55 protein-coding genes and 1 tRNA gene (1 of these 56 running past the window's edge) are annotated in these 57671 nt (G+C 38.4%); 22 read left to right on the top strand and 34 right to left on the bottom strand.

The genetic code is table 11. The annotated features are described in order from the left end of the window. From ABI125_04710 to ABI125_04675, 8 genes are all read right to left on the bottom strand, one after another. On the bottom strand, nucleotides 1-372 hold the 5' portion of the coding sequence (locus ABI125_04710) for a hypothetical protein (protein ID XCF07156.1). It extends 243 nt beyond the left edge of the window; only the first 372 of its 615 coding nucleotides appear in the window; the start codon lies at nucleotides 370-372; its stop codon lies off the left edge, out of view. Nucleotides 373-791: 419 nt separating this feature from the next. Beyond that, a complete protein-coding gene (locus ABI125_04705; GenBank protein XCF07155.1) occupies nucleotides 792-1769 on the bottom strand; it encodes a ThuA domain-containing protein in 978 nt (325 codons plus the stop codon). A gap of 9 nt (nucleotides 1770-1778) precedes the next feature. Further along, nucleotides 1779-2519 (bottom strand): DUF1080 domain-containing protein, encoded by a 741-nt coding sequence (locus tag ABI125_04700; GenBank protein XCF07878.1) that lies wholly within the window; start codon nucleotides 2517-2519, stop codon nucleotides 1779-1781. 42 nt (nucleotides 2520-2561) lie between these two features. Continuing rightward, a complete protein-coding gene (locus tag ABI125_04695) occupies nucleotides 2562-3614 on the bottom strand; it encodes a sugar phosphate isomerase/epimerase (protein ID XCF07154.1) in 1053 nt (350 codons plus the stop codon). A gap of 20 nt (nucleotides 3615-3634) precedes the next feature. Next, a complete protein-coding gene (locus tag ABI125_04690) occupies nucleotides 3635-4783 on the bottom strand; it encodes a Gfo/Idh/MocA family oxidoreductase (GenBank protein XCF07153.1) in 1149 nt (382 codons plus the stop codon). 7 nt (nucleotides 4784-4790) lie between these two features. Continuing rightward, entirely contained in the window at nucleotides 4791-5963 is a 1173-nt protein-coding gene (locus ABI125_04685) for an MFS transporter (protein XCF07152.1), read from the bottom strand. Between the two features lie 27 nt (nucleotides 5964-5990). Continuing rightward, a complete protein-coding gene (locus ABI125_04680; GenBank protein ID XCF07151.1) occupies nucleotides 5991-6953 on the bottom strand; it encodes a TIM barrel protein in 963 nt (320 codons plus the stop codon). Nucleotides 6954-7053: 100 nt separating this feature from the next. Then, on the bottom strand, nucleotides 7054-8097 hold the full coding sequence (locus ABI125_04675; GenBank protein XCF07150.1) for an AraC family transcriptional regulator: 1044 nt from the start codon (nucleotides 8095-8097) through the stop codon (nucleotides 7054-7056). A gap of 126 nt (nucleotides 8098-8223) precedes the next feature. On the opposite strand from ABI125_04675, the gene ABI125_04670 reads away from it, so the two are divergent. The 3 genes from ABI125_04670 to ABI125_04660 are packed head-to-tail and all read left to right on the top strand — an operon-like array spanning nucleotide 8224 to nucleotide 11340. Next, nucleotides 8224-9927, top strand: a complete 1704-nt coding sequence (locus ABI125_04670) for a GMC family oxidoreductase (GenBank protein XCF07149.1) — start codon at nucleotides 8224-8226, stop codon at nucleotides 9925-9927. Beyond that, on the top strand, nucleotides 9924-10511 hold the full coding sequence (locus tag ABI125_04665; GenBank protein XCF07148.1) for a gluconate 2-dehydrogenase subunit 3 family protein: 588 nt from the start codon (nucleotides 9924-9926) through the stop codon (nucleotides 10509-10511). The genes ABI125_04670 and ABI125_04665 overlap by 4 nt, the downstream gene beginning before the upstream one ends. A gap of 31 nt (nucleotides 10512-10542) precedes the next feature. Beyond that, nucleotides 10543-11340, top strand: coding sequence for a DUF1080 domain-containing protein (locus ABI125_04660; GenBank protein ID XCF07147.1), 798 nt, complete (start codon nucleotides 10543-10545; stop codon nucleotides 11338-11340). Between the two features lie 59 nt (nucleotides 11341-11399). On the opposite strand, the gene azu is transcribed toward ABI125_04660, so the two are convergent. The 7 genes from azu to ilvD form a co-directional block, all read right to left on the bottom strand. Further along, entirely contained in the window at nucleotides 11400-11906 is a 507-nt protein-coding gene (gene azu / locus ABI125_04655; GenBank protein XCF07146.1) for an azurin, read from the bottom strand. 16 nt (nucleotides 11907-11922) lie between these two features. After that, nucleotides 11923-13515, bottom strand: coding sequence for an NADP-dependent glyceraldehyde-3-phosphate dehydrogenase (locus tag ABI125_04650; GenBank protein XCF07145.1), 1593 nt, complete (start codon nucleotides 13513-13515; stop codon nucleotides 11923-11925). Between the two features lie 179 nt (nucleotides 13516-13694). After that, the gene (gene ilvA / locus ABI125_04645; GenBank protein XCF07144.1) at nucleotides 13695-14954 is read right to left on the bottom strand and encodes a threonine ammonia-lyase IlvA; all 1260 of its coding nucleotides are present in this window, start codon (nucleotides 14952-14954) and stop codon (nucleotides 13695-13697) included. 100 nt (nucleotides 14955-15054) lie between these two features. Continuing rightward, complete coding sequence (gene ilvC, locus ABI125_04640; protein ID XCF07143.1) at nucleotides 15055-16530, bottom strand: ketol-acid reductoisomerase; 1476 nt, start codon at nucleotides 16528-16530, stop codon at nucleotides 15055-15057. Nucleotides 16531-16555: 25 nt separating this feature from the next. Further along, a complete protein-coding gene (gene ilvN / locus ABI125_04635) occupies nucleotides 16556-17089 on the bottom strand; it encodes an acetolactate synthase small subunit (GenBank protein ID XCF07142.1) in 534 nt (177 codons plus the stop codon). A gap of 115 nt (nucleotides 17090-17204) precedes the next feature. Then, nucleotides 17205-18938 carry a biosynthetic-type acetolactate synthase large subunit gene (ilvB, locus tag ABI125_04630; GenBank protein ID XCF07141.1) on the bottom strand — a complete coding sequence of 578 codons (1734 nt, stop codon included), beginning with the start codon at nucleotides 18936-18938 and terminating at the stop codon, nucleotides 17205-17207. A 52-nt stretch (nucleotides 18939-18990) separates the two neighbouring features. Beyond that, complete coding sequence (ilvD, locus tag ABI125_04625) at nucleotides 18991-20676, bottom strand: dihydroxy-acid dehydratase (protein XCF07140.1); 1686 nt, start codon at nucleotides 20674-20676, stop codon at nucleotides 18991-18993. An 859-nt stretch (nucleotides 20677-21535) separates the two neighbouring features. Between ilvD and metK the strand changes: the two genes are divergently transcribed. The 10 genes from metK to ABI125_04575 all read left to right on the top strand — a co-directional run bounded on the left by metK (nucleotide 21536) and on the right by ABI125_04575 (nucleotide 29002). Next, nucleotides 21536-22789, top strand: coding sequence for a methionine adenosyltransferase (gene metK, locus ABI125_04620; protein ID XCF07139.1), 1254 nt, complete (start codon nucleotides 21536-21538; stop codon nucleotides 22787-22789). A 280-nt stretch (nucleotides 22790-23069) separates the two neighbouring features. Beyond that, the gene (locus ABI125_04615) at nucleotides 23070-23624 is read left to right on the top strand and encodes a PH domain-containing protein (GenBank protein XCF07138.1); all 555 of its coding nucleotides are present in this window, start codon (nucleotides 23070-23072) and stop codon (nucleotides 23622-23624) included. A gap of 346 nt (nucleotides 23625-23970) precedes the next feature. Next, the gene (locus ABI125_04610; protein ID XCF07137.1) at nucleotides 23971-24471 is read left to right on the top strand and encodes a Crp/Fnr family transcriptional regulator; all 501 of its coding nucleotides are present in this window, start codon (nucleotides 23971-23973) and stop codon (nucleotides 24469-24471) included. Nucleotides 24472-24524: 53 nt separating this feature from the next. Further along, entirely contained in the window at nucleotides 24525-25178 is a 654-nt protein-coding gene (locus ABI125_04605) for a hypothetical protein (protein XCF07136.1), read from the top strand. Nucleotides 25179-25186: 8 nt separating this feature from the next. Further along, nucleotides 25187-25642 carry a DoxX family protein gene (locus ABI125_04600; GenBank protein ID XCF07135.1) on the top strand — a complete coding sequence of 152 codons (456 nt, stop codon included), beginning with the start codon at nucleotides 25187-25189 and terminating at the stop codon, nucleotides 25640-25642. 1 nt (nucleotide 25643) lies between these two features. Then, nucleotides 25644-26183, top strand: a complete 540-nt coding sequence (locus ABI125_04595) for an NAD(P)H-dependent oxidoreductase (GenBank protein ID XCF07134.1) — start codon at nucleotides 25644-25646, stop codon at nucleotides 26181-26183. An 87-nt stretch (nucleotides 26184-26270) separates the two neighbouring features. Beyond that, on the top strand, nucleotides 26271-26588 hold the full coding sequence (locus tag ABI125_04590) for a DUF1330 domain-containing protein (protein XCF07133.1): 318 nt from the start codon (nucleotides 26271-26273) through the stop codon (nucleotides 26586-26588). 28 nt (nucleotides 26589-26616) lie between these two features. After that, on the top strand, nucleotides 26617-26919 hold the full coding sequence (locus ABI125_04585; protein XCF07132.1) for a VOC family protein: 303 nt from the start codon (nucleotides 26617-26619) through the stop codon (nucleotides 26917-26919). Between the two features lie 108 nt (nucleotides 26920-27027). Then, nucleotides 27028-27852, top strand: a complete 825-nt coding sequence (locus tag ABI125_04580; GenBank protein ID XCF07131.1) for a carcinine hydrolase/isopenicillin-N N-acyltransferase family protein — start codon at nucleotides 27028-27030, stop codon at nucleotides 27850-27852. Between the two features lie 193 nt (nucleotides 27853-28045). Then, entirely contained in the window at nucleotides 28046-29002 is a 957-nt protein-coding gene (locus ABI125_04575; GenBank protein ID XCF07130.1) for a tetratricopeptide repeat protein, read from the top strand. Between the two features lie 146 nt (nucleotides 29003-29148). On the opposite strand, the gene rsmG is transcribed toward ABI125_04575, so the two are convergent. Further along, nucleotides 29149-29778 carry a 16S rRNA (guanine(527)-N(7))-methyltransferase RsmG gene (gene rsmG / locus ABI125_04570; GenBank protein XCF07129.1) on the bottom strand — a complete coding sequence of 210 codons (630 nt, stop codon included), beginning with the start codon at nucleotides 29776-29778 and terminating at the stop codon, nucleotides 29149-29151. A 144-nt stretch (nucleotides 29779-29922) separates the two neighbouring features. Between rsmG and ABI125_04565 the strand changes: the two genes are divergently transcribed. Together ABI125_04565 and ABI125_04560 are read left to right on the top strand one after the other, a co-directional pair. Beyond that, nucleotides 29923-31023: an acyl-CoA desaturase gene (locus tag ABI125_04565; GenBank protein XCF07128.1), complete on the top strand. Its 1101-nt coding sequence runs from the start codon at nucleotides 29923-29925 to the stop codon at nucleotides 31021-31023. Between the two features lie 25 nt (nucleotides 31024-31048). Beyond that, nucleotides 31049-32233, top strand: a complete 1185-nt coding sequence (locus ABI125_04560) for a pyridoxal phosphate-dependent aminotransferase (GenBank protein ID XCF07127.1) — start codon at nucleotides 31049-31051, stop codon at nucleotides 32231-32233. 80 nt (nucleotides 32234-32313) lie between these two features. Here the strand turns inward: ABI125_04560 and ABI125_04555 are convergent, their stop codons facing one another. The 4 genes from ABI125_04555 to trkA form a co-directional block, all read right to left on the bottom strand. Continuing rightward, a complete protein-coding gene (locus tag ABI125_04555) occupies nucleotides 32314-32820 on the bottom strand; it encodes a hypothetical protein (protein ID XCF07126.1) in 507 nt (168 codons plus the stop codon). A gap of 76 nt (nucleotides 32821-32896) precedes the next feature. Next, nucleotides 32897-33157, bottom strand: coding sequence for a hypothetical protein (locus ABI125_04550; GenBank protein ID XCF07125.1), 261 nt, complete (start codon nucleotides 33155-33157; stop codon nucleotides 32897-32899). Nucleotides 33158-33318: 161 nt separating this feature from the next. Beyond that, nucleotides 33319-34812, bottom strand: a complete 1494-nt coding sequence (locus ABI125_04545) for a TrkH family potassium uptake protein (protein XCF07124.1) — start codon at nucleotides 34810-34812, stop codon at nucleotides 33319-33321. A 2-nt stretch (nucleotides 34813-34814) separates the two neighbouring features. Beyond that, the gene (gene trkA, locus ABI125_04540; GenBank protein XCF07123.1) at nucleotides 34815-36164 is read right to left on the bottom strand and encodes a Trk system potassium transporter TrkA; all 1350 of its coding nucleotides are present in this window, start codon (nucleotides 36162-36164) and stop codon (nucleotides 34815-34817) included. A 198-nt stretch (nucleotides 36165-36362) separates the two neighbouring features. Between trkA and ubiE the strand changes: the two genes are divergently transcribed. Both ubiE and ABI125_04530 read left to right on the top strand, forming a co-directional pair. Further along, a complete protein-coding gene (ubiE, locus tag ABI125_04535; GenBank protein XCF07877.1) occupies nucleotides 36363-37031 on the top strand; it encodes a bifunctional demethylmenaquinone methyltransferase/2-methoxy-6-polyprenyl-1,4-benzoquinol methylase UbiE in 669 nt (222 codons plus the stop codon). Nucleotide 37032: 1 nt separating this feature from the next. Further along, nucleotides 37033-37764: a porin family protein gene (locus ABI125_04530; GenBank protein XCF07122.1), complete on the top strand. Its 732-nt coding sequence runs from the start codon at nucleotides 37033-37035 to the stop codon at nucleotides 37762-37764. Nucleotides 37765-37913: 149 nt separating this feature from the next. On the opposite strand, the gene ABI125_04525 is transcribed toward ABI125_04530, so the two are convergent. Continuing rightward, nucleotides 37914-38642, bottom strand: coding sequence for an RNA methyltransferase (locus tag ABI125_04525; protein ID XCF07121.1), 729 nt, complete (start codon nucleotides 38640-38642; stop codon nucleotides 37914-37916). Nucleotides 38643-38872: 230 nt separating this feature from the next. Between ABI125_04525 and ABI125_04520 the strand changes: the two genes are divergently transcribed. The 3 genes from ABI125_04520 (at nucleotide 38873) to accD (ending at nucleotide 43802) form a co-directional block, all read left to right on the top strand. Beyond that, on the top strand, nucleotides 38873-41419 hold the full coding sequence (locus tag ABI125_04520) for a BamA/TamA family outer membrane protein (protein XCF07120.1): 2547 nt from the start codon (nucleotides 38873-38875) through the stop codon (nucleotides 41417-41419). A 170-nt stretch (nucleotides 41420-41589) separates the two neighbouring features. Continuing rightward, the gene (gene fbaA, locus ABI125_04515) at nucleotides 41590-42657 is read left to right on the top strand and encodes a class II fructose-bisphosphate aldolase (GenBank protein ID XCF07119.1); all 1068 of its coding nucleotides are present in this window, start codon (nucleotides 41590-41592) and stop codon (nucleotides 42655-42657) included. 287 nt (nucleotides 42658-42944) lie between these two features. Beyond that, complete coding sequence (accD, locus tag ABI125_04510) at nucleotides 42945-43802, top strand: acetyl-CoA carboxylase, carboxyltransferase subunit beta (protein XCF07118.1); 858 nt, start codon at nucleotides 42945-42947, stop codon at nucleotides 43800-43802. 31 nt (nucleotides 43803-43833) lie between these two features. Here the strand turns inward: accD and ABI125_04505 are convergent, their stop codons facing one another. After that, complete coding sequence (locus ABI125_04505; protein XCF07117.1) at nucleotides 43834-44934, bottom strand: PAS domain S-box protein; 1101 nt, start codon at nucleotides 44932-44934, stop codon at nucleotides 43834-43836. 137 nt (nucleotides 44935-45071) lie between these two features. On the opposite strand from ABI125_04505, the gene rpsO reads away from it, so the two are divergent. Next, the gene (rpsO, locus tag ABI125_04500; GenBank protein ID XCF07116.1) at nucleotides 45072-45341 is read left to right on the top strand and encodes a 30S ribosomal protein S15; all 270 of its coding nucleotides are present in this window, start codon (nucleotides 45072-45074) and stop codon (nucleotides 45339-45341) included. Between the two features lie 286 nt (nucleotides 45342-45627). Next, nucleotides 45628-47862 (top strand): polyribonucleotide nucleotidyltransferase, encoded by a 2235-nt coding sequence (locus ABI125_04495; protein ID XCF07115.1) that lies wholly within the window; start codon nucleotides 45628-45630, stop codon nucleotides 47860-47862. Between the two features lie 80 nt (nucleotides 47863-47942). Here the strand turns inward: ABI125_04495 and rpe are convergent, their stop codons facing one another. The 12 genes from rpe to ABI125_04435 form a co-directional block, all read right to left on the bottom strand. After that, entirely contained in the window at nucleotides 47943-48605 is a 663-nt protein-coding gene (gene rpe, locus ABI125_04490; GenBank protein ID XCF07114.1) for a ribulose-phosphate 3-epimerase, read from the bottom strand. A 45-nt stretch (nucleotides 48606-48650) separates the two neighbouring features. Next, nucleotides 48651-49058 (bottom strand): BLUF domain-containing protein, encoded by a 408-nt coding sequence (locus ABI125_04485; GenBank protein ID XCF07113.1) that lies wholly within the window; start codon nucleotides 49056-49058, stop codon nucleotides 48651-48653. Between the two features lie 158 nt (nucleotides 49059-49216). After that, complete coding sequence (locus ABI125_04480; protein ID XCF07112.1) at nucleotides 49217-50080, bottom strand: sigma-70 family RNA polymerase sigma factor; 864 nt, start codon at nucleotides 50078-50080, stop codon at nucleotides 49217-49219. 171 nt (nucleotides 50081-50251) lie between these two features. Next, nucleotides 50252-50626, bottom strand: coding sequence for a hypothetical protein (locus ABI125_04475; protein XCF07111.1), 375 nt, complete (start codon nucleotides 50624-50626; stop codon nucleotides 50252-50254). Between the two features lie 112 nt (nucleotides 50627-50738). Then, the gene (locus tag ABI125_04470) at nucleotides 50739-51938 is read right to left on the bottom strand and encodes a glutamate-5-semialdehyde dehydrogenase (GenBank protein XCF07110.1); all 1200 of its coding nucleotides are present in this window, start codon (nucleotides 51936-51938) and stop codon (nucleotides 50739-50741) included. A gap of 11 nt (nucleotides 51939-51949) precedes the next feature. Beyond that, nucleotides 51950-52729, bottom strand: coding sequence for a glutamate 5-kinase (proB, locus tag ABI125_04465; GenBank protein ID XCF07109.1), 780 nt, complete (start codon nucleotides 52727-52729; stop codon nucleotides 51950-51952). A 1-nt stretch (nucleotide 52730) separates the two neighbouring features. Then, complete coding sequence (gene proC, locus ABI125_04460) at nucleotides 52731-53537, bottom strand: pyrroline-5-carboxylate reductase (GenBank protein XCF07108.1); 807 nt, start codon at nucleotides 53535-53537, stop codon at nucleotides 52731-52733. Between the two features lie 306 nt (nucleotides 53538-53843). Continuing rightward, the gene (locus ABI125_04455; protein ID XCF07107.1) at nucleotides 53844-55274 is read right to left on the bottom strand and encodes a glycosyltransferase family 2 protein; all 1431 of its coding nucleotides are present in this window, start codon (nucleotides 55272-55274) and stop codon (nucleotides 53844-53846) included. Between the two features lie 142 nt (nucleotides 55275-55416). Further along, on the bottom strand, nucleotides 55417-55836 hold the full coding sequence (locus ABI125_04450; GenBank protein ID XCF07106.1) for a CBS domain-containing protein: 420 nt from the start codon (nucleotides 55834-55836) through the stop codon (nucleotides 55417-55419). A gap of 151 nt (nucleotides 55837-55987) precedes the next feature. After that, nucleotides 55988-56857: a zinc-dependent peptidase gene (locus tag ABI125_04445; GenBank protein XCF07105.1), complete on the bottom strand. Its 870-nt coding sequence runs from the start codon at nucleotides 56855-56857 to the stop codon at nucleotides 55988-55990. Between the two features lie 106 nt (nucleotides 56858-56963). Then, nucleotides 56964-57037, bottom strand: a tRNA-Arg gene (locus tag ABI125_04440). A 36-nt stretch (nucleotides 57038-57073) separates the two neighbouring features. Then, nucleotides 57074-57523 carry a GatB/YqeY domain-containing protein gene (locus ABI125_04435; GenBank protein XCF07104.1) on the bottom strand — a complete coding sequence of 150 codons (450 nt, stop codon included), beginning with the start codon at nucleotides 57521-57523 and terminating at the stop codon, nucleotides 57074-57076. Between the last annotated feature and the right edge of the window lie 148 nt (nucleotides 57524-57671).

The following is a 57671-nucleotide window of genomic DNA, read 5'->3' as shown; positions in this document are numbered from 1 at the left end:
ATCTTTCCTAAAATTTTGCGACAACAAATCCATTAGAAGCAATCCTAAATTGTGATTTCTATGCGCATCATGAATCCATAAAGCCGAACGCTCATAAACCGAGAATTTATCAACCACGTGCCTATGGGCAAAAATATGTCCGTAGATTTCACCGTCTTTCCTTAACAGGTAGCATCCGTTTTTTAAACGGTCTAGCAACATGCCCACATTGGCGTGAAACATGGCGGGAAGATTTTTGGTTCTTTCGGAGATGACCTGCAAATTGGTTGCCGAAATCTCGTGGGTGAAAACAATTTCAAAACCTTGCTCTTCACAATAGGCTTTTGCTTCCTCGATTAAGGTATTTTTTTCTATATCCAATATTGAATCCATTTTCAATAATTATTAAACCCAAAGTAAACGACTAAGGATTTCAAAAAAGCCTTTCTAGCTTTTTAATTTTTTTAAATCTGAAATATAATAACGAAAATTGAAAGTAACGAATACTTTCTGAAACTGGACAGCCCCTTAGGGGCGAGTTTGAGGAAAACGCACAACAACAGCTCTAGTAGTGTTTACTAGATTAAAAGAGATAGGAGATATGTTGTTTCCTGTTTTCACTGAATAACTATCTTTACTATTAACTCTAAATCGTCGGCGTGAGCCCCTTTCGTTAATATAAGGCGCAAAATTACAATTTATTATGGAACACACAACATTAAATTTGATAAAATAAAAGTATTTTGGCTTTTATTAAATCGAATTAGCAGTTAGCAACCCCAGAATCAAAATGCTACTAAAAAAAAGGAATATTATTTTTTCAGTTCAAAATCGCGTGTTGATTTTTTTGTTTCTGATGGAAAATCATCGGGCACCTCAGTTTGGGTTACCTTACCTGTAGCCGCCCATTCTGTACCGCGTTTCAGCAAAGTGATAAAGCCTACGCACTCAAAAGCCTCTTCATCGTGCCCCAACGTCGTATGGAATACCCTACCTTTGCCATAATCTATGGTCATTACCACAGGTTCTTTCTGTTCTAATTCTGGCTTTTTAAGCGTGGTTACCGCTGTTGATAAAATGGTTACATTTTTAGCCGGCCCACGTAAAAAGGCATAACATTCGTCGTTGGCATGCATCCATTTTTTTGGCAACCCTGCTGTAATAGCATGCGATTGGTTGTAATTAGTTACCACGAAATCTTCACGTTTACCGTGCGCCCCTCCTTTTCCTTCGGAATAATCTCTTTTAGGTTGGTTATCTTTATCGATATACAAATAAGGCCCGTGCTTCTCGGTGCGCCCGCCCCAGCCACCAATGGCTATCATGTCGTTGTAGGCTTTCCAATTTGGAAACGAATTATCCGCTGCGTGAACACTCACAAAACCACCGCCTTTACGCACAAACTTTTCAAAAGCCCGTTGAGTTTTCTCAGGCCATGAAGCCGCCTTGTACCCAAAGTTTGAAATAACGACATCGTAATTTTTAAATTTCGGACAAAAATCTGTATCTGTTTTTGGTTTTCCCTCAGTGCCTTCTCCTGCATTCGCCAATAGCAGCCAATCCTTAAACCGTTCGCTATTGGTTAAATACTGAGTGCGCTCAATATCTACCTCAAACAAGCCTGTCTCTTCTAAATATTGTTTCATCATAATGGTAGATTTTGGCCAAACCGAATGGTTGTTCTGCCCATCAACGATCAATACTTTTATTTTGTCTTTCTTATCAGTTGCACTATAACCCTTTGAATTCAAACAAATGGTCAGTACCACCAAAACAATTCGCTTTATCATTATTTCATTTTAATTTAATTCGCGTACCCAAATATTTCTGTAGCTCACACCACTATTATCTTTGTGATCCTGAAGCCGAATTGGCGCTTTGCCATGAGGCTCGTTTTTTGGCCAGCCTATGAATTCGGTCGTGCCTTTTATCTCTACGTGGTCCTGAATAAGCACCCCGTTATGGAGCACCGTTATTGTGCCAGATTTAGTTTTGTTTCCGCTCTCATCAAATTTTGGTGCATGGTAAACAATATCGTAAACATTCCAATCTCCCGTTTTTGATGACGCTTTCACCAACGGAACGGCTTGCTTATAAATAGCTCCAGCCTGACCATTAACATAGGTATCGTTGTTGTTGTTATCTAAAATCTGAACCTCGTACCTGTTTTGAAGAAACACACCGCTATTGCCACGATGCTGACCGTTTCCACGAATATCTTTTGGCGACTTCCATTCTATATGCAATTGTATATCGCCAAAATTTCGCTTGGTTTGTATGTCGCCTGCTTTATCTTTTACGGTCATACTTCTATCGGCATTCAATATCCAGTTTACTGCTGAGGAATCTTTAGTTGATACCCATTCATTAAAATTTTCACCATTAAAAAGTACAATCGCATCCGATGGTATTCCTGTTTCCGCATCAACGGTTGCCACTTTCGGTTTAGGCTGCCAAACTTCTGTATCTTTGGGGTTGGTGGGTTCTTTTATTCGTTTCGAATCTTTAACCTGACCAAAAGCGCATCCCGAAAACACCATAACAACCGAAAAGCCTAACAGTAATCGCTTCATATTACAGGATTAAATGCCCAAAACACTTTTCAAATAATTTTCATCAATGTCGCCTCCGGCAAAATCATCAAAACTACGTGTAGCCGCTTCAATGATATGCTTTTGAATAAACGGTGCTCCTTCCCGGGCGCCCTGCTCCGAAGATTTTATACAACACTCCCATTCCATAACCGCCCACACATCGCAGTTATACTTGGTTAACTTTGTAAAAATGCCTTTAAAATCTACTTGTCCGTCGCCCAAACTTCTAAAACGGCCAGCTCGGTCTTTCCAATCGGCATAACCACCGTAAACCCCTTGTTTTCCCGACGGATTAAACTCCGCATCTTTAACATGGAAGGATTTAATGCGCTCGTGGTAATAATCTATAAAGGTTAAATAATCTAACTGTTGAAGTACAAAATGGCTAGGGTCGTACAGAATATTAGCTCGTTTATGGTTGTTCGTAGCATCTAAGAAACGCTCGAAAGTGACACCGTCGTGCAAATCTTCACCCGGATGCAATTCGTAACACACATCTACCCCATGCTCATCAAAATGATTTAAAATAGGCAACCAACGGTTCGCTAATTCTTGAAACCCTAAATCCACCAGTCCTGCAGGGCGCTGTGGCCACGGATACACCGTTTGCCATAGCAGCGCCCCCGAAAAACTCGCGTGCGATTTTAAACCCAACCGTCCACTGGCCGTTCCACATTTTTTAACAAAATCTATCGCCCATTCGGTTCGGGCTTTGGGATTACCCCGCACATTCTCTGGTGCAAAACCATCAAACAAAGTATCGTAAGCTGGGTGAACCGCCACCAACTGCCCTTGCAAATGCGTTGAGAGTTCGGTGATTTCCAACCCGTAAGACTGCACTTTTCCTTTTAATTCGTCGCAATAGGTTTGGCTTTCGGCAGCCATTTCAACATCAATTAAACTGGCTTCCCATGTTGGTATTTGAATGCCTTTGTAACCTAAATCGGCCGCCCATTGGCACATGCCACCTAAACTATTAAACGGTGATTCATTACCCGCAAATTGCGCCAAAAATACTGCCGGACCTTTTATTGTTTTCATATGTTATTATATTCTTTCATTTAACTGAGTTTAGCCCATGCCGCATTGTTTTTGTCACTTTCTACCGCCGCATAAATAAATTTCATACCACGCACACCATCTTTAATGGTAGGGTAATCGGGTTTTTCAATTGTTTTTCCTTCTTTTATTGCGGTAAGGTGTATGGCAAAACTCTTGTATATTGTAGCAAACGCCTCCAAGTAACCTTCAGGGTGACCGGCAGGAATTCTGCAAACCTCCAAGGCCTCGTCATGCAATCCGTTGCCATTGGGCGTATATACCTTTTTAGGTTCTTCTAGCCATCGTGTTATCAGTTCATTTGGGTTTTCTTGGTACCATTCCACACTTCCTTTTGTTCCATAAACTTTGATGCCCAAATTATTTTCTTCACCCAATGCAATTTGTGAGATAGAAATTGTGCCTTTTGCACCGTTCTCCATCCGTATCAACATATTACCATCATCATCTAAAACACGCCCTTCTCCAAATCTTCCCAAATCAGCTGCAATTTCTATAATCTTCAACCCTGTAATGTACTCTATTAAGTTTTCAACGTGTGTGCCAATATCTCCTAAAGCGCCACCAATGCCAGAACGTTTTGGGTCTACCCTCCAAGCCGCTTGCTTTTGCTCTGTCTTCTCCAAAGAAGTCGATAACCAGCCTTGTAGATATTGTGCTTGTATCTTTCTTATAGTTCCCAATTCGCCTTTAGTTATCATAGCTTTAGCTTGTTTTACCATAGAATTCCCTGTGTAATTGTGAGTCAAGGCAAATAGCTTTCCACTTTTTTCAATCACTGTTTTTAGAACTTCAGCTTCGTCCAAAGTTAGGGTTACAGGTTTATCACATACTACATGAAAGCCATTTTCCAAAGCTAGTTTAGCAGGAGGAAAATGCATGTGATTTGGTGTTACAATGGCTACAAAATCCATTCGGATAGCTTCAGGAAGTTCTTTTTCCTTTTGAATCATTTCTTCAAAAGTACCATAACATCGGTTTTCATCCAATCCAAGAGCTTTCCCTGATGCTATTGATTTTTCTACGGTACTACTAAACGCTCCACAAACAAGCTCTATCATACCATCAATACCTGCAGCTTTTCGATGCACATCTCCAATAAAAGAGCCTATGCCACCACCAACCATTCCCATTTTTAATTTTTTACTCATAAACTATTTAAGATTCTAATATTTGTTTACTTTTTTTCATATAAATGTGTAAACCTAAAAATGCAACTATCAAAATACCAGGTAAAATAGACATAGTTCGCAATGCTTCAGAGGCACTAACATTATCCATTAGATTACCCATAATTGGCAACACTAAGGAAACAGAAAACATACCAGCTCCTCCCATTACTGATAACCCTAAAGCTCCTGTTTCTGGTAAATACTCGGCAATAAAACCCAACATAGTTGGCCAAAAAAACGTTACCCCGATAGCAAAAACGGCTGCCGCAACAAAGGTCATCCCACCAGTTGTCACCGTTAGTAACCACAACCCAATAAACGTGAAAACGGCAGAGTACAATAACATTCCTGACGGACTCAATTTATGTACCACTTGTCCTGCAAACAGCCTTCCCATAGCCATAATACCGTTAATAAATGCCAAAACTAACAATGGTGCAGTTACCGATTCTTTTAACAAGGATTCTATTCTTTGGGTAGTGCCTAATTCAGAAGCTGCTGTTAAAAACATACAGGCTACCATGAACAAAAACAGAGGTTTTAAAACACTAGAAAACATTTTTTTATTGCTCACTCCCATTTGAACACGCTCGGTAACCGGTATTTTTTGCCCCCAAAATAATAATCCATAAATCACTAATGGAATAAACAGAGTCCCTACCATAATTTGCCAACTTAAGCCTAAAACATCCATAACTAACCAACCTATTAATGCTCCAATTACGATACCTCCTGGAAACCATACATGAAATCTATTTAACATTTTAGTTTTTTGGTCTGGATACATGGAAGCTACCATAGGATTGAGCGCTGCCTCAACAAAGCCATTACCAATTCCTATAAACAATGTGGCAATAAATAGCGAGGTCATCGAGTCTGCCATAAGCGTTAAAACAATACCAATAGCGTGCGTAATAAATGCCATCCACGTTATTTTTTTTATCCCCAGTAAGTCAACTAGTGGCCCACCAATAATCATAGCAATTGTGAATCCAAAAAAGGCGGGTGCAAAGGCATAACCTATTTGCTCCATGGTTAACCCCACACCCTCGGGACCAAAGACAGTTTCTAAACGAGCACGTATAGCAAAAGTCATGGCTGTTGTAATTAGAGCGAGACAACTTCCCAAAAACAACCTGTTTTTATTAATATTCTCCATAAATTATTTTGTTTGATTAGTTTTGCATTAAGTAAGCTGTTTACCAACTTTAATGAGTAAATCACGAGTGGCTTGTATTCCTGCTTCTTCCGAAATCGTTTTACCTTCAAACTCAACTCCTACAAATCCTTTATAACCAGAATCCTTCACCATTTGCATGACACGTTTATAATCTATTGTGGTTTCATTCCCCTGAGCATCAAACTCATATGATTTGGCACTAACTGCTTTTGCAAAAGGCAATACTTCTTGCATCCCTTTATACCTATCGTAAGCTTCCAAACAATTCCTTTCTGCATCTTTTGTAATGCAAAAATTTCCAAAGTCTGGTAATGTACCACAGTTTTTATTTTTTATTTGAGTAAACACTCTTGACATCCAAGCGCCATTGGAAGAAAAGCCACCATGATTCTCTACCAAAACATTAATATTTGACCCTTTTGCAAAATCTGAAAGTTGCGTTAGAGAATCAATTCCTGCTTTTGCAGCTTCATCTTCATCTATTCCTCCGGCCAAATTAACTCTAATGGCGTGACAACCTAAAAAATGAGCCGCTTCAACCCACTTATAGTGATTTTCAATAGCTTTTAAACGCTTTTTGGTATCGACATCTGCCAATGCTCCCTCTCCATCTACCATAATGAGCACATTTTTTTGACCTTCGGCATTAGCTCTTGAATTCATTTCTTTTAAATAACTCATATCTTGAGCCTTATTCTTAAAGAAACTATTTACGTATTCTATACCTTCAAAGCCAAAACTTCTTGATTTTGCAGCAAAATCCAAGTTATCCATAGCCCCACCTCTGAGTGATCTATTGTAAGACCATTGCGCTAAAGAAATCTTAAAAAACAGTTCTTCTGATTCCTTTGGTTCTTCAGCTTTATTAATAATTTTATTTTCCTTTGAATTCTTGCATGCGTGAAGTCCAAGTACTGAAACTGCTACACCTGTTTGGGTTGTTTTAACAATAAAATCGCGACGTTTCATATTTTTTGTTCGTATATAAATTAATTAGACGAGACGTGAAGTTATAGAAATATCCCGCAAGAGCTGTTTATTTTTGTTCAGTGAAAAAATTTAAACAAATTTAAACCTCGGGATAGGCGCTTATTTTTTCGTTCAAACGAAACCTTTCCCTAAAAGCTTTCGGAGAGCATTTTTCGTGTTTTTTGAATACCGTAGAAAAGTATTGACTTGTTGTGAAACCACAAATATAAGCCACTTCTCCAACCGTTAAATTAGGACTATCTTTTAGAATGTTTTTAGCCATTTCTAAACGACGAATATTTAAATATCGCATGGGCGTTAAATTGGTTAATTGCTTACAATGGTAAGTAAACCGAGTTAGCCCAACCCCTGAAGACTTTGCCATCTCCTCAATGGTCCAGTTTTCAGACAAGTTCTTATCTAGTTCTTTTAAAAAATATTGCACACTCCTAGAGCTATCAGTTAAAGATTCATTAAGCACAATATCCTCAGTTTTTAACAGATCTAAAATTAATATCAATAAATAGTTTATTAACAACCTAATTCTAGAGGCATTACTACCATTTTCATCAGTATTAACCGCAACATTTATGCGCTTAAAACAATCGCGAACTCTCTGATCTGCTTTCAAAATAGATTTCTCGTTATGCCTTAAAATAGTTGTTAATTGCGATAAATCATTATTTGTTAATGTAATCCAATCTGGCCATACCCAATCCTGATGCGGCCTTCGAACTCCTAAATCAATAATCACCCAATAAAATTTTCCCATTCCAATATTAGGGTTCCCAACTTTATGTGCTTCCCACGGACGTGTGATGGTTAAATTATTAGGAGTTAACAGTACCTCTTTACCCTCCTGAGCATATGGCATGGTGCCTGATTCTAGAAAATGAAATTCCATACCCTCATTTCGGTGCCAATCTAAACCCCAATCCTGTGGTTCATTAGCATCCCAATAACCAATACTATTCAAACCCAATGTATTATCATCCAACCGTTCCCCAGGGTAGGTATGTCTTGCCAATGCTTTAAATTTTAATTTTTTTCTTTTATAGGCATCAATTAACGGCAAACAAGTATCAGCATGATAGACCACACCATTTGCTTCATAGGGCTCAATTTCATGTACGTTTACTTTCACTGAAATATTTTAAACAATTAACAGATGCAAATTAACTATTTTTAAAACATATTCATATTTTTAAACCTTTATATATTAAAATACCAAATAAACACTTCAATAATTGTAATTTCTTAACTAAAATTTATGACAGAAGAAACTAAGGCTACCAAATACGACGCTATAGTTATAGGCTCGGGAATGACAGGAGGTTGGGCGGCTAAAGAACTATGTGAAGGCGGCTTAAAAACTTTGGTACTAGAGCGTGGGCGCATGGTTGAACACATAAAAGATTACCCCACTATGAATTTAGACCCATGGGATATGGAACTAAGAGGAGACCCCACAGCTGAACAAAAAGCCAGACAATACAAACAAGCACGAACAAGTTACGTTGTAAAACAAGATTCCAGACATTGGTTTGTTGATGATTACGACCATCCCTATAATGAGAAAAAGAGATTTGATTGGATTCGGGGCTACCATGTTGGGGGACGGTCCATAACATGGGGAAAGCAAACCTATAGACTAAGTGATTTGGATTTTGAAGCTAACAAAAAAGATGGTTATGGTGTAGATTGGCCCATTCGCTACAAAGATATTGAACCGTGGTACAGTTATGTAGAACGCTACATTGGCATTAGTGGAGAAGCTCTTGGTTTGCCCCAATTGCCCGATAGTGTTTTTGAACCACCCATGGAACTAAATTGCGTTGAGCAGCACCTAAAAGAACAAATGGCACAAAACCATGGGCGTGTTTTAACCATTGGAAGGGTAGCACATATTACAGGAAACCAGCCACATGAAGGTAGAGGTAAATGCCAATTCAGGCACAGATGTAGGCGCGGATGCCCTTATGGAGCTTATTTCAGTAGTGTTTCTTCAACTATACCTGCTGCCAACAGAACAGGTAATTTAACTTTGAGGCCGCACTCCATAACCTATGAAATTATTTATGACGAATCCTCTAAAAAAGCGACAGGAGTCAAGGTGATTGATGAAAAGACCAAAGAAAAACTTGAATTTGAAGCAGATGTTATTTTTTGTTGCGCCTCCGCCATAGCATCTGCTTCCATTTTAATGCAATCAAAATCTGATAGATTTCCCAATGGTTTAGGAAATGATTCTGGAGAATTAGGACACAATATCATGGATCACCATTTAGGTTCTGGTGCATCAGGTTCGATTGAAGGATTTGAAGACAAATACTATAAAGGAAGAAGGCCTAATGGCATTTACATTCCTCGATTTAGAAACCTAGGTGACAAGGAAAGTGAGCAAAAATCATTTCTTAGAGGTTACGGCTATCAAGGTGGTGCCGGCAGATATGGTATTTCTGAACATGTTGCCGAACTAGGTTATGGCGCAGAGTTTAAAGAAGAATTACTAAAACCCGGTCCGTGGCGAATGCACCTAGGTGGTTTTGGAGAATGCTTGCCTTATCATGATAATAAAATGACATTAGATTATAATAAACTAGATCAATGGGGATTGCCAACCATTACCTTTGACGCAGAATGGAAAGAGAACGAACTTAACATGCGAAAAGACATAATGGAACAAGCTGCAGATATGCTAAAGAAGGCAGGTTTTAAAGATATTCGCACCTATAACAGACCATCTGGCCCCGGTATAGGCATCCATGAAATGGGCACAGCAAGAATGGGAAGAGACCCGAAAACATCTGTACTTAACAAATACAACCAAATTCATAGCGTTCAAAATGTCTATGTTACCGATGGTGCCTGTATGACCTCGGCAGGTTGCCAAAACCCATCTTTAACCTATATGGCATTAACTGCACGAGCCGCAAATCATGCGGTTAAACAATTTAAAGCTAAACAACCATGAATCGTAGAGAAGCATTAAAAAATATTGGTTTAACCATTGGTTATTCTGCCGTTGCCCCAAGTGCCCTGAGTATTTTACAAAGCTGTACAAGTGACGTTGAAAAATGGACACCTGTATTCTTTACTGAAGAAGAAAGCATCGTTATAAAACACTTAGTGGATTTAATTCTACCTAAAACCGAAGCAACACCGGGCGCTTTAGACGTTAATGTCCCCGAGTTTATAGATTTATATGCCTCTAAAGCTTATAATGATGAAGATAAAGCAGAATACAAAAAGGGCATAGAAAGTATAATTGAGGCCCTACACATCCCTGAGACTGGAGCAAAACACCTAAACACCGAAGACTACACCACTTTATTGGATAAATACTTAAGAGCACCTAAAGCGGAAGAAAAACAATTTAAAGCAGAAAAAAGCTTAGTTTATGAAGCACTCTTAAATCTAAGAAACCAAACGGTTTGGGCTTACCAAACCAGTGAAAATGTTGGTGAAAAAGTATTGGCATACGACCCCATTCCTGCATCACAAAAGGGATGTATTTCAGTTGAAGAAGCTACTGGTGGAAACGCTTGGTCTTTGTAAATAATTCAAATCTTTATAAACTACAACATACATGAAATCTATTTTAATCAAAGTTGTATGCGTTCTATTGGTATTTTATTTTACACTTTCGTGCAAGAAAAAATCAGAAGGCCCCAGTAACAAATCTGAATGGAAATCCATATTCAACGGCAAAGACTTAAAAGGATGGACGCCAAAAATAATGGGGCACGAATACGGTAATAATTACAAGAATACATTTATTGTTGAAGATGGCCTATTAAAAGTTTCCTACAAAGCTTACGATTCCTTCAACAACGCATTTGGGCATCTTTTCTACAAAACACCATATAACAACTACAAGTTTAAAATGGATTATCGCTTTACGGGAGAACAAGTTGCAGGAGGAAAAGCTTGGGCATTAAGAAATAGTGGTATTATGATTCATTGTGAAGACCCAAAAGGCATGGAACTCAACCAAAACTTCCCAGTTTCTATTGAGGTACAACTTTTAGGAGGCAATGGTCTAGATGAACGTTCCACCGGAAATTTATGTACCCCTGGTACGCACGTTTTTTACAAAGATTCTTTGGTTACAGAGCATATTATTAAATCGTCTTCAAAAACCTATCATGGCGACCAATGGGTAAATGTTGAAATTGAAGTGAGAAATGACTCTATTATTAAGCACTATATAAATGGAGAAGAAGTATTAGCATACAACAAACCCCATATTGGAGGAGAGGCCGTTAATACTGGAAACAAGTGGAAACCAAAAGAAAACCAACCTTTAAAAGGGGGCTATATTTCATTGCAAAGCGAAAGCCACCCTATAGAATTTAAGAATATTGAACTATTAGAGTTAAAGTAAAAACTCTCAGTACAAGTATACTGAGAGTTTAAACCCCTTTAAGAATACATCTTATTCTTTTACTCCACAATAAATTTGCCTTTCATAAGCGCATAATGCCCAGGGAAACTGCAAATAAAATCATAAACTCCTGGTTCGGGAGCATCGAATTCGATTACTGCTGTTTCACCTCCACCTATTAGCTTGGTGTGCGCAATCACATCCTGAGTATTAGCGGGAATATATTCACTATCCTTAAACGCAGCAGCTTTAGGCCCAAAGGTCATCACATCAACCCCTTGTTTCAATAACACAAAATTGTGCCCCATCACGTTTTTGTCCATTTTCCCAATGTGCCTTAATGTGATTTTTACTTTTTTCCCAGCTTCAACCCTGATTTGCTTTTTATTGAATTGCATGCCGTCATTACCTGTTATAACTACATCGTTAGGGTTGCTGGAGGCTGCTTTCGGGGCTTCCATTGTTTTTTCATAAGAAAAATTTTCTTTTTTCTCTTTGTCTTTGTTACCGCAGGCCACTAAAAACACAGCCAACAGTAAGAGCGTAAAATATTTATAAACGAACATATAATATTGGTTTTAATTACAAAATATAATCAGTACTGATAAAATTAGAAGTTTTTTGCTCCAATAATTCTTGAAGAATAGCATTGTTGTAAGCATTGTCTTTTGAAGCGACAAAAGTTCTTATTGAAAACGAACGCAACGCATCATGTACACTCAGTGTTCCGAAAGCTGAATCTTTTCTTCCGGTGAACGGATAAACATCCGGCCCGCGTTGGCACGAACTGTTTAGGTTTACACGGCATACTAAATTCACCAAAGTATCGATGAGCGGCGACAGGGTTTGAACATTCTTTCCAAACAAACTCACTTGCTGTCCGTAATCCGATCTAGCCATATCATCCAAAGGCTCGTCAATATCCGAAAATGGCACTACCGGAATTACCGGGCCGAATTGCTCCTCTTTAAACACGCGCATATCTTTACTCACCGGATACAATACCGCAGGAAAAATAAAATTCTCGGTTAACTTGCCCCCTTTGTCGTTTAATATTTTTGCACCTTTTGTTAATGCATCATCAATCAACTCCTGAATAAATGCCGGCTTTTCCACCTCTGGTAGTGGTGTTAATTTTACTCCTGGCTCCCATGGGTTTCCAAATTTTAATTGATCTACTTTATAAGAAAAACGTCTGTTGAATTCTTCAACTACCGACTCGTGTACATACACCACTTTTAAAGCTGTACAACGTTGCCCGTTAAAAGACAGCGTTCCCGTAATGCATTCTTCAACCGCTAAATCTAAATCGGCATCGGGCAACACAATAGCCGGGTTTTTAGCTTCAAGCCCTAAAACCATACGAAGCCTATTTCCTTTTGGGTGCTGTGCTTGCAAAGCATTGGCCGATTTACTGTTGCCAATCAATGCTAAAACATCAACTTTTCCTGATTTCATAATAGGTGTTGCCAACACCCTGCCACGGCCGTAAATCACGTTTACCACACCTTTTGGAAAGCTATTTTGAAAAGCCTCCAATAACGGAGAAATAAGCAAAACTCCTAATTTTGCGGGTTTAAAAATTACGGTATTTCCCATCATCAACGCTGGAATAAGCAAAGTAAAGGTTTCGTTGAGTGGATAATTGTATGGCCCCAAACACAAAACAACCCCAAGCGGTCCACGACGGATGTGCGCATAAACCCCAGAGTTTTTCTGAAACTTGGCAGAGTCGCGATCTAATTGTTTGTAATCTTCTATAGTATCATAAATATAATCGACCGTTCTGTCAAATTCCTTTTCAGCATCAGGAAGGTTTTTACCAATTTCCCACATAATGAATTTCACTACCTCATCACGCTTGGTTTTCATTTGCTTAACGAATTTTTCCATACAAGCAATACGATCTACCACTTTCATGGTAGGCCACAACCCTTTCCCGTTATCGTAGGCAGAGACCGCTGAATTTAGTGAATCCATAGCCTCTTCCTCTCCCAACTGCGGCACCGTTCCCAACAAGGTTGGACGGTACTTTTCAGTTGACGAAATGGTAGAATACACCTCGGCCGTATCGCCTTCCCAGTGTTTTAACTCGCCACCTGACAAATAGGTATTTTGGTGATAAATAGAATCGATTTTAAATGCTTCCGGAATATCTTGGATTGTTGTGCTCATTGTGTTTTGTTTTTGTTAGTAGCCTTTGCCAATGCCAGTTTTATTCTAATATTTGAAATGCCTTTATTGACCTCATCAAAGTAAAGAAAAATTACTCAGAATTTGTGTTTGAAAATTCGAGAATTATGAGCAATAAAGCGAAAATAATTACGCTACGACCAAACTATCCTTTTAAAATTCTAAACCAAAAACTGAAACAAATCTGGTTTGTCATTTAAATAATCGCCGTAAAAGTTCCGTTTTTTCATTTTAGCAATGAGTGGCTCCAAATCGTTGGATGATTTTAATTGCACACCCACCACCGCAGAACCGTTTTCCCGATTAGTTTTTTTAGCATATTGAAAATAGGTGATATCGTCATTCTCTCCTAAAATATCTACCACAAATTCCTTTAAGGCTCCTGCACGCTGCGGAAAATTCACAATAAAATAATGTTTCAGATTCGCATAAAGCAAGGCCCGTTCTTTAATTTCGGGAGTTCGGGTAATATCATTATTGCTTCCGCTAACCACGCAAACTACATTTTTGCCTTTTATTTTTTCAGCATAAAAATCTAGAGCAGCAATACTCAGTGCTCCGGCCGGTTCTACTACAATGGCATCTTTGTTATAAAGTTCGAGAATGGTTTCGCAAACCTTCCCTTCGGGAACAGTAATCACGTCGTCGAGATTCTGTTTACAGATAACAAAGTTTAAATCGCCCACCCGTTTTACCGCTGCGCCGTCAACAAATTTTTCAATATGTTCGAGTTCGATGTTTTGGTTGTTTGCAATGGACGTTTTCATGGATGGCGCCCCTTCTGGTTCAACCCCAATAATTTTTGTGTTGGGCGACAATTCCTTAAACACGGTTGACAACCCAGATGCCAATCCACCACCACCAATAGCGATGAACACATAATCAATCGGCACTTGGGTTTGCTCAATAATTTCCAAACCTATCGTGCCCTGCCCTTCAATCACTCTTTTGTCATCAAAAGGGTGAATAAAGGTTTTACCTTGCTCTTTGCATTCCTTCATGGCCGCCTCACTAGCATCGTCAAAAGTATCGCCCACCAATTTGATCTCAATAAAATCTTCACCAAACATCTTTACCTGTTCCACCTTTTGGTTGGGCGTTGGTGCCGGCATAAAAATTGATCCTTTTATTTTCAACAATTTGCAAGATAGCGCTACACCTTGAGCATGATTGCCCGCACTGGCACATACTACGCCATTTTGCGCTTCTTCTTTTGTTAGCGAACTTATTTTATTGTACGCCCCACGAATTTTATACGAACGTACTTGCTGAAGATCTTCGCGCTTAAAATAAATTTCTGCACCAAATTGTTTTGAATACCTCAAACCTTTACTTAACGGAGTTACCTCCGAAACGTTCTTAATGGTTTCGGCTGCTTTTTTTATGTCTTCCAGTTTTGGAAAATAAGTTTGGCTTTCCATAGCTTTTGATTTTTTTAGTCATAAAAAAAACCTGTTGGACTTTACAAATCCAACAGGTTTTACCATCAAAATTTAGTTTAGTTTAGTCTGTTTTAATGGCTTATACTATTGGTTTCATAGCTGTCATTGAAGCTCTAAGGAACTCACCTACTTTTTCAACAGGGTGATTTCTCAAAGCCTTATTAACCGCTATTAATTTAGCATTGTCAACTGCTTTTCCGTTGTCTTTAGCGTATGCTTTACCAATAACGTCGGTATCGATTTTCTTCATAAAATCGGCCAACAATGGCTTACAAGCATGATCGAACAAGTAGCATCCGTACTCCGCTGTATCAGAAATCACACGGTTCATTTCGAACAATTTCTTTCTAGCAATCGTGTTGGCGATAAGTGGCGTTTCGTGCAATGACTCGTAGTAAGCCGATGCATCGATAATTCCAGAATCTACCATAGCTTCAAAAGCTAATTCTACACCTGCTTTTACAAAAGCGACCATCAACACACCGTTATCGTAGTACTCTTGCTCTGTAATTTCTGCATCTCCAGCAGGCGTTTTTTCGAAAGCAGTTTCTCCGGTAGCAGCTCTCCAATCCAATAATTTCTTATCGTCGTTAGCCCAATCTTCCATCATGCCTTTAGAGAACTCCCCTTCAATAATATCGTCCATGTGCTTTTGGAACAACGGACGCATAATATCCTTCAACTCTTCAGCTAATTCAAAAGCTTTGATTTTTGCAGGGTTACTCAAACGGTCCATCATGTTGGTTACACCACCGTACTTCAATCCTTCAGTAATGGTTTCCCATCCGTATTGGATTAATTTTGAAGCATAGCCAGGCTCGATACCTTTTTCAACCATTTTGTCGAAACAAAGGATAGAACCAGTTTGCAACAATCCACAAAGAATGGTTTGCTCACCCATTAAATCAGACTTCACCTCAGCAATAAAAGACGATGCCAAAACACCCGCTCTATCACCACCAGTAGCTACGGCATAAGCTTTAGCTTGCGCCCAACCTTTTCCTTCTGGATCGTTTTCTTCGTGTACCGCAATTAAGGTTGGTACACCAAAACCTCTTTTATATTCTTCGCGAACCTCAGAACCTGGCGACTTAGGCGCTACCATGATTACGGTAAGGTCTTCACGAATTTGCATTCCTTCCTCAACAATATTAAATCCATGGGAATAAGCCAAAGTAGCTCCTTTTTTCATTAAAGGCATTACCGCGTTTACCACATTAGTATGCTGCTTGTCTGGCGTAAGGTTAAGCACCAAATCGGCCGTTGGAATCAATTCTTGGTAAGTACCAACTGTAAAACCGTTTTCGGTTGCATTAACGTAAGAAGCACGCTTTTCTGAAATAGCAGCATCGCGCAATGCATAAGAAATATCCAATCCAGAATCCCTCATGTTCAACCCTTGGTTTAACCCTTGGGCACCGCATCCTACTATTACAATTTTCTTTCCTTTTAATGCATTTACTCCATCTGAAAACTCAGAAGTATCCATGAATCTACACTTCGATAATTGATCTAGTTTGTCTCTTAACGACAGTGTGTTAAAATAATTTCCCATTTTAATTTTAATTGTTATTATTCTATTATTGGTTATTGAATGCCTTAAGCAATTCGGTTACTTTCATTTCATCTTTGGTTACCGCAATTCGGCCCGAGCGCACAAACTGCATGATACCGAATACGTTCAAATCGCGACGCAGTGCTTCAATTTCGTGGCGCCTGCCCGATTTTTCAAGAACGAAAAACTCGCGGTTTACGGTAACGATTCTGGTATCGCTCTCTTTAATTATATTTTGAATTTGAGGTTCGTCAAACAACAAACTCGACTTGATCTTAAACATACACGACTCGGTAAAGATAGTCTCTTCATCGGTATGGTAATAAGCCTTAATCGTTTCTACCTGCTTTTCTATTTGCTTAACGATTTTTTTAGCATGGCTTTCGGTAATATTCACTACAATAACAAAACGGTTTACGCCATCAATTTCAGACTGCGAGGTGGTTAAGCTTTCAATGTTAATGTGTCTCCTTTGAAATATAGCCGAAATACGGTTCAACAAACCAATGTTGTTTTCGGTATAAACGGATATGGTGAGTGTTTTTATGTCTTCGTTCATTTTTAAAAAAGATGAAAGAGAAAAGATGAAAGAGAAAAGACGTTTAAATCTTGCTTTAAAGCTCTTGCACCATCTCTAGTTTCTATATTCTTTTATCTGTTTTCTTATTTTCCAATTAACTTAATCTTACATCAGAAACCGATGCTCCCGTAGGTATCATTGGAAATACGTTATCTTCTTTCTCTACACAAACCTCAAGGAAGTACGACTCTTTTGAAGCCATCATTTCCTTAACGGCATCGGCCAATTCCTCTCGCTTGGTAACGCGTTTTGCTTTGATGTAATAGCCCTCGGCAATCGCCACAAAATTAGGGTTGGTCATTTCGGTGGAAGCATAACGCTTATCGAAAAATAACTGCTGCCATTGGCGTACCATTCCTAAAAATTCGTTGTTAAGCACTACAATCTTAACCGCTGCTTTGGTTTGGAAAATGGTACCCAATTCCTGAATGTTCATTTGATAACCTCCGTCGCCAATAATAGCAACCACCTCTCGCTCTGGCGCTGCCATTTTAGCTCCGATAGCAGCAGGAAGCGCAAAGCCCATGGTACCCAAACCACCTGAAGTAATGTTACTTTTAGTCACGTTAAAATCGGCATAACGACACGCAATCATTTGGTGCTGCCCCACATCTGAAACAATAGCTGCCTGCCCCTTACTTTCTATGTTGATTTGCTTAAGCACCTCACCCATAGTCAAGCCTTCTTTGGTCGGCTCCAAATCGTCTTTAATGACTTTTTCAAACTCAATTTTGTATAGATCTTTAAACTCCTGCAACCACGCCTCGTGACTGTTTTCATTTAAAGCCTCCAACAACATCGCCAAGCTCTCTTTCGAGTTTCCTAAAACGGCCACATCGGTTTTTACGTTTTTATCTATTTCGGCCGGGTCGATATCAAAATGAACCACTTTGGCCTGCTTGGCATAGGTTGCCAAATTCCCCGTTACACGGTCATCGAAACGCATACCAATAGCAATAAGCACATCGCATTCGTTGGTTAATTTGTTAGGCGCATAGTTACCATGCATCCCCACCATACCCACGTTTAATGGGTGTGATGTTGGCAATGCCGATGCCCCTAAAATAGTCCATGCCGCTGGCACACCAGATTTTTCGATAACAGCTTTCAGTTCGGCTTCAGCCTCTCCCAAAATAACACCTTGCCCCCAAACAATCATGGGTTTTTTGGCATTATTGATTAATTCAGCTGCGGCTTTAACAGCTTCAGGACTGGTTTTTGGAACCGGCTTATAACTGCGAACTCCAGTACATTTTTCATATTTAAAATCCAATTCAGACACCTGTGCATTCTTGGTAATATCTACCAATACCGGTCCCGGTCTTCCGCTTTTAGCGATATAAAAGGCCTTGGCCAAAGCTGCAGGAATATCGGCTGCATTGGTTACTTGGCAATTCCATTTGGTTACTGGTGTTGAAATACCCACAATGTCGGTTTCCTGAAACGCATCACTTCCCAATAAATGCGAAGCCACCTGCCCCGTAATACACACCAACGGCGTGGAGTCGATTTGCGCATCAGCAATTCCGGTAACTAAATTGGTTGCACCTGGCCCTGATGTTGCCATGGCCACCCCCACCTTTCCCGAAATACGCGCATAACCTTGCGCTGCATGTGCCGCACCTTGCTCGTGACGCGTTAATACGTGATGAATTTGATCTTGAAATTTATATAACTCGTCGTAAACAGGCATAATAGCTCCACCCGGATAACCATATAAAATATCCACACCTTCTGCTATCAAGCTTTTTATAACGGCTTCGGCGCCTGTAATACGTTCTACTTTATTTGCCACTTCTTTTGTTTTTTCTGCGGTTTGTGTTTTCATAGTCACACTTTATTGAGATTCCCGCTTCCGCGGAAATGAAAAAAATCAATTTTTACGCATCGGTAACACATCCTTTTGATGCTGATGCTACCGATTTAGCGTATTTGTATAAAATACCTTTTTTATGTTTAAGCTCTGGCGCTTTCCATTCGGCTTTTCTTTTGGCCATTTCTTCATCTGAAATCAACACATTAATGGAGTTGTCCTCGGCACTGATTCTAATTTTATCACCAGTTTTCACTAAGCCAATAGTCCCTCCGGTTTGCGCTTCTGGCGTGATGTGCCCCACTACAAATCCGTGCGTACCACCAGAGAAACGTCCGTCGGTTATCAAGGCCACCGATTTACCTAAACCAGCTCCCATAATCAACGAGGTTGGTTTTAGCATTTCTGGCATACCGGGACCACCTTTTGGGCCGACGTACCTGATGACGACCACATCACCACGTTGTACTTCACCATTCGAAATCCCTGTATTCGCTGCTTGTTCACCATCGTAAACCACGGCTTTACCTTCAAACACCAATCCTTCCTTTCCAGAAATTTTTGCCACAGCACCTTCGCTGGCCAAGTTTCCGTAAAGGATTTGTAGGTTTCCAGAAGTCTTCAATGCTTTATCGGTTGGATAAATCACATCTTGGCTATCTTCTTCAAACTCCAAAGGCTCTACATCCGCCAAGTTTTCAGCTAAGGTTTTACCCGTAACCGTCATACAATCACCGTGCAAATAGCCATTATCCAAAAGATATTTCATCACGGCCGGTGTTCCACCAATACCGTGAACATCTTCCATTAAATATTTTCCGCTAGGCTTTAAATCGGCAATAAGCGGTGTTCTGTCGCTTACACGCTGAAAATCCTCTAAAGTAAATTCAATATCGGCCGCATGGGCAATGGCCAAAAAGTGCAATACCGCGTTGGTCGACCCGCCTAAAGCATTCACTAAAGCGATGGCATTTTCAATGGATTTTTTTGAAATGATATCCAAAGGTTTCAAATCCAATTCCAACAGCTTTTTAATAGCAATCGCATGGCGCTCGGCTTCCGATAATTTATTTGGGTTTTCAGCTGGAATAGACGAGTTATAAGGCAAAGCAAAGCCCATACACTCTATAGCCGACGCCATGGTGTTGGCGGTATACATTCCACCGCAAGCACCAGCCCCAGGAATGGCTCTTTTAATAATTTCGCGGTATTCGTCTTCGTCAATCTCACCCGCTACTTTTTGTCCCAAAGCTTCAAAAGCCGAAACAATATTTAATTTTTTTCCATTATAATTTCCAGAAGCAATCGTTCCGCCGTACATCATAATTGAAGGACGGTTTAAACGCAACATAGCAATAACGGCACCCGGCATATTTTTATCGCAACCTACAATAGAAATCAACGCATCGTAACTTTGTGCATTCATTACGGTTTCAATAGAATCGGCAATAATATCTCGCGACGCCAACGAGTAGTTCATCCCAGAAGTACCCATAGAAATACCGTCACTCACTCCAATAGTGTTAAAGCCTAAACCTACTAAATTGGCAATCTTACACTCTATTTTCACCTCATCCTTTAGCCTATTTAAATGCATGTTACATGGGTTGCCATCGTAACCTGTACTAGCTATCCCTACTTGGGCCTTGTTCATATCTTCATCCGTTAAACCAACGGCATACAACATGGCCTGCGAAGCGGGCTGCGATTCATCCTGAGTTAACCTTCTACTATATTTATTAAGTTCCTTCATTTTTATTATGAATAATTCTTATTTTAATCGTGAATTAGTGATATATTCTAAAATTTTTAAGGGTTTTTCAAAAATTTCAACAAAACCCACTTAAACAGTTTTCGAAATTAATTTATTGCTGCTTTATCTTACCCCCGTATTGTATTTACAGGTTAAATCCACAACACAGAAAACAAACTCAAACAACTGTTTGTCAGGTGTTTAACGCAATATTTTTATGATGCCCAAAATGAAAAAAAATTGCATTAAAAAAGCCCTCACATTTGGGAAGGCTTTAATTTATATTTTCGTTTAATTAAACCAGCCCTACTTTCGATGCGCAATAACGACACCGACTGTAGAAATGACCATATTTAAAACGTGTTTTCTCATTTTTGGAAGTACAAATATTTACAAATAAAATGTAACAGCCAATTTTTTGAAAAGAAATCCTTAAAATTGAATGTTTACTTTTCTTCATAACACGTCGTTTTCGTCATGCTGAACTCGATTCAGCATCCCATGTTGCCAATAAACCTTCATTTTATAATTAAATTCTGAAATAACACTTCGACTCCGCTCAGTGTGACAACTTTGAGTTAAGTACCAATTTTAGGAGTTTTTACAACTCACAACGGCCAAATCCACCCAAACAAACATCGCTTCACCTTTTAAGAAAAATTTTAACAACGGTTTTACTTAATTTTTATACTTTTGCCCAATCAAAAAAACAGAGGAAAGATTTGACTGATTGCAACCTCTTTCAGATTCGATAATTTCGAAGATGAGATGCCGTATCAAGTACGGCATGAAAAATGCTAAAGGCAGTGCGAACTTCCTTCGACGTTTTCCGTCAAATCTTGCAATAAAATACAATATTATGGCTTATTTATTCACTTCGGAAAGTGTTTCTGAAGGGCATCCAGACAAAATAGCAGACCAAATTAGCGATGCGTTAATCGATAACTTTTTAGCTTTCGATACCGACTCGAAAGTAGCCTGCGAAACCTTGGTAACCACAGGGCAGGTAGTACTTGCTGGAGAGGTAAAATCGACCACCTATTTAGATGTTCAAAAAATTGCGAGGGATACCATTAACAGTATTGGCTACACCAAAGGCGAATATATGTTTGATGGCAATTCGTGCGGGGTATTTTCGGCCATCCACGAGCAATCGGAAGACATTAACCAAGGGGTAGATCGCGGTAGCAAGGAAGAACAAGGTGCCGGCGACCAAGGGATGATGTTTGGTTACGCCACCAACGAAACCGAAAATTACATGCCTTTGGCTTTAGATTTGTCACATAGGATTTTAAAGGAACTTTCGGCGTTGCGTCGCGAAAATAAGGACATCACCTATTTACGTCCCGATAGCAAAAGCCAGGTAACCATTGAATATAGTGATGATAACGTACCACAGCGCATCGATGCGATTGTGGTGTCTACACAACACGACGATTTTGCCGATGATGAGACCATGTTGGCAAAAATCAGAAAAGATATTGTGGAGATTTTAATTCCGCGTGTGGTTGCCAAGTTACCCGAAGGCATTCAAAAGTTATTCAACAGCGATATAAAATACCACATCAACCCCACGGGGAAATTCGTAATTGGCGGTCCGCATGGCGATACCGGGTTAACCGGACGTAAAATTATTGTGGATACTTACGGCGGAAAAGGGGCCCACGGTGGGGGTGCATTCTCTGGAAAAGACCCGAGTAAAGTAGATAGAAGTGCCGCTTACGCTACGCGCCACATTGCCAAAAACTTGGTGGCTGCCGGTGTGGCCGATGAAGTTTTGGTTCAAGTAAGTTACGCTATTGGCGTGGTAGAGCCTATGGGAATTTTTATCGACACTTACGGCACCAGCAAAGTGGATTTGAGCAATGGCGATATTGCCAAAAAAGTATCTGAAATTTTCGATATGCGTCCGTTTGCTATTGAGGAGCGTTTAAAACTGCGTTCACCTATGTACAGCGAAACCGCTGCTTACGGCCACATGGGGCGCACAAACGAAACCGTCTCCAAAACCTTTTCGCAACCTAATGGCGAAAGCATCACTTTGGATGTGGAACTGTTTACTTGGGAAAAACTGGATTACGTTGATACCATTAAAAAAGCATTTGGGCTCTAAATCCCAATGCTCATAAAGTTTAAGAGGCGGTTTAAAAAGTAAGGTCGTCATTCCGAGGAGCGACTACAAAAGCGAGGTTGAAATCTTTAAAATTCTAGTCTCTGATAATGAGATTACAACGTCACACCTCCCCCATTACGTTAATTTATTACTTTTAAAAACCGCCTCTTCATTATATAATTCTAATTTCGTAATGTTTTTTAACTACTGCCGGAACAAATAGAATGGAGCTAAACGCAATTGGTTTTAGCCAATTGTTAGCACAGATTTGACAAAAATTGTGAGACAAAATTTACAATCTGAACTAAGACCACATCTTGAGAATGACGAAAATCTATTGGGGACTGGTAAACCGAAAAGTAGAATTATATTCAGACAAGCAGACATATTTTTAATCCCTTTTAGTGTTCTATGGTGCGGATTTGCAATTTTTTGGGTAATAATGGCTTCCCAAGCTGGAATATTTGCTTTGTTTGGAATTCCGTTTGTAATTGTCGGACTGATTTTTGTTTTCGGCAGATTCATAATTGACTCTAAACAACGTGAAAATACTACTTACGGACTGACAGAAAATAGAATAATAATCAAATCTGGAATTACATCTAAAAAAGTAAAATCTCTAAACATTAAAACTTTGTCTGATATTGAATATTCTGAAAAGAATGATGGGAGTGGAACTATTTCCTTTGGACCAAAGAACCCAATTATGATTTGGGGAAATGGAATGAATTGGTGGCCTGGTGTGAAAGTAAATCCACAGTTGGATTTGATACCTAATGTTAGAAAAGTTTACAGCCAAAAATTGAATTACAAAGAAAATAAAAACGTGTGCTAACACCGTCTATAGTTCATTAATTCTAACTTTCCTTTCGGAAAGTCCTCGCAAATTTGCTATCTTCGGTTTACGGCGGAAAATCCTCGCGGATTTTCACGCAACGGAAACATAACGAGACCTGTGTGCGTCATTTTTACCCGTCCTGAATAAAGGCTACATAATTTTAAAGTTAAAAAAAATTAACCATATTTGACATTAGAGTTCTTTAATAAAGGAAGAGCTATGTTAGAAAATATAAAAGTTCAAATCGACCATAAAATTAATAATGAACTACCAATTAATATTAAAAAACATTAGTCGGTTTATAGATTTAAACACAGAAGAACAAGCTTTATACACCTCGTTGTTGACAGAGAAAAAACTCAAGAAAAAAGAGTTTTTACTAAGACAAGGAGAAATTGCACGGTATGATTATTTTACCACCAAAGGCTGCCTAAAAATCTATAAAATAGACGATAGTGGTTCTGAACACATATCTATGTTTGCTATTAAAGATTGGTGGTCTGGAGATATGGCAAGTTTCTTAACCCAAAAACCAGGGAATTATTTTATACAAGCACTTGAAGATTCTGAAGTGCTATTAATGTCAAAAGAAAATTTTGATTTACTGTTTGAAAAAATACCAAAATTTGAGCGTTTTTATAGAATCTTATATCAAAGGTCCTTGGTGTCATACATCCAACAATCTGACCAGAACATTTCATTAAACGCCGAAGAGCGTTTTCATAATTTTATAAAAAAATATCCAACTTTAATTCATCGAATTTCTCAAAAAAACATTGCTGCATACTTAGGGGTTACTCCAGAATTTTTGAGTGTATTGCGAAAAAAAATGGCCTCGATGTAATTTTCTTAATGTACATTATTTTTCTCTACTACAAGTAGCATGTTCTTTGTAGGATGAAAAAAACAAATGCTATTTTAATGCTCTTTCTTTTGATTTTTAGTCAAAAGATATGCGCCCAAATCGCACAATTAGAATTTGCTTCTGGAATTGCGAAAACCGATTTTACTTCTTTCTCAATTCGACCAATAGACGATAAGAAAATATTTTCCATAGCAACTTTGGCTTTTTTTCAAAAGTATCATGAAAAAGAAAATGAAGTTTTTGATGAGCTGGGTGTGCAAACAACTGCGCTTTGGAATTTTAGTAAATCCTTTGCTATAGGTCCTTCTCTATATTATAATAGTGTTGCAGGTTTTTCTGAAAGAATCTCTGTATTCTTTTCTACAAAAACAAAACGTTTTTCGATAGCTGCTATTCCTTCTATCGCTCATATGGAGTTAACTAATTTTATTAATGGAGAGTTGTTCCTTCAAATGCAATTTCTTCAACCTTTAAAAAACGATTGGAACACATTATTTAGTGTTCTAATGCTTACCCACTGGGATAAATTTTCAACACACGCAAGAAGTTTTCAGCAAGTAAGAACAGGACTTTCCTTGAAGTCAACACAATTTGGTTTAGCTGTTGATTTTGACCAATACGGCAAAACACCAATTACAAAAACCTCGATAGGGCTTTTTGTTAGAAAAATATTCATTAACAAATAAACATAAAAATGATACGTAAAATTTTAAAAACAAATGAAAATTGGGGGCAATTAATTTCTCGTTTAACACTAGGTTTAGTCTTATTTCCTCATGGTGCACAAAAAATGTTGGGGCTATTTGGCGGGTATGGATATACCGCAACTATGGATGCTTTAACCCATCAAATGCAACTTCCATCAATCATAGCCTTTTTGGTTATCATAATAGAGTTTTTTGGGGCAATTTTCTTAATCCTAGGTTGTGCTACCAGAGTTTGGTCATTAGCTATAGTATTTTTATTCATAGGGATCATTTTTACAGCACAATTTGAGCATGGATTTTTTATGAATTGGTTTGGTGCTCAAAAAGGAGAAGGCTATGAATACTCGCTCCTAATTATTGGATTAGCAATTACTGCGGTAATAAATGGTGCCGGTAAACTTTCAGTAGACAATCAAATTTTAAAATACTTAAACAAAAAATAAGATGAAAAAAATAATAGCATTAGGAGGAAGTAATAGTAAAAACTCCATAAATAAGACGCTGGCTATTCATGCGGCTAACAAAATTGAAAATGCAGAGGTAAACAGTATAGATTTAAATGATTTTGAATTACCGCTTTATGGAATTGATTACGAAACGGCACATGGAATTCCTGAGAATGCAGTAAAACTAAGTAAACAAATAGAAAGTGTAGATGGGTTAGTTATAGCATTAGCAGAACATAATGGTTCTTACACGGTCGCTTTCAAAAACGCCCTAGACTGGATGTCCAGAATTGATATCAAAGTATGGAAAGATAAACCCATATTGCTTTTGGCAACTTCTCCAGGTGCTAGAGGTGGAACCATTGTTTTAGAATCTGCCAAAACCTATTTTCCGTTTTTAGGAGGTAATGTAATTGAAGTTTTTTCATTACCTAACTTCTATGATACTTTTTTAGAAAATCAAATTACTAATATCGAATTAAAACTAGAATTGATTGATAAAATCCATTTATTTGAAAAAGTTTTGAATGATAAATAGGATAGCGATAATCAAAAACTATATTTCATGAATTTAAGAACTATATTCCACTTCCTTTTCGTCCTATTAGCTATAAGTACTATGATAATGTCAGCTTCATGCACCTCAAAAAAAGCAAAACCTGTGTATTGTTTATTCGAAAACGTAAAAATTACAGATTCTGTAAAATTTGATACGTATAAGAAAAGCGTGTCCACTATTGTAGAGAAATTTGGTGGAAAATACATTGTTGCAGGAAAACCAAAAACCCTAGAAGGCCAATGGAAACCCAAATCTTTGGTAATGATTAAATTTCCTAGTTTAGAACAGGCTAATGAATGGTACGATTCTAAAGATTATAAAACATTAAAAGCGCTAAGGCATTCATCAGGTGAATTTAATGCTGTAATAATGGAATCTTATTAATTCTAAAACAAAATATAAATTGGCAGCTATGAGATTAAACGCTGGAATATTGACTACAAAACTCTCAGAAACAAAGGCATTTTATAAGGAGAACTTAGAGTTTAAAATCAAATTTGAAAATGAATTTTATCTTCTTCTTAAAACACCTAATAGAAAAGATACATTGAGTTTTCTTTTACCAAATCACCCAACTCAACAACCTTTTTTTCATAAACCTTTTCGAGGAGAAGGAATGCACCTAACTATTAAGGCTGACGGTGTTGACAAAATATATGAAAAAATAAAAACCAAGAGAGCTGAAATAAAGGTAGATTTAAGAGACAAACCTTAGGGAGAAAGACATTTTGCCATTGAAACCCCAAATGGAACAGAAATTGGTATAGTTAAATATACTCAACAATTGGAAGATGTATTCATGTTCTAACGCAACAAAAGAAGAATGAAAAGATTTAGATTATTACTAATAATGTTATTCGGAATTTTAATGACACCCGAAATATCAACAGCTTGTTCGGTACTTTATTACATTGATTCAGCAACAGGGAAAATATATGCTGTTAATAGTGAAGATTACTTTTTGGACGTGGATGCGTACATTCAAATTGAACCAAAGTCAAAAAACAAATTTGCAAGATTATGGTACGGATGGGACAAGTTCGCACAAGGAGGCATTAATGAAAAAGGACTCTTTTTTGATGCTGCCGTTACACCTGAACAACAGCGAATCAAAGGATACGAAAACCCAAAAAACAACTTGGGAGACAAAATTTTAGCGAATTGCGCAACAGTTGACGAAGCATTGAAATTTTTGGAAAGTGAGAAAATAGCGTTGAACAATAGTCATATGATGTTCGGAGATAAAACGGGAAAAGCAGTTGTAGTTGAATGGGTAGATGGTAAAAGAAAACTTCATTGGATTAAGGATAACAAATTGATTATGACCAATTATCTCTTGTCTGAACCAGAAGCAGGCAATTATCCTTGCCATCGCTATGAGAGCATTGAAAACAGGATTTCGGAACTTGAAGACCATGGAGACGAAATCAACCTTTTAAAAGTTGGGAATACTTTCGGACAAGCCGGACAACCAGCAAGAGAACTTGAGAACGGAAGAAGTGGAGGAACAGTTTATACCTCATTTATTGATATTACAGACAACAAATTTTTTCTATCCTATAAATTGAGTAATAAAAACATAATACAACTTGATTTAAACAAGGAGTTTACCAAATCAAAACGGCAAAAAATTAAACTTAAGGAATAACAACAAACTGCCAACAATGGTAACGTTGCACAAGTCCATAATTTCGTAAAAACTTGAAATAAAAATGCCCATTTTAGGGCGTTTTTGTTTTTAAAATCCCATATCAAAAACTACAAAGCAACAAATCACTATCCAAAAAAATCACTAAATTTAGTTCCGAAAAATACGGCACATTATTTGTTGCTTTACCGCTATGAAAAACAAAATCCTTCTCCTACTTATTATCGTTCCGTTTATCGGGTTTGCGCAAGCCAATAAATTATTGAGGCAGGCCAAACGCAGCAACAATTCCAACGAAAAAATAGAACTCCTTACCCAAGCCATAGCTTTAGACCCCAAAAACTGGGACGCTTATTTTTACCGTGCCTTGGCCAAAAACGATATGGGCGATTACGGCGGCGCTATTGTCGATTACTCAAAAATCATCGTGGAAGCCCCCGATGCCGACACCTATTACAACCGGGGCAACTCCCGATTTAGCATAAAGGATTTTACCGGAGCCAAGGAAGACTATGCCAAAGCCTATATGTTGGACGACAGTTTTATTGACGCCCTGTATAGCTTGGCTTGCGTAAAGTTTGAGTTGGGCGAATACGAGGAAGCGATTAAGGATTTTAACACCGTGATTAAAAAAGTGCCCAACCAGCCCAACACTTACATACTTCGTGCTGCGGCCTACCGCGCTTTGGAAAACTACGAAAAAGCAGCCCAAGATTATAGTACGGCGATTTATATTGAACCTTCGGCCGATGCCTTTTACAACCGTGGAGCATTTTATATGGACATTAAATATTACCAACAGGCCAACGACGACCTGAACAAAGCCATCCGTTTAAACAGCAACCACGCTTTTGCTTATTTTTACCGTGGGGCTTCGCATTTAATGTTGGGAAAATTTACGGATGCCATTTCAGATTTTAAAAAAGCCATCGCCTTTGATGCCAACGATTTTGATGCCCACTTGGGCTTGGCCATTTCGTACTACAAATTAAAAGATGTTGAGAATGCCAAAACGAATTTTAAGCGTGCCAACGACATTCTTTCCATTCCGCAGGATGTTAATACCATTGAACCTTATAGCAATACGTATTGGTTTCAAAACCAATATTATTATTTCAGTAACAATATTGGGCTGATTGCTAAATTATAAACTTTCTGAACGGAAACTTTAATTTAGGGAACACTCTCGTGTCATTGCAAGCGGATACAGCCTGCACTGAGCGCAGTCGAAGTGTGGCAATCTCATAAATCAAAGCATTAATTCAACAGATTCCCTCGCTATCGCACAACAAAAGCTTACCCTTTATATTTCAAAGGCAAATGCACCACTTTTTTGGTTTCAAAAAAATCTTCGGTATAAAAATCGCTTAAATTGTAAATGGTCGTGGTGCGGTAATCTTGAAGTTCTTCGGTTAAATCGCCTCCTTTTAAATACAGAATACCATTTTTAAGTTCGTGGCGTTGTTCTTTGGCTATTTTACCCTTTACCCAACGTACAAAAGTGGGCATGGCCGCCACGGCACGGCTCACAATAAAATCGTATTGCCCGTCGGTATCCTCTACTCTACTGTGTGTGGTTTTTACATTGGTAAGCCCTAGCCCATCAACCACCTCATCGACCACCTTCAGTTTTTTGGCGATGCTATCCACTAAATGGAACGAACATTCGGGGTACAAAATGGCCAGCGGCACACCGGGAAATCCGCCACCGGTGCCTACATCCAATATTTTTGAACCCGATTTAAAGCTTAATACCTTGGCAATGCCCAGTGAGTGCAGCACGTGCCTTAAGTACAGTTCGTCAATATCTTTACGCGATACCACGTTTATTTTTAAATTCCAATCTTGGTAAAGCAATTCCAACTTTTTAAACTGCTCAATCTGCTTTTCGGTAAGATTTGGAAAATACTTTAAAATAAGGTCCATCGATGTTAAATTTTCAACAAAAATATGGTTTTTAAATACATATTTTTACAAAAATTCGTTACAACTTAATTGGGTTTATACCTATCTTTGCCCTCCGGGTATGATCAATCAAATTAAAAAAATTAATCATATTAAAAAGCCAGCATGACAAAACAAGCACTTTCATTTTCAAGAACTGACTCTGCTAAATTTTTCAGAACACTAAACAAAAGGGTAAACGCTTATTTTAAGGAAAACCAAATAAAGCGTACGGGAAATTGGAAAATTTGGGTAAAAACCATCGTGATGTTCTCCCTGTTTTTAACACCTTATTTCTTGTTATTGACCTTAAACCTGCCAGGTTGGGCCCAATTGCTTTTAACCATTGTTATGGGCGTGGGCATGGCCGGCGTGGGCATGAACGTGATGCACGATGGCAACCACGGTTCGTTTTCAAATAAAGAATGGGTTAATCGTTTAATGGGAAGCAGTATTTACATCCTTGCCGGAAATGTTTACAACTGGAAAGTACAGCACAACGTACTGCACCACACCTACACTAACGTACACGGCCATGATGAAGATTTGGATGCTGGACGAATCCTGCGTTTCACAAAACATTCTGAATGGAAATGGTACCACCGTTTTCAACATTATTATTCCATTTTACTGTACGGACTATTGACCATCAACTGGGCAATTACTACCGATTGGCAACAAATGCGCCGTTATATGAAACGCAAGTTGTCTTACGGAAAATTCCCAAATCCAGTTTGGAATTGGAGCAAATTGGTCATTTCAAAAATTATTTATGTGAGCATTTGGATTGTTATCCCCATGCTGATTTTAGATATTGCTTGGTGGAAAATTTTAATCGGCTTTTTCGTAATGCACTATACTGCTGGTTTAATTTTGAGTGTGGTATTCCAATTGGCGCACGTTATGAACGAGGCTGAAATGCCGCTACCCGAAAAAGATGGCACCATGAAAAACACTTGGGCCATTCATCAATTGAAAACCACCATCAATTTCAGTACAAAAAACAAGATTGTAAACTGGTTTACCGGCGGATTAAACCACCAAGTGGAGCATCATATTTTTCCGCACATCAGCCATGTGCACTACACCAAAATCTCTAAAATTGTTAGAGAAACGGCTAAAGAATTTAATTTACCCTATAACGAATATAAAACAACCCGCAGCGCCATCATTTCCCACTTTAAATATTTAAGGGAAATGGGAAGAAAACCGGCTCTGCAATTCTAATCACAAATTTATTTAACTAAATTTCATGCAATTACTATCTGATAGAATTTTAAACATGGCCACTTCTGCTACGTTGGCCATGGCAGCCAAAGCAAGAGAATTAAGAGGCGAAGGCAAAGATATTATTGGTTTAAGCCTTGGTGAGCCAGACTTTAACACCCCCGATTTTATTAAAGAGGCCGCTATTCAAGCCATTAACGACAATTACAATTCGTATTCGCCCGTTGATGGTTACGCCGACTTAAAAGAGGCTATCATCACCAAGTTTAAGCGCGACAACAACCTTACTTACACACCATCGCAAGTGGTGGTTTCAACGGGTGCAAAACAATCGTTGTTCAACGTTGCCGGAGTGATGATTAACGATGGCGACGAGGTGATTTTACCTTGTCCTTACTGGGTAAGCTACGCAGATATCGTGAAATTATTCGGAGGTGTTCCTGTGGAAGTTAAAACCACTATCGCTACCGATTTTAAAATGACTGCCGAGCAATTGGAAGCAGCCATTACCCCTAAAACCAAAATGATGTGGTTCAGTTCACCTTGTAACCCAAGTGGTTCGGTGTACAGCAAAGACGAATTGAAAGCATTGGTTGATGTTTTAGCAAAATACCCAGACATTTATGTGGTTTCGGATGAAATTTACGAACACATCAACTACGGAGAAGGCCATACCAGTATTGCCGAATTCGAAGACATGTACGACCGTACTATTACCGTAAACGGTGTATCGAAAGCGTTTGCTATGACGGGATGGCGTATTGGGTACATTGGTGCTCCAGAAAAAATAGCTCGTGCCTGCAACAAATTGCAAGGTCAGGCTACTAGTGGTGCCAACTGTATCGCTCAACGTGCCGTTATCACTGCTTGTACCGAATCGCCCGAAAAGGTAAAATACATGATCGACGAGTTTAAGCAACGTCGCGATTTAATCTTAGATTTATTGAACGACATTGAAGGCTTTAAGTGCAACGTGCCCGATGGTGCTTTTTATGTGTTCCCTAACGTAACACACTTCTTCGGAAAAACATTAAAAGGCAAGAAAATAAACAATGCTTCAGATTTTTCATTGTTCCTATTGGAAGAAGCCCTTGTAGCTACCGTTACCGGTGAAGCTTTTGGAAACCCAGATTGTATCAGGATTTCTTATGCCGCTTCAAACGAGCAAATTATCGAAGCTATGAAACGTATTAAAGAAGCCGTGAGCTAATTTAATCGAGCCTATAAATTTAAAAAGCCTGTAAGATTCCTTGAATTTGACAGGTTTTTTTTGTTTACCATCTGACTGCTTTAGAATGGTTCAAACCATTCGTTAAAACAATTGATGCTATCCAAGTGATTGACGGGTTCAATTTTCTCCGATTTGGTATTGGCACGCCAAGCTTTAAAAATGGTTTTTATTTTTAAGCTATCCGTTTTCTTTGCTAATACGATTAGATTTTCGTCGTTTTTGTTATTAATTTGACAATATCCAATTGTAACAAATTTAGAATCACCTTCTCTCGGTATCACCAAAGTATCCAAAACATTATATTCTCTTTCTAAAGAAGCCCCCCTTTCAACTCTGTTAAACAAGATTAAATTTTGATTTCGGTTTTGTAAATGCAAAATACCGTGCTTTGCACCCACATAATCACCATAAATTACCGTATCACTTATTTTCCCGTAATTTGATAGATGTTCAACATGCTTCAGTTCCGAAAAAGTTTTACCGATAATCGAGTGATTTTTTTTATTGCTTTTTTCTGTGCAATTGAATAAAAATAATAGAGCAAAGAAATAGAATACTTGTTTCATGAGTCTCGTTTGAATAGCTTACAATTGCTGAAACAAAAATCATTCCATTAGCACCAGAAAAACGTTTGGTTACTTTTTACATAAAATACAAAAGCACAGCAATTATAACTGAAAGTATTATAGCAACAAATAAAATCTGTTTTCTTTTTATTGCTCTATTTTCCTGTAAAATCCTATCCTTTAACTTTTTCAATTCATAAGAACTTAGAGTTTCAGCTTTAGTTTCATACTTCTTCTTTTTAGAAACCGATAATGTATTTGAACCATTTCGTTTTGAAAGCTGATTCAAATTATTTCTAATTGAAGTAATCGCGGATTGCACAACACCAAAGCTCATAATTACTGAAGATTTAAATTCAATATATCAGTATAAAAACCAACTAAAAAGTTACAGTATACCCTGATGTTCTAGGCTAGGAAAACACATTCACCTCCTAAAAAGTAAATTTCAAAATAGGATAAATGCTTAAATGCAGGTGATAACAATCTATAAAAAAACTACCTATTCCGCCAAAAGAAAGGCGTAAACAAAATAAGAACGGTAAAGAGTTCCAAACGGCCAATAAGCATTAAAAAGGACGCCCACCATTGCCCCAAACCAGGCAAGGCTGCGTAATTGTTTACCGGGCCAAAATCGCCCAAAGCGGGCCCCACATTACCAAGTGTGGATGCTGCTAAACCAATGGCCGACTTAAAATCAAGACCAAACATGGAAAACACCAATGCCCCAATAATAAAGGAGAGCATGTACAAAATGAAAAAACCTAATATGTTGAATACAATATCGCCCGAAATGGCTCTTTTATTGTAGCGAACAGGCAAAATCGCGCTAGGGTGCAACGTGCGTTTAAACTCCAAAAAACCATTTTTGATGAGTATGAGGTGGCGCACAACTTTAACGCCTCCCGAAGTACTACCAGCCGAACCGCCCAAAAACATGAGTCCGAAGAAAAACACCACCAAAAATGGTGTCCACATTGTGTAATCGGCCGTAACAAAACCCGTTGTGGTTATTACGGAAAGCACTTGAAACAACCCGTGCCTAAACGCACTTTCGGCCTCGCCCCAAACCATAGGATGGTCTATGGAAGATACCGAAACATCAGCCCTAAAATAAATAAGCACCGAAGCGATTAAGGTAAAAATGGCTATAAACTTAAAATACAATTTGAACTCTTCATCCTTCAATACTTTTTGCACTTTTCCTTTAAAAGCAAAATAACTCAAAACGAAATTGGTCCCCGCCAAAAACATAAATAAAATGATGATGTACTGGATTACGGGGTCTCCATTCCAATAGGCCACACTGGCATTTTTAGTTGAAAACCCACCCGTGGAAAGCGTACACAGCGCATGGTTAATGGCATCAAAAAACGACATGCCTGCCAAACTAAGCAACAAGGTTTCTGCTGCGGTATATCCAAAATAAATAAGCCACAAACGTTTGGCCGTATCGGTTATTCTGGGGTGTAATTTATCGGCACTCGGCCCAGGGGCTTCAGCTGCGAAAAGCTGCATCCCTCCAATACCCAGTAAAGGCAAAATGGCAATCGCTAAAACGATAATTCCCATACCTCCAATCCAATGGGTTAAACTCCTCCAAAACAAAACGCCTTTGGGCACGGCTTCAATATCGTTTAAAATAGAGGCTCCCGTAGTGGTGTACCCTGACATGGTTTCGAAAAACGCACCAGTAAAATTCGATATACTATCGGTTAAAACATAAGGCACAGCTCCAGAGAGCGACATGATAATCCAACCAAAACTCACCACGATATAACCTTCACGTTTATTGATTTCCTTACGGTGTTTTCGGGTAACCAGCATAGCAATCCCACCTATAAGCGATATGCTTGCCCCAGACAAAAACAACTCTAAGGTAACCCCGTCGTTATACACAAAACTGATGAGTGCCGACAGCAACATGAACCCACCATTGAAAAGCAATAGCAGCCCGAGAATATGAAAAATAATTTGATAGTTAAGTTTCATGTTTAGCGGAATAATCGTTCAACGCCTTTTATAGACTGCAATAAACTGCACACTACAATGCGGTCGCCCTCACGGATTTTAAAGTCGCCCAAGGCAATGATTCCCTCTCCATTTCTAACCACACCACCAATAATGGCCGACCTCGGGAAGTCAATATTTTTAATGTATTTATTACAAATGGCTGAAGTCGATTTTACTTCAAACTCCAACAATTCGGCATTCATATTGTTCAGTTTGGTCATCGCCACAACTTCCCCTTTTCTAATATATCTAAAAATGGTGTTGGCAGCGAGCAGCTTTTTATTGATCAAGGTTTCAATACCCACCGAATGCGACAGTTCAAAATAATCCATGTTTTCCACCAAAGCCACGGTCTTTTTAACCTCTTTGGATTTGGCCACCAAACAGGACATGATATTGGTTTCTGAATTATCTCCAACAGCAATAAAGGCGTCCATATCGGAAATATTCTCTTCCTCAAGCACATCAACGTTTTTCCCATCGCTATTGATTACCAATACGTTGGGCAATTCATCAGCAATATCAAAAGCGCGCTCTCGGTTGGCTTCAAACAGTTTTACGTTAAATCCCTTTTTCGATAAATCACGAGCTGTTTTAAAACCAATTTGGGTACCGCCCAAAATCATCACATTTTTTATATCGCGGTTGGCTTTACCAGTTAAGCGGCATAAATCTTCAGCCCCACCTTCATTGGTAATAAACACTACACTATCGCCTCTTTTAAATACCGTATCACCTCTGGGAATAAGCGTGTACTGGGTACCAAAACGCTGAATGGCAATAGGCACAAAATGAATTTCTGGAAATATTCGGGCCGCTTCCTTTACCGTCTTACCCACGAAGGATGCCGACCTGGAAAGCGTTAGCCCCACCATGGTTAATGCACCGTTTTCGAACTCGTAGGTATCATTGAACGACGATTGTTTTAACGATAATTCAATCTCAGCAGCCGCCAACGACTCCGGAGAAATCAACTCATCGATACCAAATTCGGTAAATCCAATTTCTTCTTTATGCCGGATAAATTCGGTATTCGAAATTCTAGCAATGGTTTTTTGCGACCCCAACTGCTTGGCCAAAACGCAAACGGTAATATTGGTAGTTTCACTGGATGTTACGGCAATAAAAAGATCTGAAGACTCCACGCGGGCGTCTTTCAATACCGCTATTGAAGTGGCGTCACCACGTATAACCTTAATATCTAAATGCGTATCGGCGTAAACTAAACTATCTTTATCTGGGTCTATTAAAGTAATCTCTTGAGATTCGTAAGACAACAGTTTTGCTAAATGAAACCCAACTTCACCAGCTCCGGCAATAATAATTTTCATTATCTATTAATCATAAAAAGTAGCACAAATATACTATAAATTAGATATAAGCGTGTTAATTAGGCGTTTTATAATAATCGACCACATATTATTTTATGCATGGCTAAAAGTTTATATTTGCTGAAAAATTTTTCAGATTTGTCAAAAGTAAAGCCCTATAAAAACAGCGATTTAGGTAAAAAGGAACAGGTTACCAAAATGTTCGACACCATTTCTGGCGATTACGATGGTTTAAACCGGGTTATTTCGTTCGGAATAGATATTAAATGGCGCAAGAAAGTTGTAAACATGGTTGGCGAAACCGAACCCGAAACCATTTTGGATATCGCTACCGGAACTGGTGATTTGGCTATTAATCTCGCTGAAACCAATGCTACAAAAATTATAGGGTTAGACATTAGTTCGGGCATGCTGGCAATAGGAAAGGAAAAAGTAAAAAAGAAAGGCTTGGACTCTAAAATAGAAATGGTTTTGGGCGACAGCGAAAACATGCCTTTTGAAGACAATACCTTTGATGCTATTACCGTGGCTTTTGGAGTGCGTAATTTCGAAACTTTAGAAAACGGATTAAAAGAAATTTTAAGAGTATTGAAACCCGGTGGTACTTTTGTAATTTTAGAAACCTCGGTACCAACAAAAACTCCATACAAACAAGGGTACGCCTTTTACACTAAAAATATTTTACCATTAATTGGCAAAGCGTTTTCAAAAGACCGAAGTGCCTACCGCTACTTAAGCGAATCGGCCTCTGTTTTTCCTTACGGTGAAGCTTTGAACAATATTTTACGCAAAATTGGGTTTATAAATGTTGAAGATTTTCCACAAACTTTTGGTGTGGCCACAATCTATAAATCATCGAAAAAATAACATGAAGCATATTTTTGCATTAATCGCTTTTTTATTCATCACCCAAACCTCTAGTGCGCAACTATTTAAAAAAGAAAAAGTGACTTACGATGCCAACCAAGGGCGCGGAAGCACCGATAATAACCTTTTGCGCTGGGGCTATTTTTTAGGCTTTAGCACTTACGATTTCAATTTTGATTACAACACCGATTTACGAGATATTTACGTAAAACGAAGCCCCGGTTTTAACGTGGGCTTAATTGGAAACTTACGTGTAAACAGTTTTATCGATTTACGTTTGGAACCCGGCCTGCTTATCACCACACGGGAGCTATACTATAGCCAGGAATATTTTGAAGGCGTGCCTGATGTAAAATCGTCCGATTTAATTCGCGAGGTAAAATCCACTTACATTCATGTGCCGCTATTGGTTAAAATTTCAACCAAGCGCATCAATAATTTCAAGCCATTTATTGTTGGCGGGTTTTCAACAGCATTGAACCTTTCAAGTAACGAAAACAACCCCGAAGACAATAGCAACGGGCAGTTTAGAACCACAAAAAATTCTATTTTTTATGAATTGGGCTTTGGTATCGATTTTTATCTGTACAATTTTAAATTTACCCCTTCCATCCGTGGATTATTCGGCATTAACGACGAATTGGTAAGAGATGTAGACCCCAACAGCCCATGGACCAGCAATGTGGCCAGCATGAAAACACGTGGCGTGTTTATTAATTTTACTTTTCAATAAAGATAGCTTTCAGTCGCAGTTAAAGTTTTCAAACTCCACCGAGTTTAAATGCGAACTAAATTCTAAAACAGCTTAACTCTTTAATTTCTCGTAAAGGCGCGGAGGCGCAAAGAACTATACAACGCGCTGCTTACTGCTACTGTAAACTGTTAACTTGGTTCGCCCCTCCTAAACTCGCTCAATAAAATAGCTGTCGCTGTCGCCACATTTAAGCTTTCGGTAGCCTGTAAATCGCCAAACCTTGGAATCGCTATTTTTTCCGTAACCAAACTTTCAATGCCTTTCGAAATACCATTGGCTTCATTACCCATTACCAACACCCCATTTTTTGGCAAGTTAGCCGAGTACACATTTTCACCATCCATAAACGCACCAAAAACAGGACCGCTGTAGTTTTCCAAAAAACCTTCCAAATCCACATAACTGATATTAACCCGAGTTATAGAACCCATGGTAGCCTGTACCACTTTGGGGTTAAAACAATCTACTGTATCTGTACTGCAAACCAAATCCTTTATCCCAAACCAATCGCAAAGTCTGATGATGGTTCCGAGGTTTCCGGGGTCGCTAACAGCATCTAACGCTACAATTAATCCGCCATTTTTTATGGGTTTCGGTTGTGGAATTTCAAATACCGCCAAAGCCGTATTGGGCGTTTTTAAAAAACTGATGCGTTTTAGTTCCTTTTCAGAAATCATGGTCGCTTTCGTGGCATTATTATTGAAAGGTTCTATAGTGAACAATTCATGAAGTTTAAGTGAAGATTGCAAAAGTTCGTTGATGGTCTTTATGCCTTCAGCTACAAAAAAACCGTGCTGTTGCCTAAACTTTTTTTGTTTTAAACTCGTTATTAATTTGATTTGGTTTTTAGAAAGCATAATATTTTTAAACGTTTAAATATTAAAAAATCTATGGTTGAACTATTTAATTGTCTTGACGGGTAATGTACCTTATTTATTAGTCACACATTATGGGCTTTCATAAATTTTGATAAAGAAAAGAAAATATTGCGAGGCTCTAGGCATTCTGCTATTTATTTCAGTGTAAATAGTGTATTTTTGAACAAAATTGCAGCACTAAAAGTTTAAAATATAACCCCATTTTTCATTTGACACGTCAACTCTTAAAAATATTCATTTTAATCATTTTTTCGAGATGCTTCCTTTCCTGTGATGCTACAAAAAGAGTTGCCGAAGACGAGCATTTATTGACCAAAAACACGGTTTTCGTTAACGATAAAAAAGACAATTCGGTTACTACAAACAACCTAATTTATCAAAAAACCAACCGAAAAATTGCTGGTGTTCCGTTGAGATTACACATTTACAATTTGGCCCGCCCCAATAGAGACTCCCTTTTTGAAGCTTGGTTGGACAAAAAACCCAACCGTCGCGAGCGCCTTATTAAACGTTACTCGAAAAAGCAGTTGGACAAACTAAAAGCTTCGGCCATTGGGTTCAACAATTGGCTAAAACGGACTGGAGAACCTCCTGCCATTGTTAGTGAGGAACAAACCAAAAAATCGGCAAAGCGCTATCAGGACTATTACATCAACAACGGTTGGTTTAATGTTGAAACCGAATACGACATCAATAAAAGCGACAACAAACGGGCCGAAGTAGAATACCATATTAAAACCGGACGCCCTTTTATTCTCGATTCCATTACCGAAACCATAAAATCGCCCGTGGTTAAATCGTTGTACGGAAAAATTGAAAACGAGGCCATTATTAAACGTGGCCAACAATACAAAACTTTGAATTTTGAAGGGGAACGCGATCGCATTTCCAATGAATTACGAAATTCTGGTGTTTATCATTTTAATCCAGACTACATTGCTTTTGAAATGGATACCATTGGGACGAACAAAAAGGTAAATGTTGATGTGATTATTCAAGACCGCGCCATTAGAACGCAGGATTCGGTAAGGCGTGAACCTTTTGAAATCTATAAAATAAGAGACGTAAATATTATAACCGATTACACTTTTGAAAACCGCGGAAAACCTTTTAAAGATTCCATATACTACAATGGCTACAAACTATACAGCTACGATAAAATGCGGTTTCAACCCAAAGCTTTGACCGATGCCATTTTTATATCGCCCGGCGAAGTTTTTAGAGATATTGACCGCACCCGAACCTATCGCCATTTAAACGAGCTGCGCACCTTTAAGTACCCCAATATTGAATACATTGAAAATGCTGACAACACCCTTACCGACACCATTAGGCTAACACCATTGAAAAAATTCAACTTGGGCTTTAGTACCGATGTATCTACCAGTAACATTCAATCGGTTGGCCTTTCGGTAAACCCCAGTTTGCTCATTCGAAATATTTTTAGGGGCGCCGAAACTTTTCAAATATCGGCCATTGGTTCCATCGGCTCTTCAAAAGACCCTCAAGAAGGTGATCCTTTTTTTGATATCAACGAATTTGGTGTTGATTTTAAGCTCACCATCCCGAGACTGTTTTCACCCTTTTACACCGAAAACCTCATTCCAAAATACATGTTGCCGAGTACCAAAATCAGTTTGGCCTCAACCAGCCAGACCAATATAGGTCTCGACAAGCGTACTTTCAGTGGTATTTTCAACTATAACTGGAGGCCTAACGACAAAGCCACCAATAGGCTGGATGTGTTTAATGTGCAATACGTTAAAAACCTTAACATCGATAACTATTTTAATGTATATAGCAATTCATTCAATAACCTAAATAACATTGCCCTGAATGTCTACAACACCCCAAACGAATATCTTGAAACCGATGAAAACGAGAATCTTGTATTGAGCAAATCTAGGTCGGACGAATTTATGGATTTGGTATTGGCCGACAACAGTTTTGAATCGAATGCCCCAACATCGTACAAAGAAGTCAATAATATAAAGGAACGAAAAGAACGTTTAACGGAAAACAACTTGATTATTTCGTCCATTTACAATTTAACTTACGACGAGCGCACCAATTTGTTTGATGAAGACTTTTCCATTTTCCGTTTTAAATTGGAATTGGCAGGGAATTTATTGGCGACCGGATCAGAGCTTTTGGGCTTCCAAAGAAATCGAAACGACCGTTTTGAGCTCTTTGGCGTTTCGTACTCGCAATACGTAAAAACCGAGTTTGAATACACCAAACATTGGGACTTGGGCAAGAAAAACGTATTTGCTATGCGAAGCTTTTTGGGCGTGGCCATTCCGTACGGCAACTCGAACAGTATTCCGTTTTCCAAGAGTTTTTTTGCAGGAGGCCCCAACGACAACCGGGCATGGACGGCCTATAGTTTGGGGCCAGGAAGCTCCAACACCACCAACGAATTTAACGAAGCTAACCTAAAACTGGCCTTAAGTGCCGAACAACGTTTCAACATTTTTGAAGATTTGAACGGGGCTATTTTTGTGGACGTCGGTAACATTTGGAACGTCTTGGATAATACTACCTCCGAAGGTGCCGTGTTCAATAGTTTTAATTCGTTAAAAGACATTGCCGTTGGATCGGGCTTTGGTTTACGCTACGATTTTAGCTTTTTCGTCTTCAGGTTCGATATTGGCTTTAAAACCTACGACCCTTTTTATGCAGAAGGAAACCGCTGGTTTAACGACTATAATTTTTCAAACGCCGTTTATAATATTGGTATCAACTACCCTTTCTAACGCAGTTAAAAGTTTCAAAACTTTTCTACTGGAATCACTATTTCATTCAACTAAAAAACTACAACGTTTTAGTTTATTTTATTCGGTTTCAGAAAAGAAAACCAAGGGATCTTATTCAAAATTTGATTACTTTTGGAAATATTAATTTACTAATCATATAAATAGAAAATATGGGACACAACATAAAACCAGGTGTTGCCACAGGCGATGAAGTACAAGCGATATTTAACCATGCAAAAGCCAATAGTTATGCTTTGCCAGCGGTTAATGTTATTGGATCGGACACTATTAACGGTGTTTTGGAAACCGCAAGAGATTTAAACGCTCCTGTAATTATTCAATTTTCAAACGGAGGCGCTCAATTCAATGCCGGGAAAGGTTTAAGCAACGACGGGCAAAAAGCGGCTATTGCTGGTGCCATTGCCGGTGCCAAGCACGTACACACCCTATCTGAAGCCTATGGTGTTCCCGTAATTTTACATACAGACCACTGTGCAAAAAAATTATTGCCATGGATTGATGGTTTATTAGATGCCAGCGAGAAGCATTTCGAAGAAACCGGAAAGCCACTTTTCAGTTCGCACATGATCGATCTTTCGGAAGAACCTCTTGAAGAGAACATCGAAATTTGCAAGCAATACCTTGAGCGCATGAGCAAAATGGGTATGACTTTGGAAATTGAGCTTGGTATTACCGGAGGCGAGGAAGATGGCGTTGACAATACCGATGTTGACGATTCTAAACTTTACACCCAGCCAGAAGAAGTAGCCTATGCTTACGAAGAGCTAAGCAAAGTGAGTCCACGTTTTACCGTTGCCGCTGCCTTTGGTAACGTTCATGGGGTTTACAAACCTGGTAACGTAAAACTGACTCCAAAAATCTTAAAGAATTCGCAAGAATACATTTCTGAAAAATATGGTGTTGAACATAACCACATCGATTTTGTGTTCCATGGTGGATCAGGTTCTTCGGTTGAAGAAATTCGCGAAGGTATCAGCTACGGTGTGATCAAAATGAACATCGATACCGATTTGCAATACGCATTTATGAGCGGTATTAGAGATTATATGGGCGAAAAAGCCGAGTATTTAAAATCTCAAATCGGAAACCCTGATGGTGACGATGTGCCTAACAAAAAATACTACGATCCACGTGTTTGGTTGCGCGAAGGCGAAAAAACCTTTGTTGAGCGTTTGAAAAAAGCGTTTGAAGACCTAAACAACGTAAATACATTATAATAGAGTTTAAATCCACTCAAAAAAAGACCTCTCTAATTGAGGTCTTTTTTTTGTTACAAAACTTAAAAACAGTATCTTACAGTTACGCTTCAAACAAAGCTTCAAACAAATCCATTTTAGTTTTACTTCAAAATTAAAAAAAGGCTTAATTTTGTATACTGCTTTCAGCAAATCGATGTTAAAATTTAAAATAGTAATATTTATTTTTCCATTGTGTTTTGCGTTAGCAATCAGTTGAATAAAATAAAACTCCTCAATTATTTTGGAGTGAAAAATAAGAAATCAGTATGTCTTGGTTTAAAAGAAAAACAAAAGGAATAACAACAACTACAGAGGAAAAAAAAGACACCCCGAAAGGGCTTTGGTACAAATCGCCCACTGGAAAAATAGTTGATGCCGAAGAGCTTGAAAAAAACTTTTATGTTAGCCCAGAAGACGGCTACCATGTTAGGATTGGCAGTAAAGAATACTTTGAAATTCTTTTTGACGACAATAAATTTAAAGAGCTGGATGCCAATTTAGAGTCTAAAGACCCGCTAAAGTTCGAAGACACTAAAAAATACCCTGAGCGATTAAAAGCGGCTCAGGAAAAAACCCAATTAAAAGACGCCATTAGAACAGCCGTTGGAAAATCGAAAGGAAAAGATTTAGTGGTAGCCTGTATGGATTTTGCTTTTATTGGCGGATCTATGGGTAGCGTTGTAGGCGAAAAGATTGCCCGAGCGGCCGATTATGCTTTGAAGAAAAAAATTCCGTTGATGGTGATTTCAAAATCTGGAGGGGCCCGAATGATGGAAGCTGCATTTTCATTAATGCAATTAGCAAAAACCTCGGTTAAGTTAGCACAGTTGGCTGATGCAGGAATTCCTTACATTTCTTTATGTACCGACCCTACAACGGGGGGCACAACAGCATCTTTTGCGATGTTGGGAGACATTAATATTAGTGAGCCTGGAGCTTTAATTGGTTTTGCCGGCCCTAGAATTGTAAGGGACACCACCGGTAAAGATTTACCAGAAGGGTTCCAAACTTCAGAATTTTTATTAGAACACGGTTTCTTGGATTTTATAACCCTGAGAAAAGACCTGAAAGATAAAGTAAACCAGTATTTAGATTTAATACTGAATCAACCTTTACGAGCTTAAAAAAAATGCCCTTAAAATTAAGGGCATTTTTTTATCCTTTTTTAAAGTACACCATAAATTTAGACCCTTTGTTCGGTTTACTTTTTACTTTTATCTTTCCACCAAGGGCTTCCACCTGATTTTTGGTGATAAACAACCCCACTCCTGTAGAATCGGCATGTTTATGGAAGGTTTGATAGAGCATAAACATTTTGCTTCCGTGCTTTTTCAAATCGATTCCCAATCCGTTATCCTTAACACTCAAAATAACACGCTTATCTTCTATCTTGCTCTTTAATACAATTTTACATTTTCTGGAGTACTCCCTATACTTTATGGCATTGGTAAGCAGATTCAGAATAATGCTGTCTAAATACGCTTCAATCCCAACAACCATTAAATCTTCAGCAATAAGATTTTCAATTTCGCAATTGTTGTTTTTAGCCATTGATGACATATTATAAATAGCGTTTACCGCATACTCATGTAAATTGAGAGACTTAAGTTCCGATTTATCGTATTTTGAAAATTTGGCTATTTCGGTAAGGTGGTCTACGGTATCTTGCAGGTTTTGTACGGCCTGCTTTAACACTAAAAAACTTTCATTAGCTTTAGTTTCCGGAATTTCCTCTTCAACAAAACCAGCTAGGTTATTTAGGTTTCCGGCGTGTGTTTTTAGATTGTGGGTTATAATTCTGGAAAAGTTTAATAGCCTTTCATTTTGTTCCTTAACCATGTTGGCAATAATATCTTTTTCTACTTCCTTTTGCTTTCTTTTGGTAATATCTTGTACTTGAGAAATAAAATATTTAGGTTTTCCTTTATCATCCCTAACCAGAGACACAGAAAGCTGCCCCCAAACCAAATTGCCCGTTTTAGTGAAATAACGCTTCTGCATTTTATAGTTTTTTATTTCACCCTTTAACAGTTGGTTTACTTTCCTAAAATCGAGAGCTATATCTTCTTTGTGGGTAATATCTTGAAAAGTAAGCTTTTGCAATTCTTCTTGGGTATACCCTAAAATATCGCACAAACTTTTGCTCACCAACAGCCACTTTCCATCCAAACCCACAATGGCTATGCCATGATATGCATTGTTAAAGATGTCTGGCAGCAAGTTGGCATCTAAAGCATCAGCGATAATTTTCTCCATTTTAGCGAAAAATTTTACGTTAATTTACTGAAAACTTCACAGAAAAAGAAATATTGTGCAATCATAAAAATTATCTATCTTTGCCGCTCGGAAGAAAGACTTTCGTGTACATAACAATCATTTACAATAATATTAGCATGTATTTATCAAAAGAAGTAAAAGAAAACATCTTCGAAAAGCACGGTAAAGGAAAGAACGATACTGGTAGCGCCGAAGGACAAATTGCGTTGTTTACACACCGTATAAACCACTTAACCGAGCACTTAAAAAACAATCGTAAAGATTTTAACACCGAGCGTTCGTTGGTTAAATTAGTAGGTAAGCGTCGTGCTTTACTTGATTACTTAACTAAGAAAGATATCTTAAGATATCGTGCCATAGTAAAAGAATTAGGATTAAGAAAATAATAAAAAGAGGCTTTTACAGCCTCTTTTTTGTTTTTATATTTACACAAGTTACAATGTCATTGCGAAGAACGTAACTAGTCTGCGTTAAGCGCAGTTAAAACGTGGCAAAATTTTCCATTTAAGGAAATGCCACAGCAAATTAAAAATTTGCTTCGCAATGACACAAAACAGAAGAAGCTCATTACAGTTTTTCATTGGTCATCACACAACACTACACACAACAACACACCGACCATTGTTTAACATAGCTTAAGTGCGATTAACTCTTAGGCTACAAAAGAAAATTATGAAACCACAAGTTTTTAAAGAGGTCATTGACCTTGGTGACGGTAGAGAAATTTCTATCGAAACCGGAAAATTGGCAAAACAGGCGCACGGTAGCGTTGTTGTGCAATCTGGAAACTGTATGCTATTATGTACGGTTGTTTCCAATTACAAGTCGGCCGATGTTGACTTTTTACCTTTAACGGTAGATTATCGTGAAAAATTCGCTGCAGCAGGGCGTTACCCTGGCGGATTTTTCAAAAGAGAAGCTAGACCTAGCGACGGTGAGGTATTAACCATGCGTTTAGTAGACCGTGTTTTGCGTCCGTTATTCCCAAAAGATTACCACAGTGAAACACAGGTCATGATACAATTGATGTCTCACGACGAAAACGTGATGCCAGATGCTATGGCTGGATTAGCTGCTTCTGCCGCTATTCAACTATCCGATTTTCCATTTGAATGCCCAATTTCTGAAGTAAGAGTTGGTCGTGTAAATGGTGAATTTATCATCAACCCATCTTTGGCTCAATTGGAGGAAAGCGACATCGATATGGTTATTGGTGCCAGCGCAGATTCAGTAATGATGGTTGAAGGTGAAATGGATGAAATTTCAGAAGAAGAAATGACCGAAGCCATCAAATTTGCCCATGAAGCCATTAAGGTGCAGTGTGAAGCGCAAATTAGATTAGCTGAAGCCTTCGGAAAAAAAGAAACCCGTGAATACGAGCCAGAAGTTGAAGATGAAGATTTAGCTAAAAAGATTCACGATTTGGCTTACGATAAAGTGTATGCCGTAGCAAAGGCAGGTTCATCAAAACACGAAAGAGGTGCTGCATTTGCCGAAATTAAAGAAGAAATTGTAGCTTCTTTTTCTGAAGAGGAACAAGAAGAATTAGGCGATTTAATCTCGAAATATTATAGCAAAGCCGAGAAAAACGCAGTGCGCGATTTAACCTTAAACGAAGGTTTACGTTTAGACGGACGTAAAACTACCGATATCCGCCCGATTTGGTGCGAGGTGGATTATTTACCATCAACTCACGGTTCGTCTATCTTTACACGTGGAGAAACTCAAGCCTTGGCTACGGTTACTTTGGGAACTTCAAGAGAAGCCAACCAAATTGATATGCCATCTTTTGAAGGCGAAGAGCGTTTCTATTTGCACTATAACTTCCCTCCCTTTTCAACTGGTGAAGCACGACCAATTCGTGGTACATCACGTCGTGAAGTGGGTCACGGAAACTTGGCTCAACGTGCCTTGAAAGGTATGGTTCCTGAAGATTGTCCTTATACCGTACGTGTGGTTTCCGAGATTTTGGAATCTAACGGGTCGTCTTCTATGGCAACGGTTTGTGCCGGAACCATGGCCATGATGGATGCGGGTGTTCAGTTGAAAAAACCTGTTTCCGGTATTGCCATGGGATTGATTACCGATACCGAAACTGGTAAATACGCCGTGTTATCTGATATTTTAGGTGATGAAGATCATTTAGGTGATATGGACTTTAAGGTTACTGGTACTGCCGATGGTATTACGGCTTGCCAAATGGATATTAAGGTAAAAGGATTGTCATACGAAATTCTTGTGAATGCATTAAAGCAGGCACGTGATGGTCGTTTACATATCTTAGATAAAATTACTGAAACCATTTCAGAGCCGAATGCAGATGTAAAATCGCATGCTCCAAAAATGGTTACCCGAATTATTCCTAACGAATATATCGGAGCCTTGATTGGACCTGGTGGAAAAGTGATTCAAGAATTACAAAAAGAAACCAAAACCACTATCGTTATTAACGAAGACCCAGTTACCGAAGAAGGTATTGTTGAAATTTTAGGAACCGGACAAGAGGGCATCAATGCTGTTTTAGCTAAAATTGACTCCTTAATGTTCAAACCTGAAGTAGGTAGCGTTTATGAAGTGAAAGTGATAAAAATGCTCGATTTTGGTGCTGTGGTTGAATATACCGAAGCCCCAGGAAACGAAGTCTTATTGCATGTTAGCGAATTGGCTTGGGAACGTACTGAAAACGTAAGCGATGTGGTAAACATGGGCGATGTTTTCGATGTAAAATACTTTGGTGTAGACCCAAAAACCCGCAAGGAAAAAGTATCGCGTAAAGCTATTTTACCAAAACCTGAAGGTTGGCAACCACGTACACCAAGAGATAATAAAGGTGGCAGTCGTGACAACCGAGGCAGAGACAATCGTAACCGCGATAACCGCAAACCTCGAAACAACAGAGAAGATTAATCCTCATTAATCTCATCCAATAAAAAAGCCCGTTTCAAAAATTGAAACGGGCTTTTATTTTTCAGGTTTTTAAAGGAACATTAAGAATTTACTATCGCCTTTAAGTCTTTTATAGTTTCTAATTGATTGTCGCTCTTGAACACATAGCTACCTGCCACTAAAACATCGGCGCCAGCATCCACAAGTTTTTTGGCATTTTTGTTGGTTACGCCACCGTCTATTTCAATTATGGTTTTAGCGCCTTTTCGTTCAATTAGCGCTTTAAGTTGTTTTACTTTTTCATAGGTGTTTTCAATAAAACTTTGTCCACCAAACCCCGGATTCACACTCATAATCAATACTAAATCAATATCGTTAATGGTATCTTCCAGTAAACTCACGTTGGTATGTGGATTCAATGAAACTCCAGCCTTCATGCCTTCTGCTTTTATGGCCTGAAGGGTTCTATGCAAGTGCGGACATGCTTCGTAATGCACGGTAAGCACGTCGCTCCCCAAATCGGCAAAAGTTTTTATATATCTATCAGGATCGACAATCATGAGGTGTACGTCCAAAGTTTTCTTAGCATGCTTTTGAATGGCTTGTAAAACGGGCATTCCAAAAGAAATATTAGGCACAAAAACACCGTCCATAATATCAATGTGGAACCAGTCGGCATCACTTTGGTTTACCATTTCTATGTCGCGTTGTAAATTGGCGAAATCGGCTGCTAGCAGAGAGGGTGCTATTAATTTAGAGTTCATTAAGGTTGACTTTATTTTTTTGCAAAAGTAATGGTTTTTATTGGATTACTTACTTGAAACAAAGTTTTCAACCATCTTAACTACTTTGTTTACATGCGAGCTATCAGCCTCCTTTAGCCAATCTAAATACTGATATAAATTTTTAAGTTCTTCACTATTATTAACAATGGTAAACCCAAAATTATAATCTTCAAAGATGCGCTCTTCAATTTCCGAATTTATTATCTCAAAAATATTTTTATGTCGCTTGTCTTTTTCTATCCGCTTAAAAGTTTGGTCAACATGATGTTCTTCCCCCTCTAAAACCTGCAAAAAGTTACGGTCTTTGTAAATTAAAACACCCGTTATGTTATTGGCACGATTGTTCTCTTTGGCTTTTTCATATAGAGTTTTCAATTCGTCCATGGTATTATGCTCTACCGAATCGCTTAAATAACACACCGTTTTAATCATTGAAAAAAAATGTTTGAACCTTGAAAATACAAAAAATAGTACAAACAGATAAAAATAAACCCCCGGTAATCAGCCGGGGGTTCTTTCATCAATCAAAAAACGAACAGTTATGTGTGTAACTGTTGTTACTGTAATTTAGTCGTCATTTCTACGTGAAACTATCCTAAATAAGTTTTCAATATTTTACTTCTAGACGTATGTTTTAGTCTACGAATAGCTTTTTCTTTTATCTGTCTAACACGCTCGCGGGTTAAATCGAATGTTTCTCCAATTTCTTCCAAAGTCATGGGGTGTTGGTTGCCTAAACCAAAATACAGACGAATAACATCAGCCTCACGGGGCGTTAAAGTTTCAAGAGCGCGCTCAATCTCTGTACGTAAAGATTCGTGCAACAACTCCTTATCTGGGTTTGGAGATTCACCACTGTTCAATACATCATAAAGGTTTGAATCTTCCCCTTCAACCAATGGCGCATCCATACTCACGTGACGGCCCGAATTTTTCATCGATTCCTTTACGTCATTAATGGTCATATCCAATTCTTTCGCAATTTCTTCAGCGGAAGGCGGACGCTCATGGCTTTGCTCTAAAAACGCAAAGGTTTTGTTGATTTTATTAATCGAACCAATCTTGTTCAGCGGTAAACGTACAATACGCGATTGTTCGGCCAAAGCCTGAAGGATTGATTGACGAATCCACCAAACGGCGTACGAAATAAATTTAAAACCACGCGTTTCATCAAAACGCTGTGCAGCCTTAATTAAACCTAAATTACCTTCGTTAATCAAATCGGGTAATGTTAATCCTTGGTTTTGGTACTGCTTGGCTACCGATACTACGAAACGCAAGTTGGCCTTGGTTAATTTCTCTAAAGCCACTTGGTCGCCAGCTTTAATACGCTGTGCCAATTCAACTTCTTCATCTGCGGTAATCAAATCAACCTTTCCAATTTCTTGCAGATATTTGTCTAACGAAGCGGTTTCTCTATTAGTAACCTGCTTCGTAATTTTAAGTTGTCTCATTTAATGTTCTCCTGTTAATTTAATGCGTGAATAAATGGGGCATTTAATAGTTATACGTACAAACTAAAATAAATGTTACAAAAAAACCACATTTTTTTATTTATGTTTTAGATACACAAATACTAAAATGGTCACATGTGAAGAGACAAATCGAAATTTGAATTTCGTATGTTAAATTTTAATCAGTTTTTTATCGCTAAGATTGATGGCTTCAAGCATGTCCTGCGAAAATTTATAATGTCCGCGTTTGGTAATAAGCTTAAAACGGTGCGATTTTAGGTTGCTCAACGTATTTAAAAACAACCATTTTGATTTAAGTAATTTGGGTTTTTCGGATTTAAGGCTGATATCGAAATAGTATTTTCGGCCTTCCTTAGTTGCCACAACATCTGGGGTGATGGATATATCGCTTCCTGCTTTGGTATAGGATTTTGGGCTTTCATAGCCTTCAAAATCGGCTTTGATATTTTCAAAACCGTGATTTTCGAGGTAAGCGATCGAGTCTTCTAAAACGTCTGAGTATTTTTCTTTGTCTGTATAAACCATAACATATAGTATAACAAAAATCTTGTGAAAAACAACTATTTTGAATGGTTTAACGTTTTATTAATACACAGAACCACCTGATAAACAAGTGGTTCTGCAGTGACATTATAATTTAAACCCTTACATGCCCATCACCAAAAACATAGTATTTATTGGTAACCAACTGCTTTAATCCTAATGGACCGCGGTGATGTAATTTATCGGTACTAATAGCCAACTCGGCTCCTACGCCCATTTGCCCGCCATCGGTAAATCGTGTTGAAGCGTTATGATAAACCGCTGCACTGTCCACCTGTTCCATAAACAAAGTGGCCTTATCTTTATCTTCCGTTAGAATAGCTGCGGAATGCCCTCCTGAATACTTATTTACTTTTTCAATAGCTTCATCCAGCGAGCTGACTTCGGCAAGTACTATTTTCAATGCCAAAAACTCTTCGTACCAAGTATCTTCATCTGGAATTTGGGCTTCATCGGTTAAGGTTTTTCCGATGTTTCCATCAACCAAAATATTAACATTAACACTTTTTAAAACCTCCTGAAGCTCTTTTAACTTAGCCTCATAATTCGGGATGTTTTTATTGATTAAAACTTTATCTAAAGCATTACAACCCGAAATTTTATGGGTTTTGGCGTTAACCAAAACTTTGATGGTTTTTTCCCAATCGGCATCTTCAGATACGTATAAAAAGTTGTTACCACGACCACTCACCAATACGGCACAGCTAGCGTGGTCTTTCACAAACTTAATGAGACGCTCACCGCCACGTGGCACAATTAAATCTAATGGTTCTGTTGGGTTTCTTAAAAACTCTTGCGTTTCCTCACGCTGAAGGTGCAATAGCCTGATCCATTCTTTAGACAGGCCATTTTCTTCCAAAGCTTCGTGCCAACATTTTTCTAAAATCAAGTTACTGTTAATCGCTTCCTTTCCGCCTTTTAATAAAATTTTATTATTGGCCTTAAAAGCTAGTACAGCCGCTTCAATAGTCACATCTGGTCTAGATTCGTAAATAATCAAAATCGTTCCGAAAGGAGCTGTTTTATTAGTTATTTTCAAACCACTATCCAAAGTAACGTTCGAAATTTCCTTTCCAACCGGGTCGTCCTGCTCCTTAACCTCCTTAATCGCCTGGATCATGCCGTCTACTTTGGCTTCGTTTACTACCAATCGGTCGTAAAGCGCCTGATCGTCTCGGTTAAAAGCATCCAAATCCTTTTGGTTAGCTTTAATGATATTGTCGCGCTCCCGATCTATAATATCAATCATAGATTGGAGTACCTTATTTTTTATGTCTGAACTTAAAAGTTTCATCTGGTTATTTTTTAGTGTATAAATTTAGTACCAATTTCTTTATCATCAATAATATCTACGATAACATTTTCACGTTTTCCGTTTGCGATATAGGTTGGGATGTCTTTTTTCGCGGTACCTTTTGCTATTTTAATTTTTGAAGCCATGCCTCCTCGGCCTTCACCTTCTTTTTTATTGGAAGCCTGAACGTATTTTTCAACGTTTTCATCTCCTTTAACTTCATGTAGCTTTTCAGAATCTTCATCGTCTGGATGGCCGGTATATAAACCGTCGGTATCCGACAATATAATCAATCTATCGGCATCAATCAATTCGGCAACCAAACTGGCCAACTCGTCGTTATCTGAAAACATCGACATGGTTAACGATACGGCATCGTCCTCATTTGCAATAGGAATTACACCTTCGGACAATAAACCTTCGTAACAATTAATCATATTTTCGCGGTGCAAACCAGGGTCGAAATCACGTTTTGTGGCCAACACTTGGGCACATTGCATTCCATAATCATGGAAAATATTGTAGTAATAGCGCATCAATCGGGGCTGACCAACAGATGAATATACCTGCCTGCGTATTGATTTATCGGTTATTTTGGTTGACCCCAAAACTTCGCGACCGGCAATGGCCGAACCTGATGACACCAATACCACCATAATGCCGCGTTCGTAAAGCACAAAAATTTGCCTTACCAACTCGCGTAATACAGGACCTAAAATACGGTTATCGCGGTTGGTTAGTACATTGGTCCCTACCTTAACCACCACTCTTTTAATATCGTCGTCTGCCATGTTATTTTGCTTTTCCTAATTCCACAGCTCTATCAAAAGCAGCGTAAGCGCCTTCTTGAATCAACTGTTTTACGTTATTATCTTCCATTGAATCTATGGCGGCCTGTGTGGTTCCTCCTTTAGAAGCCACTCTACTGATCCAAGTTTGGGGAGAAATATCAGACTGGTTGAACAGCTCTATCGCTCCTTCAAAAGTATTGGTAACCAACACTCTAGAATCGTAATCTGAAAAACCCATTTTTTGGGCCGCCTCCAGCATAGATTGCATAAAATAGAATACGTATGCCGGCCCGCTACCCGAAATTCCGGTGGAAGCATCTATAAACTTTTCGGTGCTTACGTGTATGGATGTCCCTGTGGTGTCCAATAAATTTCGAACCATAATGAGTTCGATTTTTGAAACACTCTCAGATTCCGTGTAAGATGTTACACCCTTACCAACCTGTGCCGGCAAATTAGGCATCGTTCTAATTACTTTTGGCACCTCCAATTTTCCTTGGATGGTTTCAATAGTTACCCCCGCCATTAAAGATACAATAACTTGCTCTTTGTTCAACATGGGTTTCATTTGCTCGAACAAACCATCACTGTGATATGGTTTTACGGCTACAAAAACGATATCTGCCTTGGGCAGGCAATCGTCTAAATTGTCATATACATCAAATCGTCCGTCTTCTCTTAAAGTTGTAATTTTTTTTGGATCAGTGTCGTATATTTTGAGTTTGTGTTTGCTCAAAAGCGGCGAACTTGCCATGCCCTCAGAGTAAGTTAAACCCATATTTCCTGCTCCAATTACTAATACTTTCATAAATGTTTTTTAGTTAATAAACTTTTTTATCGACTATTAAACCACAACATCTGTGCGACAGTGCCAAAATGAAATTTTGATTTTAAGAATTTTGGGAATTGAATGCTTTTATCGTTTTTGTTGAAATATTTTGAAGAAAACTACTCAAATGTTTGAGTATATGATAATTTAAAATTCTTAACTTACAGCCAAAACTGACACAATGTCGGTGACAAATTGAGAGTTTTAAAGCAAAAACGCGCCAAAAGTTGATTTTGGCGCGTCTGAAATTAAGTATATTTTCTTTAAAAGAATAAGAAAGGCGTTTTACTTTTTCTCGGCCAAACCTCGTGTTAGCCACCCTCTTCTGCTTGCCGTTGCAATAGCGTAAGGTGTAATCCAGAACAGACCAAAAGTATAAAATACGCTGTAGGTGTATGCCCAAACAGATTCCTTTATTTCGTAACGGTGCGCATAAAACAATACAGAAAACGATGAAATAATTAGAATACTCAACATCGTTGACCCCAAAAACAACAGCGGATGCGTCAATACAAAAAACAACATAAATAACACCAAAGGATAGCTCATAATGATTCTGAGTGATTGGGCAAAAAACAGCAATCGGCTTCCAAATTTGCTGCCTTCCCTAAAATTGGTAAAAACGTATTTGGCCATGGCTATATTTTCACGAACGTTACTGCGTCCCCAACGAATAAACATTTTATAAAGCCCTGGATATTTTTCAGGTACATTGGTGTAGGCCACTGCATTTCGCTGGAACAGAACGTGATTACCTTGTTTCAAAATCATGTTGGTCATGGCGCGGTCTTCTCCAATATCCGAAGGTTGTCCCATAAAAGTTTGATTGATCCACTCCGGAAGGCATTTATGTACCGCAGTGCTTCTGTAGGCCGCCAATGCACCTGGAGTACACAACACAGAATTCAATTTGCTTTCGGCCGAACGTACAAACTCAAAACTCATTACAAAACTAACGTCCAACATTTTTGGTAGCATTTCTTTTTTGTTATTCAGCACCCTTATATTCCCGGCTACGGCACCACATTGCTCATTATTAACAAACGGCGAAACGAGATTTCTAAGGGTATCGACCGTAACAACAGAATCGCTATCGACGGTTACAAATACCTCTCCCGTTCCCAAATGGAATCCTCTGTACAACGCGTGGCGTTTACCTTGGTTTTGGGGCTGTTGGTAAATCTCTAATCGGTCTCCCAATTTTTCCTTGGCATCCTTCATCCAGTCCCAAGTGTCATCCAAACTACCATCGTCAATGGCCAGTAATTGTATTTTGCTTTTTGGGTAATTACTCTCAGCCAAACTCATTAAAGTATCCCAAACCTGCTTGCCCTCATTATAGGCAGGAACAATTACGGTACATGTGGGCAATTCGCTATCGGTTACCGACGGAATGGCTTTGTACTTTAAAAAATTGAATGCCATAAAAATGAAATAAAAGGCCTTAAACAATAAAAGAAGCAGCCCTATGCCCAAGAAAATCATCCCAGGGGTGGTACTCATGCGTTCGGCGTTAACTTGTTCAAAATCGTTGTGGAATACCGAAAACATATAAACCCCCATGATTATAAATAGAAATGTGCTCAAAAGGACTATTCTATTCTGAGGGTTATCGGTCTTTCCGTGGCTATTGAAAAATGAAGCGAATCGACTCTTTAAATTTTTTATTTGTTTTTTTGGTGTTGTAGGTTTTGAAGCATTGTGTTTAGGGGCCATAAATTTTTATAATTAATTAGTTACCCCCATTTACGTTTTAAAAACACATTTTAGATGTTAGCTTCTTTCCATTTAACAGAAATTTTACATTTATGGATTTTCTTTAAATTTTAAGTAATACACAACCAATTATTACTTCCTCTTAAAATTGTTTTAGTAAATATTTTATGAGGTCTGTTGTGGTTACAATTCCCGCCAAACTATTATTATCAACCACTGGCAAGGCATGGAACTCTCTTATGGCCAAAATTTCGGCGACTTCCTTTATGGTGTTTGAGGTAGTAACAGTAACTACATTGCGTTTCATAACTTGTTCAATAGTAAATAAATTATACACCATAACATCTACGGCTGTATCTGTTTCATTGGTAACATCTGCGAAACTTAGCCGCAATAAATCTGTAAAGCTAAGCATACCTATTACCTTACTTTTGTCTACCACCGGAATATGTCTTATTTTATGGTGCTTAAACAAGTATTCTGCCTTTTCCAAACTGTCTCTTTTGTTTAATGTAATAACATGCTCGGTCATTATTATTGAAACTGGCGCATTCCGTATCATAACTTTTGTGTTTTTGTTAGTATGACTAAATTACCAATCAAAAACCTGAAAATGTATGATAAAAATCATGTGGCCAATCATTTGAAAAACCTAAAACACAATTGATAGGCCTTAAAAAATCCGCCAATTTAAAAGTTTAAAGATTACCTTGCTAATACCCGTTGAAGTCAAAATTGAGCATTTGCCTTAGCTTGCCGTAAACCTCGGGAAACAAGCCTAAGAATGCTTGGGGAGCTTCGATAAATGTTTCAATAACAACAGCCAACAGTTCGGCATCATTTGTTAAAGCATAGCTTCTTATTAGGTTTGAAGATACCAATTCGTTTTTTAAATGCTGATTTACTGCAAGCTCCTCCCGTAGTTCGTTAAATGTATCAACAAAAATTATGGAGTTGATATCCTCTTGTTTGATACTACTATAATGAATGGCATGGGCAAACTCGTGAATACCTAAATTAAGCTTATCGTCTTCAATTCTAAAACCTTCTTGGAAGTTGTCCCAAGACAGCACCAAAGTTTCTAATTGGGCATTATACTCGCCTTTGTGGTATGTCTTATTTATCTGGGAAAAATACTTTGTTGGATACACCAATATGAATTTAACGTAGTCAATAAGGTACTTCCTAAAACCAAAAGTGAGCATAACCGCCGTTGCAGAGACAAGTACCTTCACTTCTTCAGTGATTACAAAACCTTCTTTCCCCTGAAAATTCTTTTTCTTAATAAAAGTTGCCACCCGATGCCGAAAGTAACGCTTATATTTGGCATCCAATCGATTATAAAAAGTAAAATGATTTTCCAGGATACGAATCTGCTCTATATTCAATTTTCTTTTAAATAAATAGAAATGTACAAACAATGGGCGTTTTGAAATTGATGCGTAAAGCGTTTCTGCAGAATCTAAAATTGCAGTAATGACTCTTCTTATATAAATCAACAGCAATACGACCACGCCGCATACCAACAGCCCTAAAATAAAATATCCAATAAAAGAATGTAGAGCAGATTGATCGATTAACATTGACTCCCTGTGGTTAGGTTTTAATTTTAGGAAAGTCTAAAAATGGCACATTTTTTTTGTTTAACCAATAAAAAAACTCCACTTAAAATTTAAGTGGAGTTTTTTGTGACCCCGGAGGGATTCAAACCCCCAACCCTCAGAGCCGAAATCTGATGCGCTATTCAGTTGCGCCACGGGGCCGTTAACACCTGCGAAAGCAGATATAATATTTTTATTTTAAGATAATTTAGCTTTTACTATAGCCGAAATAGTTTTACCATCGGCTTGACCAGCCAATTCCTGGCTAACAATACCCATTACTTTTCCCATATCTTTCATGCCTTCTGCACCAGTTTGCTCAATAGTAGCCACAACTACTTTTTCAATTTCTTCTTCAGAAAGGGCTTCTGGTAAAAATTGGGAAATCACATCGGCCTCAGCCAATTCTGGAGCTGCCAAATCCTCCCTGCCCTGCTCTAAATAAACAGCAGCACTGTCACGACGTTGTTTTACTTGTTTTTGAAGTATTTTAAGCTCCTGCTCCTCTGATAATTCTTCCTTGGCTCCACTTTCGGTTTGCGCCAATAAAATAGCAGATTTTATGGCACGCAAAGCCGTAAGAGCTGTTTGGTCTTTAGATTTCATGGCTTCTTTTAAAGCCGACATTACTTCTTGCTGTAAACTCATGTTTTAACGACTAATAGAGCTGCGAAGATAAACATAGATTTCTGCCTTAGCAAGAACGGCATCAATATTTTCTTCTACAAAATGAAAATTGGCTAAGCCGAAATAACTAAACATAAAAAAACCCGAAAAGTGAGGGCTTTTCGGGGTG

The sequence above is a fragment of the Tamlana crocina genome (assembly GCA_040429635.1).
Classification (GTDB): Bacteria; Bacteroidota; Bacteroidia; order Flavobacteriales; family Flavobacteriaceae; genus Flavisericum; species Flavisericum crocinum.
This window is presented reverse-complemented; position numbering and strand designations above follow the sequence as displayed.

Bases quoted from the DNA above. Each gene is read 5' to 3' on its own strand.
- ABI125_04470 (XCF07110.1), bottom strand. From the start codon at position 51,938: ATGAAACTTTTAAGTTCAGACATAAAAAATAAGGTACTCCAATCTATG.
- ABI125_04435 (XCF07104.1), bottom strand. From the start codon at position 57,523: ATGAGTTTACAGCAAGAAGTAATGTCGGCTTTAAAAGAAGCCATGAAA.
- ilvN (XCF07142.1), bottom strand. From the start codon at position 17,089: ATGAACGAAGACATAAAAACACTCACCATATCCGTTTATACCGAAAAC.
- rsmG (XCF07129.1), bottom strand. From the start codon at position 29,778: ATGGACCTTATTTTAAAGTATTTTCCAAATCTTACCGAAAAGCAGATT.
- ABI125_04605 (XCF07136.1), top strand. From the start codon at position 24,525: ATGAAAAAAACAAATGCTATTTTAATGCTCTTTCTTTTGATTTTTAGT.
- ABI125_04700 (XCF07878.1), bottom strand. From the start codon at position 2,519: ATGGTGTTTTCGGGATGCGCTTTTGGTCAGGTTAAAGATTCGAAACGA.
- ABI125_04545 (XCF07124.1), bottom strand. From the start codon at position 34,812: ATGAAACTTAACTATCAAATTATTTTTCATATTCTCGGGCTGCTATTG.
- ABI125_04445 (XCF07105.1), bottom strand. From the start codon at position 56,857: ATGTTAATCGATCAATCTGCTCTACATTCTTTTATTGGATATTTTATT.
- rpe (XCF07114.1), bottom strand. From the start codon at position 48,605: ATGAACTCTAAATTAATAGCACCCTCTCTGCTAGCAGCCGATTTCGCC.
- ABI125_04485 (XCF07113.1), bottom strand. From the start codon at position 49,058: ATGATTAAAACGGTGTGTTATTTAAGCGATTCGGTAGAGCATAATACC.
- ABI125_04590 (XCF07133.1), top strand. From the start codon at position 26,271: ATGTCAGCTTCATGCACCTCAAAAAAAGCAAAACCTGTGTATTGTTTA.
- metK (XCF07139.1), top strand. From the start codon at position 21,536: ATGGCTTATTTATTCACTTCGGAAAGTGTTTCTGAAGGGCATCCAGAC.
- ABI125_04450 (XCF07106.1), bottom strand. From the start codon at position 55,836: ATGATACGGAATGCGCCAGTTTCAATAATAATGACCGAGCATGTTATT.
- ABI125_04575 (XCF07130.1), top strand. From the start codon at position 28,046: ATGAAAAACAAAATCCTTCTCCTACTTATTATCGTTCCGTTTATCGGG.
- ubiE (XCF07877.1), top strand. From the start codon at position 36,363: ATGTTCGACACCATTTCTGGCGATTACGATGGTTTAAACCGGGTTATT.
- azu (XCF07146.1), bottom strand. From the start codon at position 11,906: ATGTTCGTTTATAAATATTTTACGCTCTTACTGTTGGCTGTGTTTTTA.
- proC (XCF07108.1), bottom strand. From the start codon at position 53,537: ATGAAAGTATTAGTAATTGGAGCAGGAAATATGGGTTTAACTTACTCT.
- ilvA (XCF07144.1), bottom strand. From the start codon at position 14,954: ATGGAAAGCCAAACTTATTTTCCAAAACTGGAAGACATAAAAAAAGCA.
- ABI125_04475 (XCF07111.1), bottom strand. From the start codon at position 50,626: ATGGTTTATACAGACAAAGAAAAATACTCAGACGTTTTAGAAGACTCG.
- ABI125_04560 (XCF07127.1), top strand. From the start codon at position 31,049: ATGCAATTACTATCTGATAGAATTTTAAACATGGCCACTTCTGCTACG.
- ABI125_04600 (XCF07135.1), top strand. From the start codon at position 25,187: ATGATACGTAAAATTTTAAAAACAAATGAAAATTGGGGGCAATTAATT.
- rpsO (XCF07116.1), top strand. From the start codon at position 45,072: ATGTATTTATCAAAAGAAGTAAAAGAAAACATCTTCGAAAAGCACGGT.
- ABI125_04585 (XCF07132.1), top strand. From the start codon at position 26,617: ATGAGATTAAACGCTGGAATATTGACTACAAAACTCTCAGAAACAAAG.
- ABI125_04455 (XCF07107.1), bottom strand. From the start codon at position 55,274: ATGGCCCCTAAACACAATGCTTCAAAACCTACAACACCAAAAAAACAA.
- ABI125_04555 (XCF07126.1), bottom strand. From the start codon at position 32,820: ATGAAACAAGTATTCTATTTCTTTGCTCTATTATTTTTATTCAATTGC.
- ilvB (XCF07141.1), bottom strand. From the start codon at position 18,938: ATGAAAACACAAACCGCAGAAAAAACAAAAGAAGTGGCAAATAAAGTA.
- accD (XCF07118.1), top strand. From the start codon at position 42,945: ATGTCTTGGTTTAAAAGAAAAACAAAAGGAATAACAACAACTACAGAG.
- ABI125_04680 (XCF07151.1), bottom strand. From the start codon at position 6,953: ATGAAACGTCGCGATTTTATTGTTAAAACAACCCAAACAGGTGTAGCA.
- fbaA (XCF07119.1), top strand. From the start codon at position 41,590: ATGGGACACAACATAAAACCAGGTGTTGCCACAGGCGATGAAGTACAA.
- trkA (XCF07123.1), bottom strand. From the start codon at position 36,164: ATGAAAATTATTATTGCCGGAGCTGGTGAAGTTGGGTTTCATTTAGCA.
- ABI125_04690 (XCF07153.1), bottom strand. From the start codon at position 4,783: ATGAGTAAAAAATTAAAAATGGGAATGGTTGGTGGTGGCATAGGCTCT.
- ABI125_04495 (XCF07115.1), top strand. From the start codon at position 45,628: ATGAAACCACAAGTTTTTAAAGAGGTCATTGACCTTGGTGACGGTAGA.
- ABI125_04660 (XCF07147.1), top strand. From the start codon at position 10,543: ATGAAATCTATTTTAATCAAAGTTGTATGCGTTCTATTGGTATTTTAT.
- ABI125_04505 (XCF07117.1), bottom strand. From the start codon at position 44,934: ATGGAGAAAATTATCGCTGATGCTTTAGATGCCAACTTGCTGCCAGAC.
- ABI125_04695 (XCF07154.1), bottom strand. From the start codon at position 3,614: ATGAAAACAATAAAAGGTCCGGCAGTATTTTTGGCGCAATTTGCGGGT.
- ABI125_04550 (XCF07125.1), bottom strand. From the start codon at position 33,157: ATGAGCTTTGGTGTTGTGCAATCCGCGATTACTTCAATTAGAAATAAT.
- ilvC (XCF07143.1), bottom strand. From the start codon at position 16,530: ATGGGAAATTATTTTAACACACTGTCGTTAAGAGACAAACTAGATCAA.
- ABI125_04565 (XCF07128.1), top strand. From the start codon at position 29,923: ATGACAAAACAAGCACTTTCATTTTCAAGAACTGACTCTGCTAAATTT.
- proB (XCF07109.1), bottom strand. From the start codon at position 52,729: ATGGCAGACGACGATATTAAAAGAGTGGTGGTTAAGGTAGGGACCAAT.
- ABI125_04525 (XCF07121.1), bottom strand. From the start codon at position 38,642: ATGCTTTCTAAAAACCAAATCAAATTAATAACGAGTTTAAAACAAAAA.
- ABI125_04580 (XCF07131.1), top strand. From the start codon at position 27,028: ATGAAAAGATTTAGATTATTACTAATAATGTTATTCGGAATTTTAATG.
- ABI125_04685 (XCF07152.1), bottom strand. From the start codon at position 5,963: ATGGAGAATATTAATAAAAACAGGTTGTTTTTGGGAAGTTGTCTCGCT.
- ABI125_04705 (XCF07155.1), bottom strand. From the start codon at position 1,769: ATGATAAAGCGAATTGTTTTGGTGGTACTGACCATTTGTTTGAATTCA.
- ABI125_04650 (XCF07145.1), bottom strand. From the start codon at position 13,515: ATGAGCACAACAATCCAAGATATTCCGGAAGCATTTAAAATCGATTCT.
- ABI125_04670 (XCF07149.1), top strand. From the start codon at position 8,224: ATGACAGAAGAAACTAAGGCTACCAAATACGACGCTATAGTTATAGGC.
- ilvD (XCF07140.1), bottom strand. From the start codon at position 20,676: ATGAAGGAACTTAATAAATATAGTAGAAGGTTAACTCAGGATGAATCG.
- ABI125_04530 (XCF07122.1), top strand. From the start codon at position 37,033: ATGAAGCATATTTTTGCATTAATCGCTTTTTTATTCATCACCCAAACC.
- ABI125_04595 (XCF07134.1), top strand. From the start codon at position 25,644: ATGAAAAAAATAATAGCATTAGGAGGAAGTAATAGTAAAAACTCCATA.
- ABI125_04665 (XCF07148.1), top strand. From the start codon at position 9,924: ATGAATCGTAGAGAAGCATTAAAAAATATTGGTTTAACCATTGGTTAT.
- ABI125_04480 (XCF07112.1), bottom strand. From the start codon at position 50,080: ATGAGACAACTTAAAATTACGAAGCAGGTTACTAATAGAGAAACCGCT.